We start from the raw sequence: 56,759 nt of genomic DNA, 5'->3' as shown, positions 1-56,759 counted from the left end.
AAGGAAATGCAGTCCATTCCCGTGGACACGGCGCGGCTGGGCGTACTGCGGTGCGCCATCGCGCCTGAAGCGAAGATCACCAACTCCGAGACACAGGAGGTGAAGAGGGACCGGGACGGTAACCCGGTCTGGACCGTGGCCGTCACGGTGCGGCAGGACGGGCGGCGGATTTCCGTCATCGAGATCGCCGTCAGCGGCCAGCCCAAGGGCATCGAGGAAGGGCAGATCGTCAAGGTCACCGGGCTGACGGCGTTCATGTGGTCGATGGGTGAGCGGCACGGCGTCAGCTTCCGCGCCGACGCCATCACCCCCGTGCACGGCGGCCCGGCGGCGCACGCGAAGGGCGGTGACGCGTGATGGGGCCGATCCTGCTCGCCTTCGCGCTCGCCGCAGCGGCCTGGCTGCTCGTCGTCGGCGACCTGGTGCGCCGGCACCGTCCGGCCTGGCACTGGTACCTGATCGGCTACCCGGCCACCACGTTCCGGGTGCTGCTGACCTGGCGCAAGGTCGCCCTGCTGAACGACCTGGCCGTCTCCCACCGCCCGCCGCGCGGACTGCTCGGGGACCTGGTGGTCAAGGGCGATCCGCTGCGGCCGGTGACTCCGCGGCTGTCCTTCCCCAAGGCGAACCGCCTCGGGCTGACCGCGACTGTACGGCTGCACGCAGGCCAGACCCCCGCGACGTACATGAAGGCGGCGGACGCTCTGGTGCACGCGTGGAAGGTCCACGCCGTCCGGGTCACCTCACCGGAACGTGGGCTCGTGCTGCTGACCGCCACGGCGACGGATCCGCTGGAGCGGCCGGGCTTAGCCACGGCTCCGGCCGAACTCCTCTCCGCGCTCATCGGCGTCCTGGAGAGCGGCGGCGCCTGGGTGATGCACCTGCGGCTCGTACCCCACTGGCTCATCGTCGGGGCCACACGCTCCGGAAAGTCCACCCTGCTGGCGCGGCTGATCACCCAACTAGCCACCCAGCGGGTCGCCCTGGTCGGCATCGACTGCAAGGGCGGCATGGAACTCGGCCTGTTCACCGGACGGCTGAGCGCGCTGGCCACCTGCCGACGTGAGGCTGTCGCGGTGCTCTCGGCGCTGGTGGCCGACATGCAGGACCGGATGGCTGCGTGCCGGTCGGCCGGAGTGCGCTCGATCTGGGAGCTCCCGGACAAGCTGCGGCCGGTGCCGGTCGTCGTGATCGTCGACGAGATCGCGGAACTGTACCTGTCCGACGGCACCCGCGAAGGCAAGGCGGAAGCGGAGCAGTGCTCCACGCTCCTCCTCCGCCTGGCGCAGCTCGGGGCAGCGCTCGGCATCCACCTGGTCGTGGCCGGCCAGCGGGTCGGCTCCGACCTCGGCCCCGGCGTCACCGCCCTGCGGGCGCAGCTCGGCGGCCGGATCTGCCACCGGGTCAACGACCCCGGCACGGCCGAGATGACCTTGGGCGACCTGAACAAGGATGCCGTGGCCGTCGCCCAGTCGATCACCGCGCAAGAGCGGGGCGTGGCTGTGTGCACCGGACCGGACGGCGGATGGAGCCGCGCCCGCTCCCACCTCACCCCCACGGATGAAGCCGTCGCGACCACGAGGAAGTACGCCGCACTGACCTCCCAACTGCCCGCCATAAACCGTGCGCTCGCGGTGCCGGAAGGAGACGACAAGTGATCAGCACCGGTACAGCCGTGTCCCTCGTGGTGGTCTTCGGGATCATCACCTTCCTCCTCGTCCGCTCCCGCGACGTGCGGAGCTGGGAGGCGGCCTGCATCGCCCTGTTCGGCATGTACCTCGGCCAGACCCCGGTCAGCCTCATGATCAACGGCTTCATGACCTGGATTCTCAGCGGTTTCGCCCACTTCTGATCAGGAAGGACGCACGGCTATGCCCATGCCTCGCGTGAGGTGCCCCCAGTGCAAGGGCGACGGAGCCCGCAAGACCTGGACCGGCCGAGTGCGGCGCTGCCGCGTCTGCCGGGGCACCGGAACCATCCGCTGAACCCCCAACCCACCCGACCGCACACCGGAGGTGATCCCCATGACCCACGGCGCACCACCACCCACCCACCGTGCCGCTTCGGCGGCCCACCCCGGAAGGTCACCACCATCACCCCCGAGCTCACCCCGGCTGACAGGCGCGCCGCCCTCGACCGCGCGGCGCGCCTGCGCCAGCTCCCCGAAGCAGACCGCGACGCAATACGCCTCGCCCAAGACCCCGACTTCCCCCGCTGGCTGGAGCAGATCACCGCAACCGGCGGCTGCGCCCACCCCGTCCACCTCTCCGGATCGACCACCACCCTGGACGGCACAACCGGCGAGATCCTCCACCACTACGACACCCGGGACGAACCCGGCGAACGCCTCCTTGTCCGCTGCCGCAACCGCCGCGCAACCGTCTGCCCAGCCTGCTCCCGCCTCCACGCCGGAGATACCTTCCACCTCGTCCGTGCGGGCCTCCTCGGCGGTAAGAACGTCCCTGACTCGGTCCGCCACCGCCCGCGGCTCTTCGTCACCCTTACCGCCCCGTCCTTCGGGCCCGTCCACAAGTCTGGGGAAAAGTGCCGTCCCCGCCGCGACGGCGGAACGTGTGAACACGGACGCCCCCTTTGCTGCGGTGCCGTGCACGCCCTGGACGCGCCGGTCGTCGGACAACCGCTCTGCCCCGACTGCTACGACTACACGGGCCATGTGTTGTGGCACGCGCACGCCTCGCAGCTGTGGGACCGGTTCGTCATCGACGTCCGCCGACGCATCGCCTCCTCGGTCGGCCTCGTGCAGTCCCACTTCGCCCGGCACGCCCGGCTGTCCTTCGCCCGCGTCGCCGAGTACCAGAAGCGGGCGGCCGTCCACGTGCACGCCGTCGTACGCCTCGACGGCCCGAACGGACCCGACGATGAACCCCCGGCCTGGGGCACTGCGGACCTGCTCATCGACGCTGTGCGGGACTCCGCCCGGCGGGTTCTGGTCTGCGCCCCCTACAGCCTGGTCGTGGGTGAGCAGGCCTTGCGCTGGGGCGCTCAGATCGATGCCCGGCCGCTGCGCGCCGACGGTGACGGACCTGACGACGATGCGGTGGCCGCGTACGTGGCCAAGTACGTCACCAAAGGCGCGAGCGAGACAGGCGCCGGCACCGACCACCGGCTCACCACCTGGGACGACATCGGCAGGGTGCCCGTCAGCCCACATGTCCGCGTCCTCATGTGCACCTGCTGGCGCCTCGGCGGGCTTCCCGAATACGGACACCTACGGTTGAGGAACTGGGTACACACCCTCGGCTACCGGGGCCACATCCTCACCAAGTCCCGCGCCTACTCCACCACCTACGCAGCACTCCGAGCTGACCGTGCCCACCATCAGGGCCACACCGACCTACCCGACGCAATCACCGAACGACAGTGGCGCTACGTCGGCTGCGGCCACACCCCCGGCGCAGCACTCATTGCTGCTGGCATCGCAGAGGACCTTGCGGAGTCCCGGCGGTTGGCCCTGGCCACGGTGCAAGAGGGGGAGTGGTGCTGATAGCTGCTCTGCCTGAACGTGACTCGCAGCAGCCTCAGCGTGCGTTGTATCTCCAGCGCTCCGACGACAGACAGATGCCCCTGATCCAGAGCGAAATTGTGATCGTTGACGATGATGGAACGGAAGAGCCGTTTGACCCTGCGTCGTGGTTCTCGTGACGTCGAGACGCCCACCCAGTCGCTGGATGGGCGGCTCCGTTCGTTTGCCGACCAGCAGCGATCAGAACGCCTCAGCGAAGTCGTCCTCTTTGAGGATCAGCCGGTCGCGCACGTCCCTAGGGATCATGAGCTTCATGTGGATTTGTGGGGCGCGAACGCCCTTCATTTTGCTCCGCTTGATCACGCACTTGACGCCGACCCTGAGTAGATCGGCGGCCATGGCCTCTATTCCGCCCTCTTCCCAGTGCTGCCGGAAGGTCTTGCCGTGGTGCACGGCTACCCATCGGTCCTTCGTGGACTCCGGGTCGATGGCCTCCAACTGCTTGATGAGGTCGTCCAGTGTCTTCTCAGCCTTCTCTTTGGTGAAGCGGGTCTTCGTGAATCGGCCTCCGGGCTCCAAGCCCGTCATGTAGTAGCTGATTGACTGTTCCAGCCGCTGTAGTTCCTTGCGGGCGTCGGCGCCCTGTCTGTACTCGCGTGTCATGACCGGCTCGTCGCCCAGGACTGTCAGAACGTCGGCCACGAGTTTGTCGTAGATCTCATAGGGGTTAGGGGCGCCGTGGCCTCCGGCCTTGCATTTGCCGCACCGCAAGTACGCATAGGTCCGTTCATTGACCCGATTCTTCTGCACGGTCATGTTCGAGCGACAGTCGTGGCAGATCAGCACACCGAGGAACTTCGTCGCGCCACCGGGACGCCGCGTGGGCTGGTCCTTGGCTCTGCGATCCAGGGCCTTCTGAAGGCTGTCGTACTCTTCCTCGCTGAAGATCGGATCGGCCACCCGGATGGGCTGAGCGTCGCTACCGAGGACCATCTTCGAGCGGCGCAGGCCCCCGTTCTTCTCTTCTTCTACGCGGTAGCCCATGAGTGCTGGGTTCCTGAGGCGTCGGAGCATCGTCGACGCGGTCAGCCCCGGTCCGCAGACGCCGGCTCGTACGAGCACCTTGACCATGCGACGTGCAGAAGCGGGCTTCGGCCTCATAGCGGCCTTGCGGCACCAATGCAGTGCCCGGTACGCATCCTGGTCGATGACGAGAACAACCCTGCCGTCCTCGTTCTCCGCCGTCGCGTAGCCGTATGCGGGCTTACCCACAAGCCAGTCAGTCTGTGTCTTGACGTAGTTCCACAGACTGGCGACGCGCGTGCTCGTGTTGGCCGCCTCGATCTCGGCGATGCCACCGATGATCGTGACCATGATCTTCCCGGCCGTGGTGGTCAGGTCGATCGAGTCATTCTTGGAGACGAGGTTCTTCCCGTACTTCAGGCACCAGTCGATCATGGTGCTGAGGTCACTGAGCCGCCGTACGAAGCGGTCCAGCTTCCAGAAAAGGATCTCATCGAACTCTGGTGCCCTGTTGTTCAGCCAGTCGCCGAGTTCCTTGCGCTTCCACGGCGGAACCTTCGTGGCTGACACGTTCAGATCGCTGGCCACGCCGACGACTCGGCTGCCGCGGTCCAGGGCCAGCTTCCGGAGGTCGAGTTCCTGCCGGACGGGTGACGTCGTGTCGTCAGTGAGCACGGACAGTCGTACGGACAACAGGGCTCGTGGGGCGTCGTCGGGTAAGAGCGCGTCGGCCCTTTTCAGCTCCTCCAAGAGCGCTAAGTCCGCCCCGGTCCACTCGGCCTCAACTGAGTACTGTGCGCGATCAGTTGCTGTGCGCGTCCTCGTTCGCTTCGCCATGACCAGCACCGTAGCGGATATGGCTTCGTTGGAGTATGGCCCGCCATGGACACGAACATCCAGGTGGGTCCGACGGGTAAGAAGCTCCTGCCTTTGACTGTGGTCAACAAGTAGCTGGTCGGGCCTCGTGCGCAGTAGGGAACGCAGGGGCCCTTCCGCTTTCGGTGCGCGCCTGTGGAACGCTGACGCTCGAACCCCTCCACGGCGCCCGTCGCTGCGGTGTATGCACGCACCATCACCGTGCACCGGTCGAGGCGCATGGTCGCTTTCACTGTTGCGTACCTGCTCGTCTGGAGGTTTTCTGCGTGCCGGCTCCGGCTCCGGGGCTCACCGGTGGCCATATGGCCGGTATGTGATGAATACAGCGTCCGCGGCGGGATGGCACGCCCGCTGCGCGGGAGTGGCCACGCGCGCCGAGCTTCGTGTCTTCACCCGCCGACGCCCCTGTGGATCAGGGGCGCCGGCGGGCGAAGTGAAGCGTGCGGGCTGGATTGTTGACTCCAAGCCTGATACATCAACTTGTCATGGCCATGAGTGCGATTGAACTGCACAGTATCAATCGTTGGGAGGCGTCCTTCCTGCGTGAGGAGGTGGGCGGCTACTTCGCCCACGGCGTCGAGTGCGCGCCGGGCGCGACGGTGCTCGACGTGGGTGCCAACATCGGTGTGTTCTCGGCGGCCGTCTATGAGCGGCTGGACGGGGACGTACGGATCTACGCCTTCGAGCCGGTGCCGCCACTGCACGCGACGCTCGAACGCAATGCTCGCGAATTCTTCAACGGACGTCTGACCGCGCTCCCTTATGGCCTGGCGTCCCGTGACGACGAGCTCGATTTCAGTTACGTTCCGGCCGCCACGATCTTCTCGTCCTCCTCGCGGGATCAGGGGAACATCGAGGCCGAGCGGCGTAGGGTCACCGCCAGCGTCGTCGAGATGATCCGTCAGGGCGGCCTGGGACCGGTCCTGCGCCGCGTACCCGCGCCCGTCCTCACTCTTCTCGTCGGCCGCAAGCTCCGGGTGATGCGGCGGCTCGAGACGCACCGGGTGAAGGTCAGGCCCCTGTCATCAGTGCTCGACGAGCAGGGCATCGACCGTATCGACCTGCTGAAGGTCGATGTGGAAGGCGCCGAACTCGATGTGCTCAGCGGTATCGAGGAACGGCATTGGCCACTGGTCCGTCAGGCCGTCGTCGAGGTGGAGCGCTGGCAGCAGAACCGCGACACGGTCTGCGAGGTCCTCCTCACGCACGGCTTCACAGTCAGCACCGAGCAGGACCCGGTGCAGCAGGCCGGTGACATCGGCATGGTGTTCGCGGTCAGGCCCTGACGCCCGCTGTGAGTGGTCGCGCGCGCAGCAGCGTGATCAAATTGGGCATGGCATCGTCCTGGACCGGCCATCGGGTACGCCTACGCGCCATCGAGCCCGACGACTGGGCGGCGTTCGCGCGCTTCGCCGACGATGACGGGCGGCGAGAAAGCCGGCTGGATCTACCCCGGTCCGCCGAGAGCTACCGTGCCTGGGCGAAGGAGCAAGCCGTCGCCGAGTGTGATGACGACCGCTTCCGGCTGGCAGTCGAAACGACGGTCGGGGGAGAGCTGGTCGGCACAGTCGGCTCGCATCGCACCGGCCCTCGTTCAGGCTGGTTCGAGTGTGATGTCACGATCGGTGCCGACCACCGGCGCAAGGGCTACGCGACAGAAGCCCTGGTGCTGCTGCTGCGCTTCATGTTTGCCGAGCGGCGCTATCACAAATGCCTGGCAGCGATCTTCGCCCACAACATGGCGTCGCTGGCGCTTTTCCGCCGGCTCGGCTTCACCGAGGAGGGGTGCCTGCGGGAACACGTCTTCTTCGCCGGTCGGCACCACGACCTCGTCATGATGGGCATGCTCGCCGACGAGTTCGACCAGCGACACACGATGAGCGAACCATGAGCCGTCCGTCCGAGCGCGCCCTCAGCTGCGCACGGTGGCACGCAGGCGCAGGCCGACGGTTGCGAGACCTTCGAAGGTGGCGACCTGGTAGCTGGGTTCCGGTCCGGCCGGCTCGCTCAAGTGGTAGCGGCGGGCGGTCTGCGCGGTCAGGAGCGTCAGCATCGCCATGGCCAGAGCGGCTCCTTCGCAGCCGTGCGGGCCGGTACCGAAGGAGAGGAAGACCCCGGGTTTCGCCGGTGAGTCCGGATCTTCGAGCCAGCGCTCGGGCTGGAACTCGTCCGGCTCGCTGTGTTCCCGTGCGTCGCGGTGGGCGGTGTAGGGGCAGACGAGAACGGTGGATCCGGCGTCGATGGTGTAGTCGGCGAGCTCGGTCTGTCGCGTGGCGCGCCGGGTCAGCAGCCAGCTCGGGGGGTACAGCCGGAGCACCTCGCGTACCAGTGCCTCGGTGTAGTGCAGGCTGTCGAGGTGGGCGCTGGTCGTCGCGGCCGGGTCCGCCGGCAGCAGGGCGGCTTCGGCCGCGACGCGGCTCGCTGCCTGGGGGTACCGGGCCAGGTGGAGCAGGATCCATCCGGCTGCCCGGGTAGGTGTCTCGAAGGTGGCGACCGTGATTGCGGGGAGAGTGTCGAGGACGGCCTCTTCCGGCAGCAGGCCGTAGCGGGGAGAGGGCTGGAGCATCAGCCCCAGCACGTCGTCACCGAGTCGGCCCGATGAACGGCGCCGGCGGATGATGGGCCGCAGAGCGTCGGTGAAGGCGACTTGCTGCTGTGTGCGGAACCGCCGTGCCGGTGTGGGGATCCAGCGCGGCCATGCCCAGCGTGAGGGGCGTACGAGCACCTCCCGGGCAAGGAAGAGCTGTGCGGCGAAGGGCAGCAGGGTGGGAGCGTCTTCGGAGTAGAGAAAGCTCACCCCGATCTCTGCCAGGGCGTGCCGGACCGGGGGCAGAATCTCGACGTCCTGGTCCGTGGGCCACTGGTCGGCAAAGAGATCGGTCCTGGGCGCGATCTCACCGATCCGGGCCGCAACCGTCTGCGGTCGCAGTCCGCGCATGCGGGCGGCGTGAGCGTGGGAACGCTCCTCGGGCGTCGGTGCTCCGCTCGACCGTTTCAAGGGCGGGAAGAGAGGCGAGGGTGCCTTGGGGAAGTCCTGCGCGCGGTGCAGGACCGCTTCACACGGCCCGGCCGTAGCGGCCACGTAGACACCTGGCTCCAGCTGCCAGACGTCCCCGCACTCCTCGGCGCCACGGCGCGCCACTGCCAGCCGGTCGCGGCTCCAGGCGGCGAAGCTGCCTTCGGGCAACCGCGGCGGCTCATTCATTCGGCCCATGAGATCGTCCCTGGCTCTCGTACCTGTCTTGTCCAGGCCGATACCGTCGGGAGCGTGGCTGGGAGTCGGCGGGTGCCCCGGGGGCGCCCGCCGGTAGTGCGGTCAGACCCCGTCGTCGCCGGCGTACGCATCCCACTCGTGGGCCCCGTACGCGCCGTAGTGGCGGGTGAAGGACAGCTTGCAGAGCAGCTTGGCGATCATCATGCACTCCTCTCGCCTGTCTTCAGCACCAAATGCCACATATGCAATGTTGCCACATTCGGCGTATACGTGATATAGGGCATCGGTCGCAGACATTCAACCCTGATCACCGTATGAGGGACCCCCCGGCCGACCGGTCTCGATGACTGGCCGGCGGCGGCCGGTGCCCTGGGCCGTCGGGAGCTCAGTGGCCGCCGGAACCCGAGCCGTAGAGCGCGGCGATGTCCTTGGACGTTGCCCATCGGCTGTAGGTGGGCGACTGGGGCCAGCCCTCGGGTGAGTCCTGCCATTCCTCCTGCCGTCCGTACGGCAGGACATCGATCAGCGCGAAGGTGTGACTGAGCTGCTCGGTACCCCGGCCGTTGGTGTGCCACGTGCGATAGACGGTGTCGCCGTCGCGCAGGAACACGTTGACCGCGAATCCCCCGTCGGGCGGTGCGCCGACGTCCGTCCCGAACGGGCTGTCGGCCGTCGAGTACCAGGTCATCCGGTTGCCGACCCGCTGCTTGTAGGCGAGTGCCTCGTCGATCGGGCCCTGGGTGACGATGACGAACCGCGCATCGTAGTTGTCCAGGAACTCCAGGCGGGTGTACTGCGAGGTGAACCCCGTGCAGCCCGGGCACTGCCATTCCTTGCCGGGGAACCACATGTGGTTGTAGACGATCAGTTGCCGCTTGCCTTCGAAGACGTCCGCCAGCCGGACGGGGCCGTCCGCACCTTCGAGGGTGTACTCGGGCATCTCGACCATCGGCAGGCGACGACGCTCGGCGGCGATGGCGTCAAGCTCCCGTGTCGCGGCCTTCTCCCGGGCGCGCAGTGCCTCGAGGCCGCGCTCCCAGGTCGCGGTGTCTACGACGGGTGGTAGTGCGTGGGTGGTCATGTTTCCCTCACAGAGCTCGTGCGCGGCTGTCGCTTGTGCAGAGGTAGACCCCGTAAGGATCTGGAACTCATCGGTGCCCTGACTCCGCCACCGCCTTGCGCAGGTCGCGTTCGAGGGCGCCCGGGGTCTGGAGGCCTCGGTCGGCCAGGTAGTCCAGCCGTTCGCGGGTTTCGGGCAGTGCGACCAGGCCGAGAAACGTGGCCGAGTCGGAGCGGACGTTCGCCCGGTTGGGCAGCGTGAGGTTGTTGACGGCGCGCTTGGCCGCCTTGACACCCGTGGGCGGGAAGCCGGCGATGCGCTTGGCCAGGCGCTCGACGAAGGCGTCCAGTTCGGCGTCGGGCAGGGCGCGGTTGATCCAGCCGTAGCGTTCGGCGAGGTCGGCGTCGAAGTCGTCGGCGCCGGTGATGGCTTCGATGGCGCGCGTTCTGCCCAGCCGCCGGGCCAGGTGCTGTACTCCGCCGGCACCGGGCAGGGCGCCGGTGCCGCACTCGAACTGCCCGAAGACCGCGTTCTCGCGCGCGGCGAAGATCATGTCGCACGCCAGGGCGAGTTCGTTGCGCGAAGAGGCGCCCGAGGTCACCTGCGCGATGTGCGCGAGTGGCCTCGGGCGCCTTTTGCGTCCCCGGGCCGGCCGTTGCGCCACTCACGACCGGTCCGAGGATTGACGCCGACGAGCCTGCTCGCCTCCTTGTTGCCGTAGCCCAGCTTCATGAGCCGGAAGTATTCCTGCCGCTCCCGGCTCAGCTTGCTCCCGGAATACTGCTTGGTGGGCCGAATCTCGAAGGACATCGCATCCCCTGAACTGGGGTGTTGCAACGACCACTGGAACGGAAGTGGCGGGAGGGGGCTCGGTCGGGTCGCCGGTCAGCAGCAGGACGCCCGTCCGGTCAGCAGGACGCGGGCGGGATGCTCTGCTCGTACTGGAAGACGTTGTGCGGGTCGTACTTCGCCTTGATCTTGCGCAGTCGGTCGAAGTTGTCCCGCCAGTACGCGGTCTCCCAGTCCTGCTGCCCGATGTTCGGCACATTGACGTACGCGCCGTTCACATACGGCCGCAGCGCCTGGCTGAACTCGGCGATCCAGGTTTGCGCCTGCGGGGTGAGCGGGTCGCAGACGCCCGGCTGGTCGCCACGCTTTCCCCAGCCGACGCCGGGCTCGGAGTAGAAGAGCGCGTCGCGATGCGCGAACGCGGTGCCGCCGCGGGGGCTCCTCCTGGCGGCCCCGCCGAAGGCCTGGGTGAAGAAGTTGCTGTCATCCGTCGGGGCGTCCGCCATGAACGCGGCGATCACATCGATCGCTTCCTCCGGGAACGGCTTTCTGGTGAACTGCGAGAAGAACTTCCAGTTCGCGGGTTCGTCCTCGGTCGGAATCTGGAATCCCGCGTATACGTCGCCCCAGTTGCCTTCCTGCACCGTGATCTGAGGGTTGCCGACCGACAGGATCGGGGCCAGCAACTCCTTCGCCTCGTCCGGCGTTCCTTCGGCCAGAACCGCGAACAACAGGATCTGCGGTTTGTGGACCTCGAGCTGGGTGCCGAGGCGGTCCTCGCTGACCGGAGCCGTACGCTGCCATGCGTCGAAGACCCCGTGCAGATCCCCGAGGCCGTCCCACGTCGCCTGCAGATAGCTGACGCTCTTCAGCGGAGCCACTTTGTACGTGAGCGACGTGACGATTCCGAAGTTTCCGTTTCCCGCCCCGCGAAGTGCCCAGAGCAGATCCGAGTTGTTCTTCAGATCCGCGTTGATCACCTTGGCGCACTCGCTGCCGGACGGGACGACGATCTCGGCCCCCACCAGGCTGTCGCAGGCCAGACCGAGCCAGCGGGTGAGGAAGCCGAAGCCGCCGCCGAGCGTCGCACCGGCCAGGCCCACGCTGCCCTCCGTACCGGTGGTCACCGCGAGGTCCTGCTGCGCGAGCGTGGTCACGGCCTCCAGCTGGTTGAGCCCGGAACCGACCGTCGCGACACGGGCGGCGGAGTCGATGCGGACCGACTTCAGCTCGCTGATGTCGATCACGAGGCCGTTGTCCACGTTCGACCAGCCCTCAAGGCTGTGCCGGCCGCTGCGCACCCGCAGCGCGACGTCGTTCTGCCGCGCCCAGGTGAGGGCGTTGACCACGTCCTGGGTGTTCTGGGCGAAGACGATGACCAGCGGATAGTGCGAGAAGAGCTGGTCCCAGCCGAGCCGAGCATCCGTGTACGAGGGGTCGTTGGGGCGGACGATACGGCCGGTCAGCTCCGCCGGCGCGCACCTCCCGCCCCCGGGACCATTGCCCAATGCGCTCGCGGCCGTGGCTTCCGCTGCCGTGGCTTCCGCGGCCGTCATGCCCGGGACGATGACCGCGCCGGCGCCGGCGGCCGCCGTTGCCTTGAGCAGTCCGCGACGAGAAAAGTCCTGCATGGTCGGTGTCCTCTCGACCGCCATTCGGCGTGGTTCGATGCGATCCTTTGTGGACGATTTCAGCGAGGCGCACATTAACAAGGGCGACCATGGCGTTATTGCCCGACACGCTAATTGGGCTGGATGGCGACTTCATGACGGGAGATAAGAACTGACGCCGGAAATAGAAAAATTAGTATCTAGTCCAAGAGCAGAACCTCGTGGGCTGCCCGTTCGCCGGAACGCACCGCGCCTTCCATCAACCCGTGCATCAGGGTGGCGGATTCCGTGCTCGCCCAGTGGATACGGCCCACCGGCCGACGCAGCGCACTGCCATAGGTGGTGAGAACACCGGGGGCGAAGTGGGCCATCATCCCGCCGAGCGACCAGGGTTCGGCCGACCAGTCCGTTTCCAGATGGTCGGTGGGCGTCAGCGCCTGCGGACCGAAGCGTTCGGCGAGCGCCGCCAGCCACAGCTCGCGCCGCCGCTCGGCGCCCAGTCGGCCCAGATGCAGGGCGCTGGGGCCGAACGCGTAGCTGCTGAGCACACCCGGCCGTCCCGAGCGCGGGGTCTGGTCGATGGTGACGGCCACCGGTGACTGGGGGGCCAGGGTCTGCCCGGAGAGCCCCCGGCCACGCCAGAACGGTTCGGGATGGACGGTGTGCACCCGGATGACGGCGCCGGGGACCAGCCGTTGCAGCAGATGGCTGTGGACGGCGGGCAGGGGCGGGTCGTAGACGATCCGCGCCGCCGTCGCCGGCGGGGTCGCCACGATCACCCGCCGGGCCCGTACGGCGAGCCCCTCGCCGGTCACCTGGGCGGCGCCGCCGTTCTGGGCGATGCGCATGACGGGACAGGAGAGCCGTACCGCCTCGCCCAGGCCCTGGGCCATCCGCACCGCGAGCTCCGGTACGCCGCCGTCGACCAGGTGGGTCTCGGTGCGCCGGCTGTCGACGTAGTACGTGAACCCGCCACCGCCACGGGCCAGTACGAGCGAGCCCAGCAGCGAGACCTCGGCCGGGTCGGCACAGAACAGCAGGCTCATCGTCACCGCGGCCAGCCTGTGGGCCGTGGCCGAGGGCAGGTTGACGGGGGAGGAGAGCCACTGACCGAGCGTGCGGGCGTCCATCGCCCGGGCACCGCGGGCCTCCCAGGGGCTGTCGGCGGGGAGGCGTCGCGCCATCCGGTCCAGGCGGGCGAAGGCCACACCGAGGGAGGCGAAGGCTCCCGCGCCGACCTTGGGGATGGTGCCGCGGTAGCGGTGGTTGGCGCCGTCGAGGCGGACGATCCGGTCGCCCTCCTCGTGCTGGGGATACACCGGCAGGCCGTACTCCCGGCAGAGCGCGAACATCCGATCCTGGCCCTTGCCCAGCCAGGTGCCGCCCGCCGACACCACCGTGCCGCCGGGCATCCGCCGGTTCCAGACGCGCCCGCCCACCCGGTCCCGGGCCTCCAGGACCATCACCCGGCGGCCGAATCGCGCCAGTTGCCGTGCGGCAGCCAGACCCGCGAACCCCGCGCCGATCACGCACACATCCGCATCGCGGCTTTCCATGGTCCACCTCTACGGCGCCGCACCCCGCCGTGCCGTCGCGCCGCGCCCACGGCGTTCCGGCGGTGGGCCGATGACACCTGTCCGGACGATCGGCCCGGGTCCGGACGGTCGTGGCGTGGGGTCAGGGCAGCAGGACGGCCTTGCCGCGGTTGCGGTGGGCCTCCAGGTCCGTGTGGGCCTGTGCCGCTTCGGCCAGGGGGTAGGTGCGCCAGATCGGCACGGTGAGTTTGCCGGCGGCGGCCAGCCGCACCAGCTCCGGCAGGGGGTCTTCGGCCTGGTCGGTGTCACCGGCGCTGAAGCGGACGCCGTGCTCGGCGGCGGACGTGTCGGCGATGGTGATGACGTGTGCGCTGTCACCGGTCAGGGCGACGGAGTCGGCGAGCACACCGGCGCCGGAGGCGTCGAGGACGAAGTCGACGCCCTGGGGAGTCAGGGCCTTCACCCGCTCCACCCAGCCGTCGCCGTAGCGGACGGCGGTGGCTCCGAGTGAGGTGACACGCTGGATGTCGTGCTCGCCGACCGTTCCCACGACGGTGATGCCCTCGGCGACGGCCAACCGCACCGCGACGGTGCCCACGCCGCCGGCGGCGCCATGGACGAGCAGGGTCTGGCCCGCCTGCACACCCAGCTGGCGCAGGACACGGAACGCGGTCCGGCCCACCGTCACGAGCGAGGTGGCGGCCTCCCACGACAGGGCCCCGGGCTTGGCCACCGGCCGGTCGAGCAGGGCGTACTCGCCGTAGCTGCCGCCGACGGTGGCACCGAGGACCTCGTCGCCCACGGCCGCGTCGGCTCCCTCGCCGACGGCATCGACGACACCGGCCGCGTCCAGGCCGGGGACCACGGGAAAGCGTGCGGGGACGCCGTCGGCCATCAGACCGGAGCGCAACTTCAGGTCGAAGGGGTTCACGGAGGCGGCCCGCACCCGGATCCGGACCTGGCCCGGGCCGGGCTCCGGCGCGGTGACCTGCGACAGCCGCAGCACCTCGGGCGCGCCGTACTCGGAGAAAGTGATCGCTTTGGACATCGGGAACTCCCAGGTGCCGGGTGGAGGCCGTTCAGGAGGTGAGCGTGGCCAGGAATGGTGCCTCATGGACGATCATGTCCGCGGTCCCGTCCTCGAACAGCTTCAGCGCGTCCGGGCCGGTGACGTCGGGGTGGGCGGCCCGACGCGAACGGCTCCGGCTGCGGCGATCGGCAAGGCAGGAGAGGATGACTGACATGGCTGATACGACCGACATATCCCAATCGTCGAAAACACAGTCTCCGTGGCGCACGCCGGGTGACATGGCGGGCGCGGCCGTCGCGGCGGCACGGACGGCCGGGCGTGCGGTCGCGCACCCGAAGGCCGTGCTCGAGCACGCCCGCCGGCTGACCGATGTCCTGCCCGCGCTGCGCCAGGCGTTGACGCCGATCCTGACCGGGCGGGTGGACGACTGGCGCGGGGAGTACGCCTACACGCTGGGCGAGCAGGCGTACGTCTACGGCTTCCCGTACCTCTACAACGCCCAGCTGCGCCACCAGTGGGTCACGCAGGAACGCGACCCGGAGACCGTTCCGTACGCGGCCGTCAACCACTTCTGGCACGCGCGGCGGCTGATGGACGCCTCCTACCGGGACGGCGGGTGCCCCAACAACGACACCCTGTACTCGCTCGCCTGGGTCGATGTGAGTGCGGAGCCGGTCATCCTGTCGCATCCGGACATGGGCGACAGGTACTTCACGTTCGAACTGGCGGGGATCACGTCGGACAACTTCGACTACGTCGGCCAGCGCACCACCGGCTCACAGGCGGGGCACTTCGCCATCACGGGACCGGGCTGGGACGGACAGCTGCCCGACGGAGTGCGGCGTACGGCACAGGCGCCCAGCCCCTGGGTTCTGGTGCTGGGCCGGACGCTGGTCGCCGGTGAGGAGGACGTGCCCGAGGTCCGCGCGCTGCAGGAGCGGTACCGGCTCACCCCGCTCAGCCTGTTCGGGAAGGAAGGGCACACGCTTCCGGCACGTCGTGACGTACTGGAGCCCGTGGACCCGGCCAAGGATCCCCTCGCTCCCTGGAAGACCCTGAACGCGATGCTGGCCGAGAACCCGCCGCCCGCGCACCACGAGGTGCTGCTGAGGCAGTTCGCCGAGATCGGCATCGGGCCGGGACTCGACATCGAGCTGCAGCCCGAGATCGTCAAGCGGTCCCTGATCCGGGCCGCTGCCACCGGGAAGCCGCTGCTCAAGCAGCAGATGCTCAGCGGTGATTGGGCGCGTCTGGTCAACGGCTGGCGTTATCCGCCGCCGCAGATAGGGCGCTTCGGCGACGACTTCCTCAAGCGCGCGGCCGACCAGTCACTGGTCGGGATCACCGCCAACGACCCCGCCGAGGCGGTCTATCTGCTCTGCTACGACGACGCCGACGGCGTGAAGCTGTCCACCGGCCGCTACCGGTTGCGCTTCGAGCCCGGCAACCTCCCGCCGGTGGAGGGGTTCTGGTCCCTGACCGCCTACGGCGAGGACATGAACCTGATCGCCAACGACATGCGCCGCTACTCGATCGGCGACCGGACCCCCGGACTCGTTCACGACTCCGACGGCGGGCTGACCCTGCATCTGCAGGCGGAGTCGCCGGGCCGGGACCGGGAGGCCAACTGGCTGCCCACACCCGAGCAGGGCCCCTGGTTCGTCATCCTGCGCATGTACCGGCCCCGTCCCCGCGTCGTGGACGCGACGTGGGAATGCCCTCCGCTCGAACGCCTGACGTAGAGGCGGGCAAGGGGATTCCGACGAACGGCGGGACAAGGCCCGTACGAAGGAGCAGACATGTCTCAGACGACTCCGACGGCCGCTCACCTCGGCGATCTGCGCGATGTCCGGTACGGCGAGATCCTTCTCATCTCCCCGGGTGACGACGGCAGTCTGGAAGCCGCCGTCTACAACACCATCGGCCTCAACGACTGCCCCCTCGACCGGTGGAGGGCCCTGGATCCCCAGTCGCTGGCCCAGCAGTTCGGTGTGCCGGTGGTCTATCTCAACGGCCCCCGCTTCTGGCTGTTCGACGAGCTCAGCGCCTTCGTCGTCGGTGAGATCGCCACGTTCGGCGGCATCGAGGCCAGACGGGTCGCCAAGGTGCGCATCCCCGCGGGGCTCGAACTGACGCACGGCCCGGGGAAGGAAGCCTACGTCGACATCGTGGTGGAGCGGGACACCGAGTACCGGTTCCTGGCCGGCAGGCCCGTGCACAGCCTGCTCACCCCGGACGGCAGGACCTACGTCATGCAGGCCTACTCCCACATCGTGGACGACAGCCAGACGATCGGTTCCCTCGCGGGCCTCGGCGAGCGGCTGAGCCTTCCCCAGGGGTGGCGATACCGGGTCGACACCCCCGCCGAGGACCTGCTCATGCGCCCGGTGGCCGGCGAGGCGCACGTCCTGCAGGACGAACTCGAGAACACCTACATGCTCCTCGCCCACTGAATCGGGCGCCCTGCGCGCGGTGTGTTTCCGTTGTGCGCGCAGGGCACGGCCCGTTCCTGTTGCCTGCCGAGGGCGACTTACTTGCTGATGGCGAAGCGCATCAGCGCGTGTTCGTCGCCCTGCTTGATCTTCCCCGTCACATTGATCACCTCGAGCTTCCAGCTGCCGCCGACCCGAATGGCCTTGGCCACGGCGCAGCCGTTGTCCTGGGTGAGCAGGCTCGGCCAGATGTCGGCGACCTGCTGGGCGCTGCCCCCGGTCGCGTCGTACACCTTGAAGCTGATGTTGCGGGCCTTCTGGAAGGAACTGCCCTTCTTGAAGGCGGCGGCGATGAACACGATGGACGTGATCTGCTGCGGTATGCGGGCGAACTCGACCGTCACGGTCTCGTCGTCGCCGTCCCCGCGTCCGGTCTGGTTGTCGCCGCTGTGGACCAGGGAGCCGTTGCCCATGGGGTCGAGCGAGTCGAGTCCGGCCAGCCGCACCGGGTCTCTCTCCTGCATGGCGACGGCGATCAGGTCGAGGTCGGTGCCGGTCTTGCGGCGGAGCATGCCCACCACCCCGCCGCTGGAGCCGGCGGTGGGGTCCCAGGACACACCGATGGACAGGTGGGTCACTCCGTCCAGATCCGCCGGACCGTCTTCTTTCTTGAGCGTGATCATGCGTGGTTCATCCTCTGGGTGAGGGGACGTCGACAGGCAAAGTGTGCCTGGAGTCTTCGGCGTTGGGCCGACTGGGCCCCCCTCGGCCGGGCCGGTGTCCCGAGGGACCGCGCCGCTCCTACAAGCGGATCGATGATTCCGGTTCCCTATCAGGAATTCATACCGATCGCGCGTAAATCTGGTCATCGGAGACCGGGACAACTCTTCCGGGTGACGCAATTACCCGAATGCCACACGCCTCGCCTCCGGTGGTACTCGTTAAGTGACCGTGACAGGGAGAGAAGGGTGTGGAGCCGTGAACCAGTCGCCTTACGTCAAGGGCCACACGCTGGACGTCAAGGGCCACACACTGGTGGGCGCCGCTGCGGGGCTCGGTTACTACTCCGATCTTTTGGATGATTTTCTGGATGAGATCAGGAAGTTGGAAAGTGAATATATGAGAGCGATGCGGGATCGGTGCGGTGGCACCGGCGCCGTCCCGGTCATGATCGGATCCCGTGCTCTGGACCGTACTTCCTGAACCTGGGCGCGGAGGGCTTTCGAATGGACAGGAATTATGATGAAGCCGGTCTGTATGATCTTCACTACGCCCTGAGAACCGACCATGACACGCTGAACCAGCCTGTCTACGACCTGAGTCAGCCGGCGTACGACGCGGTCTCGTACCCCCAGCAGTCCTGGACCAGCCCAGCGCCGCCGGACATGACGCAGAAGGCCTGGGACCTGGACGAAGAGCTGGCCCAGATGCTGTCGACCGCGACCAGCCAGGAATCCACGCACGTCCCGTTGGACCGACCGCACCGCAGGAGCAGCCGGCGGCGGGTCCGGGCGGACTCCCACTTCCTCGACGGCGGCCAGCGGGTCACGCACGTGACGATCCTGATCGCGGCGATCCTGGTGTGCGCGGCGTGCATGCTCGGGTGGTCGATCGCCTACTCGTACGGCCAACTGCACGGCATCGCCTTGTCCGTGCTGCCCCCGAAGCTGGCGCGCTGGTGGCCGCTCATGGTCTACGGGCCGTGGTTCGTGGCGGCCCTGTCCATCGTGCGGGCCACGGTTCAGCGGCGGGACACCCGGCGGTCCTGGTGCGTCATGCTGGCCGCGTCCGCCATGGCCGTGGCGCTCTCCATCAGCCATTCCTCGCGCTCCCACCTGGCGTTCGTGATGGTCGGACTGCCGCCGGTCACCGCCCTGGTGTGCTTCTGGGAACTGGTCGGCCAGGTCTCGTCCGGATGCCGGCCCCGGCATGCCGCGCACGCACAGCGGCGCGGCAAGCCCTGAGCCGCTCCAGGACTTCTCGGACTGCTCGGACTTCTCGGACTGCTCGGCCCTCTCCCGGCAAGGGAGAGGGCCGAGTTGTCCGTGGGGCTCAGTGCGCTGTCGTGCCCGCGGACAGCGCCTCGCGGAGCCACAGGTCCGCCGCGCCGAGGGTCGGATGGGGCGTGAGCTCTCCCGCCAGTTGCCAGTAGCGGGACATCACCGGGTGGTCCTCGGCGGCCAGCCGGGCGGTGAGGGCGCTGCGGAAGCCGGGGGTGTCCCGGGTGTCCGAGGCGCGGGCGTGGGCGGCGACGTAGCAGTCCAGGGCGTCGCCCGGACCGGGGGAGCGGTCGGCCCGCAGGGCCGCCTCCACCAACTGGTAGGCCTCGTACAGGCCGTCGTACAGCAGATCAGGGTGTGCGGCGAGGGCGGGCCGGTGGGACACGAGGCAGTGGTCGGTGGCGTCCGTCACCAGGGCGTGCAGCCGGGCGAAGGCGAGGACCTGGTCCGGAGTCGGGGCGGCGGGTGGCTGCGGTACGGCCGCCTCGGTGACCGCGGAGCGCAGCCGGGCGGAGAGCCGTACCGGCAACAGACGGCGCCAGTAGTGCGCGAGTGCCGAGGTGCTCGGCGGGACGCTGACCGCCCCTATCAGCTCCAGGCGTTCCGCCAGGTGTTCGGGGGCGCCCTCGTGCAGGGCCCGCAGGGCGGCCTCGCGCCAGCGCAGGGCGGCGAGTTCGGTGCCGAGGTCGTCCAGCCGGCGCGCCACGACCGCCTCCAGGCTGTCCCTGAAGTCGCTGTCCCCGGAGTCGAGAGCGCGCCCGATCTCGGGAACGGGCACGCCGAGGGAGCGCAGTGACCGGATGGTGCGCAGCCGGGACAGCGCCTCGGGGCCGTAGCGGCGGTGGCCTCCGGTGCTCCGGGTGGCCTCGGGCAGCAGGCCCTGGTCCGAGTAGAAGCGGACCGTCTTGACCGTGACCCTCGCCCGCGCGGCGAGCTCGCCGATGCTCAGGGTGCCGTCTGCGGACAAGAGTTGAACCTCCCTCAGGGGGAGTTCCTAGGTTACCCGCGACGAACCCGCCCCTGGAGGTGCTGATGTCCGTATTCATCCTGGTCTCCGGTCCGTTCACCAACGAGCGGATCTGGAGCGAAGTGACCGGCCCGCTGCGTGAGTCCGGCGCCGAGGCGCATCCCGTGACGCTGAGCATGCGGCCCGAGGCCGGTCTGGAGACCCATGTCGAGGACGTGGTCCGACTGATCGACTCCCTCGACGCGCCCCAACTGGTGCTGGTCGGCCACGACTACGCCATCCACCCGGTGCTCGGCGCGGCGGACCGCCGCCCGGAGCGGATCGCCCGCATCGTCTACCTGGACGCCGGACTGCCGGAGGACGGCGACCGGGCCTTGACCCTCGTGCCCGACCCTACGGTCCACCACCTGCTCGGCGCGGACGGCCCCGGGCCGGTCCCGGCGCCGCAACCGCAGGAGTGGCAGCGGTGGGGCAGCACGGAGGGGCTGTCCCCGCAGCGGTTGGCGCTGCTCAGCGACCTGGCCGCCCCGCAGCCGCCACGGACGCTCACGCAGCCCCTGCGCCTGACCGGCGCCGCCGCACACGTGCCGACCACCGGAATCCTGTGCACGGCAGGCGGCACCACGATCGAGACGGTCGAGGCGCTCGTGCGGACCGGTCCGCCGCAGTTCCGGAAGCTGGCCGACCCCCGGGTGAGCTTCTTCGAACTGGCCACCGGACACTGGCCGATGCTCTCCCGCCCGGACGAGCTGGCCGAGGTGCTGCTGCGCGCGGCGGCGGGCGAAGGACGGAGGCTGACCGCGCCCGAGGACGAGTCACCGTACCTGCGTCCCTTCCTGCTCGACGTCCCGGAGGTGCCACAGGTACGGAACGGGCGGCTGGACCTGCATCTGCCGGAGCCGGCGGCAGCGGTGGGGCCGCGGCCCGCCGTCCTGTTCGTGCACGGCGGGCCGGTGCCGCGCGACCGCGAACCCGGGCTGCGCGCCGCGCCGTTCTACGTCGGCTACGGCCGTCTCGCGGCGAGCCTGGGCGTGGTGGGCGCGGTCGTGGGGCACCGCCTGCACGGCATCTCCGAGTATCCGCAGGCCGCGGACGACGTGGCCGAGGGCGTCGAGCTGCTGCGGGCCGACCCCCGTGTGGACCCGGACCGGATCGCCCTGTGGTTCTTCTCCGGGGCGGGACTGCTCGCCGCGGACTGGATCGCCGCCCCGCCCGCGTGGCTGCGCTGTCTTGCGCTCACCTATCCGATCCTGGACCCGCTTGCGGGCTGGGGCGCGGTCGGCGACCGGTTCCACCCCATCGGCGCGCTCCCGGCCGACGGCGGGACACTGCCGCCCCTGGTGCTGACCCGTGCGGGTCTGGAGACACCGCAGATCGGCGACACGGTCGAGAGGTTCGTGAGCGCGGCGGAGGAGAAGAAGGCTCCCGTCGAGATCATCGACGTACCGCACGGCGTCCACGGCTTCGAGATCCACAACCGCACCGACGAGTCCCGCGAGGCCGTGACCCGGGCCGTGCGCACGGTGCTCGGACACCTGCGGATCCAGCAGATCTAGGGGTGGCCGACCGAGGCCAGGCGGGTGTCCAGCCAGTCGAAGACGCGCTGCTCGAACACCGCGCGGCCCATCGGCTCGCAGTGCAGGTGCGCGCCCTCCTCCTCGGTGAAGCGGACCAGGTGCTTCGGGCCGGGAAGCGCGTCGTACAGGCGCTGCGAGGCCCCCGGCCAGAAGTGCTCGCCGTCCGGGTCGGTGATCAGCAGCGGGGTGGTGATCCGTCCGACGAACGGCATGACGTCGTACGTGGACACCTCGGTGAGCAGGTCGAAGGGGGAACCGATGCCGTACGGCTTGGCCCGCCAGCGCCACATCGCGGCCAGTGCCGGGTCCCTGCTCAGCACCTCCGTCATGACCTGGTCGAAGGTCGCGCGGTCGCCGGACTCCCACAGGGCGCGCAGTTCGGGGCCGAGGTTGTGCCACCAGCTGTCCGCGACCGCGACGACGCCCGGGTCGGCGACCGCGGCGGCGATCCGGTGCTCGAACGCGAGCGCGCGGGGGACCCAGTAGCCGGCCTGGCTGATGCCGGCCAGGACGATCCGCAGGGGGTCGACGTCGCCGCGGGCGAGGAGGAAGTCCACGATCGGCGTGATGACCTTCTCCCAGTCGGGCCGGAAGGTGACCCCGCGTTCGAACAGCATGGACTGCTGGCCGGGGCCGTCGAACAGCAGGGCCCGGTACTCACGGGCCACCGCCGGCGCCCCGAGCATGGTCCAGGCCGTGCTGATCGGGCCGTCACTGCCGTTGTTGACGATCACCGTGGGCAGCGGCCCCAGATCTCCGGGCGGGCCGACGAGGTACCCGGGGAGCGACCCTCCCTCGTAGGGGATCGAGACCCGTTCCGCGGGCGGGTCGCAGGCCTGCAGGAAGCGGTCGAAGCAGTCGCGGTGCGCGGCGAACACCTCGGCCGGCCGCGCCTCGGGGTCCGCCGATCCGTCGACGGCCACCAGGGCGGTGCCGAAGTAACCGGCCGCCCGCAGATACGCGTCCCGGGCACTCACCGTGCGCTCCTCGGCCGCGCTCCTCTCGGCCTGCGCACGGACTCTGCGGGCCAGCGCGGTCCAGGCCGAGAACCAGGTCTCCGCGTGACCGTCCGCCGTGGCGGAGGTGGTGGCCAGTACCTCGCCGATGTCGGCGCCCTGCCGCCACGCCGAGCCCAGGGCGATCAGGATCTCGTAGTTGTACTGGTCGTTCTTGCTGAACCGGTAGGTCATGGCTGCCTCCCGCTGGTTTCACCGTAGGAGCCCGCTCCCCGCGACGCACTCCGGCCGGAGGGCCGACGGCATGCGAGCGTCCCGCGCACACGGCAGGCTGGAAGGGGAAGGGGCAAGTCCCGGTCGGCGACGGGAGGACCTCCCATGAGTGAGCGGTCGACGACGGAAGCCCCGGCCGAGAAGCCCGCCGGTACCGGCGGGGCGTTCCTGTCGTTCGCGCCGTGGATCATCTTCGGCGTGGTCGCGAGCCCCAGCACCTGGGAGTACGCGGCGCTGGCCGCGCTGATCGCCGTGATCGTCCTGTCGGGGCGGGACATCCTGAGGGGCAGGTTCTACCTCCTGGACATGGTCGGCATCGTGTTCTTCGCCGTGATCACGGTCCTCGCGCTCGCCCTGGACCGCTCGCAGCTCCTGTGGCTCGAGACGTACGCCCTGGTCATCTCCAACGGGGTGGTGGCCGCCGTGGCGCTGGGATCGCTGTTCGTCGACCCCTTCACCGCCCAGTACGCCCGTGAGCAGACGCCCCGCGAGGTGTGGGACTCGCCCGTCTTCAAGCACATCAACCAGGTGCTGACCGCGGCATGGGGCGTGGTCTTCGCCCTCATCGCCGTCTCGACCTGGCTGGCCATCCGCGTCCCTTCGATGGACGACTGGTTCAACTGGGTCGTCCCCGTGGTCCTGCTGGTCGCGGTCGTCAAATTCACGGAGCGCTATCCCGAGGCCTACAAGCGACGGGCACTCGCGACCTAGCCGCGACGAGAAACCGCGCCACTGGATCCCGTACAGGCGGATCCCGCACGGGTGCATCCGTACAGGCGGCTGTGGCGTCTTCGTGGATATGCAGTTCGAAAAGGCGCCCGAGCCGCGGCGGCAGGAACCCGAAGGGTGCCTGGTCGTCGCTCTCCGCGTCCCCATACGCATCTTCGTGCTCGTCCTCGTCGTACCGGTCCGGATGGCGTGGGACGTGCTCGTCGTGGGCGGGCGGTTCCTGACGGACACCGTGCTGCGACCGCTCGGGCGTGCGCTGCTGTGGCTCGGCCGGGCCGTCTTCGTCTGGCCGTGGGTGGCGCTGTGGCGGTATGTCGTCGTACCCGTCGCGAAGGCGCTGGCCTGGGCCGGGCACATGCTCGTGGTCGTGCCGCTCGGCTGGCTGTACCGGTATGTGCTCACCCCCGTCGGGCATGCCCTCGCCTGGATCGGGCGCGGGATCGGCGCCGGCCTGGAGTGGCTGTACGCGCGCGTGCTCACGCCGATCGGCCATGGCATCGCCTGGCTGCTGAACGGCGTCGCCTGGCTGCTGAAGGGCGTCGGCATCGTGCTCGGCGCCATCGGGCTGGGCGTGTACACCGCCGTCGCCTGGCTGGTGCGGTACCTGCTCGTCGTACCCGCCCAGTGGCTGTACGAGTGGGTCCTCGCACCCGTCGGACGGGCACTGGTGTGGCTCGGCAACGCCGTCGTCACCGGCATCGGCGCCGTCCTGTACTGGACGACGCGTGTCCTTCTCGTCCTGCCCGCCCTCGCTCTGTGGCGCTGGGTACTCGTGCCCGTCGGCCGCGTCCTCGCCGTCGTCGCGCGGGAGATCGGGGAGGCGCTCGGCCACGCCTGGCGGATCGCCGGGCGGGTCTCGCTCGCCGTCGGGCGGTTCCTCGGGACCCTCTTCCGGTGGATGTTCGTGGAGCCGGTGAAGTGGGTCTACCGCACCGTCCTCACCCCGGTCGGGCACGTCGTCCGGGACGTCGTGCTGCGCCCCGCCGCCGAGGCCGCGCGCGCGGTGGGGCGGGCCACCCGGCAGGCCCTGGCCTCGGCCCGCGAGACGATGCGGCAGGCACGGGCCGACGTCCGGCGGGCGCTGTTCGGGGAACCCCGGCGACCGGAGCCGGTGGCCCGGCGGGAACCCACGGGGCGTGAGACACGTACTCTTGATAGCAGTACGACCGCTCTCATGAAGGACTGACGACACTGGGCAAGCGACAGCCCGAAGGCCCGCCGCCCGCACCCGCGGTGCAGCGCATCCGACTGCGCTACACCAAGCGCGGCCGCCTCCGGTTCACCAGCCACCGTGACTTCCAGCGCGCCTTCGAGCGTGCGCTGCGCCGTGCCGAGGTGCCGATGGCGTACTCGGCGGGGTTCACGCCGCATCCGAAGGTGTCGTACGCCAATGCCGCACCCACCGGCACGGGCAGTGAGGCGGAGTACCTGGAGATCGCGCTCGCCGCGGCCCGCGACCCGGAGGCGCTGCGCGTCCTCCTCGACGAGTCCCTGCCCACCGGGCTCGACATCGTCGACGCGGTCGAGGCGCGGACGTCCGGGCTCGCCGACCGGCTGACGGCTTCCGTGTGGGAGCTGCGGCTGGACGGCGTCGACCCGGCCGACGCCGAGCGCGCGGTCGAGGCCTTCACGAAGGCCGAGACCGTCGAAGTGCAGCGCATGACCAAGAACGGCGTCCGCACCTTCGACGCCCGTTCCGCGGTCGTGGGCCTGGAGAGCCTGCGGATCGCGGAAACGCACCGTCCACAGGCTGATAGGCCGACCGACCAGCCCTGTGCGATACTGCGGCTGGTTGTTCGGCACGTGACGCCTGCCGTACGACCCGACGACGTCCTGTCCGGTCTCCGCGCCGTGGCCGACCTGGCGCCGCCGGTCCCCGTAGCGGTGACCAGGCTGGCGCAGGGGCTGTTCGATGAAGAGACCGGCACGGTGACCGACCCGCTCGCGCCCGACCGCGAGGCAGCAGCGACCGAGCCGCACCCGGCCGCCGCGACTGCCGCCGCGAAGGCGTCGGCGTAAGGAAGGTTCCGCGTAAGGACGGACGTCGTAGCGCCGCCCTCGTACTCGGGAGCCACCTGGGTCGGGCAGCGCACCGACCAGAAGACTTTCGCCAGGCCGTACGCGACATGGCGTACGGAACCGGCGAGACAGGACACGGAGAGCTCCCGTGCGGCGCCCGCGCCCCGGACGGCGGCCATCGCGCATCGCGCGGGCCGCGGACGTCAACGGCGGTCGATCGATCCGATCGACGCCGGACCAGGCGCGGCGCCCGGGAGCCTGACGGGAGAAACGCCCGCATGCTCGAACCGACCGAACCCAACGAGGGTTCCGAACTGACCACCCCCAGCGACACCCTGCCGCCGCGGAGGCGGCGCCGTGCCGCATCCCGCCCGGCGGGACCGCCCGCCGAGGCAGGGGCCGCGACCGAGGTCGTCACGTCGGCCATACCGGCCGCCGAGACCACCGAACTCGCTCAGACCGAGGAGAAGGCCGAGGCCGAGGCCGTCGAGGCGGCTGCCGCCGTCGAGGAGGCCGCGCCGGTCGCTCGTACGCGTCGTCGTGCGACGCGTCGTGCTTCCGCGCCTGCTGGTGCGCCTGCGTCTGCCGAGGTTGCCGAGGCCGTCGTTCCGTTTGTCGAGGAGAAGGCCGAGGCTGAGGTCGAGGCCGTCGAGGCGCCTGTGGCTGGCGAGGAGGCCGCGCCGGTTGCTCGTACGCGTCGTCGTGCGACGCGTCGTGCTTCCGCGCCCGCCGGTGCGCCTGCGTCTGCTGAGGCTGTCGAGGCCGTTGTGCCCGCGGCTGAGGAGAAGGCCGAGGCCGAGGCCGAGGTCGTCGAGGAAGCGGCGCCGGTTGCTCGTACGCGTCGTCGTGCCACTCGCCGTACCTCCGCGCCCGCCGGTGCGCCTGCGTCCGCTGAGGCCGTAGTGCCCGCCGCCGAGGAGAAGCCGGAGGCCGAAGTGGTCGAGGCGGCGACTGAGGAGGCTGTGCCGGTCGCCCGTACGCGTCGTCGGGCCGGCCGCCGTGCCTCCGCGCCCGCCGGTGCTCCCGCCGTCGAGGAGGCCGCCGCGGCCCCCGTCGCCGAGTCCGCCGAGCAGGCCGAGGCCGCTGTGCCCGCGACGGTCGCCGTCGAGGCCCCCGCCGTCGAAGCGGCCGCCGAGGACGCCGCGCCGCGTCGCTCCCGGCGCCGGGTCGTGCGTCAGGCCGCGTCCGGGTTCTCCGAGCCCGCGCCGCAGCCCGCCCAGGCGGTCGCCGCCGAGCCCGCCGAGTCCGCGGAGCCCGAGTCGCGCCGTCCGGCGCGGCCCGCCGTGGCCGTGTTCCAGGCGCCCGTGTTCACCGAACCGAAGTTCCAGACCCCGGAGCGGGCCGCCGCCGAAGCTGCCGCCGAGGCGGCCGAGACCGAGGAGACCGAGGAGCTCACGGAGGAGCCGGCCGGCCCGCGCCGCCGTCGCCGCCGCCGGGGCGCCGGTTACGGCGAGGAGACCGAGACCCGGGCCGTCGAGACCCCCGCCGAGACCCCCGTCGAGGACGGGACCGAGGAGGCCGAGGAGCCGGAGGACTCGGTCGAGGACGCCGCCGAGGGCGACGAGGCCGAGGAGACCGGTGCGCGCCGTCGCCGCCGGCGTGGTGGCCGCCGTCGCCGCCGCGGCGAGGCCGGTGAGGGCGCGGACGCCGAGTCCGACGAACTCGCCGCCGAGCAGGCCGAGCAGGACGCCGAGGACACCGCCGAGCAGGAGGAAGAGGACGCCGAGGAGGCCCACGCCGACGAGGGCGGCTCCGCCGGCAGCCGTCGTCGCCGCCGCGCGCCGTCGTCGCGCCGGTGACACCTCCGCCGACGCCGAGCCCGGCGAGGGCGACCCGGAGCGCACGGTCGTCAAGGTCCGCGAGCCCCGCAAGCCCGCCGAGCCGTCCGACGAGGTGCAGTCCATCAAGGGCTCGACCCGTCTGGAGGCCAAGAAGCAGCGCCGCCGGGAAGGCCGTGAGCAGGGCCGCCGACGCGTCCCGATCATCACCGAGGCGGAGTTCCTGGCCCGTCGCGAGGCCGTCGAGCGCGTGATGGTCGTCCGGCAGAGCGGCGAGCGCACGCAGATCGGTGTCCTCGAGGACGGCGTGCTCGTCGAGCACTACGTCAACAAGGAGCAGTCGACCTCGTACGTCGGCAACGTCTACCTGGGCAAGGTCCAGAACGTGCTGCCGTCGATGGAGGCCGCCTTCATCGACATCGGCAAGGGCCGCAACGCGGTGCTCTACGCCGGTGAGGTCAACTTCGAGGCGCTGGGCATGGCGAACGGCCCGCGGCGCATCGAGTCCGCCCTGAAGTCCGGCCAGTCCGTCCTCGTCCAGGTGACGAAGGACCCGATCGGCCACAAGGGCGCCCGCCTGACCAGCCAGGTCTCCCTCCCGGGCCGTTACCTCGTGTACGTCCCCGAGGGCTCGATGACCGGCATCAGCCGCAAGCTGCCCGACACCGAGCGCGCGCGGCTGAAGACCATCCTCAAGAAGATCGTCCCCGAGGACGCGGGCGTCATCGTGCGCACCGCCGCCGAGGGCGCGAGCGAGGACGAGCTGCGCCGGGACGTCGAGCGGCTGCAGGCGCAGTGGGAGGACATCCGGAAGAAGGCCAAGAGCGGCGGCGGCTCGAGTGCGCCCTCGCTGCTGTACGGCGAGCCGGACATGACCGTCCGGGTCGTGCGCGACATCTTCAACGAGGACTTCTCCAAGGTCGTCGTCAGCGGTGACGACGCCTGGGAGACCATCCACGGGTACGTCTCGCACGTCGCCCCGGACCTCGCCGAGCGGCTGTCGAAGTGGACCTCCGAGGTCGACGCCTTCGCCACCTACCGGATCGACGAGCAGCTCGCCAAGGCGCTGGACCGCAAGGTCTGGCTGCCCAGCGGCGGTTCGCTGGTGATCGACCGGACCGAGGCGATGGTCGTCGTCGACGTCAACACCGGCAAGTTCACCGGCCAGGGCGGCAACCTCGAGGAGACCGTCACCAGGAACAACCTGGAGGCGGCCGAGGAGATCGTCCGCCAGCTGCGGCTGCGCGACCTCGGCGGCATCATCGTCATCGACTTCATCGACATGGTGCTGGAGTCCAACCGGGATCTCGTCCTGCGGCGTCTGCTGGAGTGCCTGGGCCGGGACCGTACGAAGCACCAGGTGGCCGAGGTGACCTCGCTGGGCCTCGTCCAGATGACCCGCAAGCGGGTCGGCCAGGGGCTGCTGGAGTCCTTCTCGGAGACCTGCGTCCACTGCAACGGCCGTGGCGTGATCGTCCACATGGAGCAGCCGACGTCCGTCGGGGGCGGCGGCAAGCGCAAGAAGCGTGGCCGTGGCGGCGACGGACATGTGCACGAGCACGAGGCCGTCGTCATGGAGGCCGCCGAGACCGCCGAGCAGGAGGCCGAGAGCGAGGCGGAGGCCATGGCCGAGGTCGTGGCCGAGGTCGCCGAGCCCGTCGCGCTGCCCGTGCCGGACATGACGCCGGACGAGGAGCTGTACAGCAGCGTCGCCGAGGCGGAGGCCGCGGCCACCCGTGGCCGTACGCGCCGTCGGGCGAGCCGCCGCGCCTCGGCTCCGGCGGGCGCGCCCAAGAAGCAGTCGGCGAAGAGGAGGCCTTGTCGGGCGACGCCGTGAAGGCGGAGGCCGAGGCGGAGGTCGTCGAGGTGCCCACCGCCCAGGCGGTCCCGGCCGCGGCGGAGGCCGCGCGTCCGGTGCAGCCGGAGCCGGCCGCCGAGGCGCTCGCCGAGCCCGCCGCCGTGGAGGACGCGGTGGTCGCCGCGGCGCCGGCCGAGGAGGCCGCGCCCAAGGGCCGTACGCGCCGTCGTGCTACCCGGAAGGTGTCGGCGCCCGCCGGTTCCCCCGCGGGTGCCGAGGCGGCCGTGGTGACGGTCGCCGAGGCCGCGCCCGAGGCCGAGGCCCCGGCGGCCCCCGCGGAGCAGGCTCAGGCCGTGGCTCCGGCCGAGGAGGCGCCCGTGGAGAGCGCCGCCCCGGCCCGCCCGCGCCGCCGTGCGGTGCGCAAGGCCACCGCGCCCACCGCGTCCGAGGAGGCGGCCGTCGTGGTCGTCCCGTCGGCGGAGGCGCAGGAGCCCGGTGCCGCCGAGGCGGAGGCCGAGGAAGCCGCTCCGGCCAAGAAGGCGGCTGCCCGCAAGACCGCCAAGAAGGCGACCGCGAAGAAGGCCGCCACCAAGAAGACCGCGGCCAAGAAGACGGTCGCGGCCAAGAAGACGACGGCCAAGAAGGCGGCCAAGACCGCCAAGACGGCCGCCGCCAAGACGGCCGCCGCCAAGTCGACGGCGAAGAAGACCACGGTCTCCGCCGCCGCCGACGAGGCCTGACAAGGCCCGAAGCGAGGGGGCGGCCGGTCCCGGTGACCGGCCGCCCCCTGCGGGACCCGGCCCGGTTTGACCCCCTCGCCATGGCCCCGTAACCTTGACCGTCGGCGTGTCCACTGAACACGCCACATCCCCGTAAACCTCTTCCTCCCGGGCACACGGTTGGCCGGGAGAGGTCGCCCGTGACCATGCTGGGCGGCTGGCCTGCGGGGGTGCCGTTTCCGAGCGAGAGAGAGATCCGCGTGTACGCCATCGTGCGCAGCGGTGGTCGCCAGCACAAGGTTGCTGTCGGCGACATCGTTGAGGTTGACAAGATTTCCACTGCCAAGGTTGGCGACACGGTCGAGCTCTCGACCCTGCTCGTTGTCGACGGCGACGCTGTGACCAGCGACCCGTGGGTGCTGGCCGGCATCAAGGTCCAGGCCGAGGTCGTGGACCACCACAAGGGCCAGAAGATCGACATTCTGCGCTACAAGAACAAGACCGGCTACCGTCGTCGCCAGGGCCACCGCCAGCAGTACACGGCGATCAAGGTCACCGCGATCCCCGCGGCTGCGAAGTAAGGACTGAGGAGACATGGCACACAAGAAGGGCGCATCGTCCACCCGGAACGGTCGCGACTCCAATGCCCAGCGGCTCGGCGTGAAGCGCTTCGGCGGTCAGGTCGTCAACGCGGGTGAGATCCTGGTCCGCCAGCGCGGCACCCACTTCCACCCGGGCGCCGGCGTCGGCCGTGGCGGCGACGACACGCTGTTCGCGCTGCAGGCCGGTGCGGTGGAGTTCGGTACCCACCGTGGCCGCAAGGTCGTGAACATCGTTCCGGTCGCCTGATTTCAGGCCTGAACCGAACGCTTTCGCGAGGCGGACCTCACTTCCCGGTCGGGAAGGCGGGTCCGCCTTTCGCGTGTTACCCAAAGAGATACCCCGTACTCCCCCAGCCTTCGGCCGGGGGGACCCCCAGGAGGCACTGACCATGACCACCTTCGTGGACCGCGTCGATCTGCATGTCGCCGCGGGTAACGGAGGTCACGGCTGTGCCTCCGTCCACCGAGAGAAGTTCAAGCCGCTGGGCGGACCCGACGGCGGCAACGGCGGGCGCGGCGGCGATGTGATCCTCACCGTCGACCAGTCGGTCACCACGCTTCTCGACTACCACCACTCCCCGCACCGCAAGGCCACCAACGGCAAGCCGGGCGAGGGCGGCAACCGCTCCGGCAAGGACGGCCAGGACCTGGTCCTGCCGGTGCCGGACGGCACGGTCGTCCTCGACAAGGCGGGCAATGTCCTCGCCGACCTGATCGGGCACGGCACGTCGTACGTCGCCGCGCAGGGCGGCCGGGGCGGCCTCGGCAACGCGGCGCTGGCGTCGGCCCGCCGCAAGGCGCCCGGCTTCGCGCTGCTGGGTGAGCCGGGGGACCTCCAGGACATCGTCCTGGAGCTGAAGACGGTCGCCGACGTGGCGCTGGTCGGCTACCCGAGCGCGGGCAAGTCCTCGCTGATCTCGGTGCTCAGCGCGGCCAAGCCGAAGATCGCCGACTACCCCTTCACGACCCTCGTGCCGAACCTGGGCGTGGTGACCGCGGGCGCGACCGTGTACACCATCGCCGATGTGCCGGGACTGATCCCGGGCGCCAGCCAGGGCAAGGGCCTTGGCCTGGAGTTCCTGCGGCACGTGGAGCGGTGCAGCGTGCTGGTGCATGTGCTGGACACGGCGACCCTGGAGTCCGACCGCGACCCGGTCTCCGACCTCGATGTCATCGAGGAGGAGCTGAAGCAGTACGGCGGCCTCGACAACCGTCCCCGGATCGTCGTCCTGAACAAGGTCGACGTGCCGGACGGCAAGGACCTGGCCGAGATGGTCCGGCCCGACCTGGAGGAGCGCGGCTACCGCGTCTTCGAGGTGTCGGCGGTGGCCCACATCGGTCTGAAGGAGCTGACGTACGGCCTCGGCGACCTGGTCGCCAGGGCGCGCGCCGCGAAGCCGAAGGAGGAGGCGACGCGGATCGTCATCCGGCCCAAGGCCGTGGACGACGCGGGCTTCACCGTGACGCGCGAGGAGGTCGGCGGCGAGGAACTGTTCCGGGTGCGCGGCGAGAAGCCCGAACGCTGGGTCCGTCAGACCGACTTCAACAACGACGAGGCCGTGGGCTACCTTGCCGACCGTCTCAACCGCCTCGGTGTCGAGGAGGAGTTGATGAAGGCGGGCGCCCGCTCCGGCGACGGCGTCGCCATCGGCCCCGAGGAGAACGCGGTCGTCTTCGACTGGGAGCCCTCGGTCATGGCCGGCGCGGAGATGCTCGGCCGGCGCGGCGAGGACCACCGGCTGGAGGAGCAGCGCCCCGCGGCGCAGCGCCGCCGGGACCGGCAGGCCGAGCGGGACGAGGCCTTCCAGGAGTTCGACAGCTTCGATCCGTTCGAGTGACGTACCAGGAGCCGGGCCACTGATGAAGACGTCCTCGGTTCCGGGCCGCTGCTGAGGCGGTGAACGCCGGGGAGACCCGGCGCGCGCTCCAGTGCGACCCCGTCGCGCTCCGGTGAGTCGTACAGGGCGTCGCGGACGAGGATCTTGTCCTCTCCGCGGGGCAACTGCCTTTCCCGGAGCCGATGTGCCCTGGGCTTCCTCGACGAGCACCCACCGTACGGTCGTGGTGGCCACGGCCCTGTTCGCCGCGACGGCCGCGACCACCGCGACGCTGCCGGCCGCTCATGCGCGGCCCTCGGCGGCCCATGCCGCCAAGGCCCTGAAGCAGGACGTCGACGGAGCCCTCGGCCAAGAAGGTGTTCAGCTTCACCTCCGCCGGGATACCCCCACCGGCTCGTTCAGCTTCGGCGGCGGGGCCCTCGGCACTGTCACGTCCGGCGCGCGGCTCGGCTCCGCCTCCTGAATGCGCGTCGCATTTCGATCTACCGTCAGACCCGTTGCGGCACAAGGGTGTTGTGTGCCGCAACGGGTCTTCCGTTGTCTGCTTGTTTGTCATGCCCGCGAAGGCTCCCGTTCGGCGGACGGACCGTCCGGCCATGGGAGCTTCCGAAGGTCCGAAGAGGTCACTGTGGCAAGGGAGTCAGCGAATGACCGCATCATCGCCCGACCGACGCCGCTTCATCACCGCGGGTGCCGCCGTCTTAGGCGCCGCGGCCTCGGCCCAGCTGTGGCTGCCGGCCACCGCCGGGGCGGCCGAAACACCGCTGCCCGACGGTGTGTTCAGCCTCGGTATCGCCTCCGGCGACCCGCTGCCCGACGGCATCGTGCTGTGGACCAGGCTCGCTCCCGACCCGCTGGGCGGCGGCGGTATGCCTGACGCGGTGGTGCCGGTGCAGTGGGAGATGGCCGAGGACGAGGGTTGCAGAAAGACCGTGCGCCGGGGCGTCGCCGAGGCCAGACCCGAGTACGGGCACAGCGTTCACGTGGATGTACGGGGCCTGCGCCCGGGGCGCACCTACTGGTACCGCTTCCGCACCGGCGGCCAGATCTCGCCGACCGGCCGCACCCGCACCGCACCCCACCCGCACAGCAGGGGCGGCTCGCTGCGCATGGCGCTGGCCTCCTGCCAGAACTGGCAGCACGGCTACTTCACCCCGTACGCCGACATGCTCGCCCAGGACCCCGACTTCGTCCTCTTCGTCGGTGACTACATCTACGAGTCCTCGCCCTCGTCGACGGGCGTGCGCCGACACGAGGGCAAGGGGGAGCCGTACACCCTGGTCCAGTACCGCAACCGCTACGCCCAGTACCGCACCGACCCGGACCTCCTGGCGATGCACGCGAGCGCCCCCTGGGTGGTCACCTTCGACGACCACGAGGTCGACAACGACTTCGCCGGCGAGATCCCGCAGGACCCCGGCAAGCAGTCGCACGACGCGTTCGTGGCCCGGCTGACGGCGGCCTACCAGGCGTACTACGAGCACATGCCCGTCCGCGCCACCGCCGTCCCGAACGGACCGCACATCCAGATGTACCGACGTCTGGACTTCGGCCGCCTGGCCCGCGTCAACGTCCTGGACACCCGGCAGTTCCGCAGCGACCAGGCCACCAGCCAGGCCGGGGCCGAGGACCCGTCGATGACGATGCTCGGCGCCGCGCAGAAGGACTGGCTGCTCGACGGGCTGCGGGACTCCCCGGCCCGCTGGAACCTGATCGCCTCCCAGATCATGATGGCCGAGACCGATCTGCTGCTAGGCGAGGGCAAGCTCTGGTTCTACGACGCCTGGGACGGCTACCAGGCCGAACGCAACGCGCTCCTGGCGGATTTCCAGGACGTCCGCAACCCGGTCGTGCTCAGCGGTGACCGGCATCTGACGATGATCAGCGATCTGAAGCTGGACTTCGCCGACCCGGACTCCGACGTCGTCGGTGCCGAGTTCGTCGGTACCTCCATCTCCAGCAACGGGGACCAGGACCAGGCCGCCTTCCACGCCGAGTGGGACCCGCTGAAGGCGGACAACCCGCACTGGAAGGTGATCGACGCCCACCGCGGCTACCACCTGTTCGACATCCGCCGCGACGGCATCGACGCCCAGGTCCGGGTCGTGGACACGGTGGTGAAGCCGCAGGCCACCGCGAGCACGCTGGCGCGGCTGCGGGTGGAGTCGGACGAACCGGGTGTGAACCTGGTCTGACGTTCTGGGGACAACAGTCTCCGACGCTCCCGGGAGGGCCCTGGGCCCTGGACTCACAGCAGTCCCAGGGCCCTCTCAGGTAAGTCTCGTACCGTCCGTTGACCATGGAGACGGACGGTACGAGACACGCCCCCGCCCCGCTGCCGCCCGGCACCCGCCTGCTGCACATCGGCCCGCACAAAACCGGGACCACCGCGATCCAGGGCGCGCTGTTCGCCGCGAAGGAGACGATGGCGCGGCACGGCGTCGAGTTCCCGGCCCACAGCAGGCACCCGATGGAGGCCGCGCCGGCCGCCTGCGCCCGGCCCGCGATGATGGGCGACCCCCGGCGCACCGACCGGCACTGGACACGGCTGCTGAAGCAGGTCGAGGCCACCGGGAAACACACCTCGGTGATCAGCAGCGAGTTCTTCGCCGACGCCCCGGACGACGCGACGATCGAGCGGACCGTCGGGCAGCTCGGCGGCGACCGGGTGCACATCCTGATCACGCTGCGCCCGCTGGCGAGGATCATGCCGTCGCAGTGGCAGCAGTATGTGCAGAACGGGCTGCGCATGGGCTACGAGGACCGGCTGGAGCACATGCTCCGCAGGGCCCCGTACGAGAAGCCCGACCCCAGCTTCTGGCGCCGGCACCGGCACGACCGGCTGGTCGAGCGCTGGGCGCGGGCGGTCGGTCCGGAGCGGGTCACCGTCGTGGTGGTCGACGACCGTGACCGGGACGGTCTCCTGCGCACCTTCGAGACGCTGCTCGGACTGCCCCGGAATCTTCTGCAGCCGGTTCCGGACACAGAGAATCGTTCCCTCACCCTGGCCGAGACCGAAATGCTGCGGAATCTTAATGTGGAATTCCGCGGCAATGGACTGCCCGACGAGCTGTATTCCAAGCTCGTTCGCAACGGCGCGGTCATGTATATGAAGAACGCGTGCAGTCCCGCACCGCAGGACGTGAAGATTGCCACGCCCCGGTGGGCACTCGAGGCCGCCGCGGAGATCGGCGCCGGGATGAGCGAGCGGATCGCGGCGCTGGGCGTGCGCGTCCTCGGTGATCCGGCGCCGCTGTCCGCCGTACCGAAGCAGCCGGAATCCGGCCACGCGGTCGCCGACGAGGCGCGGATCTCACCGGAAGCGGCCGCGCAGGCGTTGTACGGGGCGCTCGCCGCGGCCGCCTCGGTCCCCGCCCGCCCGGACCGGGTCCGCACGGTGCACCAGGCGTCGTCGAAGGAACTCGTCCGGGTACTCGGCCATCGCTGCCTCCGGCGACTGCGGCGCCGCTGACAAGCGCCTGCTGCCCCGCTGGGAGTGGACTTACTCACAGCAAATTCACGGGGACTTCCCGGACCCCGTGAGGACGACGGCCATCACCAGGAGTGCAAGGTGAATGGGAGGTTGCGGCCACATATGCAGCGAAGGACGCTCACCTTGCACTGCGGTAACCCGAAGTGGGACCATTTCGAGGTTCCCTGACGCCCCAAGGTAGGTCATCTGTGTCCCAGCACATAGCCAAGCCCCGTACCACCGCAGTGATCCTGGCCGGTGGAACCGGTCAGCGCGTGGGTCTGTCGATCCCCAAGCAGTTGCTGAAGATCGCCGGCAAGGCAGTCATCGAGCACACCCTGACCACCTTCGAGAACGCCGACTCGATCGACGACGTCATCGTGCTGATGGCGCCGGGCTATGTCCCCGACATCGAGAAGATCGTCGCCAAGGCCGGGTTCCGCAAGATCAAGAAGATCATCGAGGGTGGCTCCACCCGGAACGAGACCACCGAGCGCGCCATCGCCGCCCTCGGTGAGGGCCTGGCCGAGGGCGAGGACCTCAACGTCCTGTTCCACGACGCGGTACGCCCCCTGCTGTCGCAGCGCGTCATCGACGACTGCGTCGTCGCGCTGGAGCGCTACCAGGCGGTCGACGTCGCGATCCCGTCCGCGGACACGATCATCGTGACCCGCAAGCACGGCGAGGACGGCGAGTTCATCACCGAGATCCCGGACCGCTCCCGGCTGCGCCGCGGCCAGACCCCGCAGGCCTTCAAGCTGTCCACGATCAAGCGGGCCTACGAGGTCGCGGCCGGCGACCCCAACTTCCAGGCCACGGACGACTGCTCCGTCGTACTCAAGTACCTGCCGGACGTGCCGATCCACGTCGTCGCGGGCGACGAGTACAACATGAAGGTGACCCAGCCGGTCGACGTCTTCATCGCCGACAAGCTCTTCCAGCTCGCCTCCACGGCGGCCCCGGAGCAGAACGGCGAGGAGGCCTACCGCGAGCTCCTCACCGGCAAGACCGTCGTGATCTTCGGTGGTTCGTACGGCATCGGCAAGGACATCGCCGAACTCGCCGAGTCCTACGGCGCCTCCGTGTACGCGCTGGGCCGCTCCACCACCGGCACCCACGTGGAGAACCCGGAGGAGGTCGACGACGCGCTGTCCAAGGCGTACGCCGAGACCGGCCGGATCGACTACGTCGTCAACACCGCGGGCGTGCTGCGCATCGGCAAGCTCGCCGAGACCGACAACGCCACCATCGAGGAGGCGCTGAAGGTCAACTACCTGGCGCCGGTGCAGATCGCCCGCTCCTCGTACAAGTACCTGGCCGAGACCAAGGGCCAGCTGCTGCTCTACACCTCCAGCAGCTACACCCGCGGCCGCGCCGAGTACAGCCTCTACTCCTCGACCAAGGCCGCCATGGTGAATCTCACCCAGGCCCTGTCCGACGAGTGGGCCGGCGACGGCATCCGCGTCAACTGCATCAACCCGGAGCGCACCGCCACCCCGATGCGCACCAAGGCGTTCGGCCAGGAGCCCGCGGGCACCCTGCTCTCCTCCGAGGCCGTGGCCCGCACCTCGCTCGACGTCCTGCTGTCCGAGCTGACCGGCCATGTCATCGACGTCCGTCAGCAGGATCCGACGGCTGCGGCCGGCAAGGCCTCCGGCTTCGAGCAGGCGCTCGCCAGTGTCCTGGACCGTCAGGACGGCGTGGCATAATCAACATCAATTAGGCAACTGAAATTCAGGCCTCTGTGGCTACGCGATCGCGGAGCATTCACAGGGGCCTGAATCCGTAAAGCTCACAGACCCTTCGCAAATTGTCCGCAAGGTCTTATTTCGGCCTTTTTGTCAGCAAAAGGTTATCCGTGATATCCACCGCCATACGCGTCGCCCGGGTGGGCAGCGCGGCCGAGCTGGCCGCGGCGGCCCTCGTGCTGCTGGGCTTCCCGGCGCTCATGCTGGCCGCGCTCGTCCCGAGCGTCTACGCCTTCGCGGCAGCGGCCGCCGTGACATACCTCGCGGACCACTATCTGCACCGCAAGGGCAGCTACCTGATCAACCGCCTCAGCAAGGTGCGGGCCGGCCTGTCGATCCGCTTCCTGATCCGGCAGCTGCTGCTGATCCTGCTGCTGGCACGGCTGTCCCTCCCGGACCACCTGATCTTCTACGGCGCCATCGCCTGCTTCATCGCGTTCTACGGCCTCCAGGCCCCGCACGGCGCGCTGGTCACCCTGATCCGCAACCGCCGCCGGATGCCGGTCGCCACCCGCAACATCGACCTGAAGTCGCGCATCCGCATCCCGGACGCCCCGAGGCGCGGTCTGCTGCACCGCTCCGCGGAGAAGATGCTCCACCTCGACCTCGCGGCCGTCGCCGGTCTGCTGGTCTCGGCGGTCATGGACTCGGCCGTCGTCGGATTCATCGGCATCGGCATCACGATCGCCCTGGGCTCCCTGTACGTCCTCGCGCTCATGCCGTACGTCCGCGGCCGCAAGACCCCGCCGAACGCCGAGAAGGTGCTGGCCGCCGTCGACGACTGGCTGGCCGGCTACAAGCCGGAGACGGTGCTCTACTTCTCCGGTTCCAAGGACTCCGCGTACCAGGTCAACATGTGGCTGGAGACGATGGAGCGGCTGGAGACCCGCCCGCTGGTCGTCCTGCGCGAGCGCGTCATCCTGAACAACCTCGCCCCGACCACGGTCCCCGTCATCTGTGTGCCCGGAGGCGTGCACCTGATGAACCTGGACCTGTCCACCGTGCGCGTCGCCCTCTACGCGGCGAACGTCGGCAAGAACATCCACCTGCTGCGCGTCCCGACCATGAAGCACGTCTTCATCGGCCACGGCGACAGCGACAAGCTGGCCAGCGTCAACCCGTTCAGCAAGGTGTACGACGAGGTGTGGACCGCCGGCCGCGCGGGCCGCGACCGCTACGCCATCGCCGACGTCGGTGTCCGCGACGACGACATCGTGGAGGTCGGCCGTCCGCAGCTGGCGCCGATCCAGACGTGGCAGGGCGTGCCGGACGATCGCATCCCGACCGTCCTCTACGCGCCGACCTGGGAGGGCTGGGACGGCAACCCCGGCAACACCTCGATCGTGCTCGCCGGCGAGAACATCGTGAAGAAGCTGGTGAAGGCCGACCCGCCGGTCCGCGTCCTGTACAAGCCGCACCCCTTCACCGGCACCGTCAGCGCCGAGGCCGGCGCCGCGCACCGGCGGATCACGGCCCTGGTCGAGAAGGCCGCCGCCGAGCGCGCCGCCGACGCCCGGTTCACCGCCGACGCTGCCGCCCAGGCGCGGGCCACGGCCGAGCTGACCCGTATCGAGGCCCGTATCGCCGAGCTGTCCGGCACCGGCGGCGACAAGGGCGACGAGGCCGAGGCCAGCCGTGACGGCATGGTCGACGTCAAGAAGCACGAGGAGATCGCCCGGCTGCGCGCCGAGTGGGACGCCGCGTACTGGCGCTCGTTCCCCGCGTACGAGCACCGGGTCATCACCGGCGCCGAGCCGCGGCTGTACGACTGCTTCAACGTCTCCGACGCGATGGTCTCCGACATCTCCTCCGTGGTCTCCGACTTCATCGCGAGCGGCAAGCCCTACGCCGTCACGGACTCCGCCGAGCTGGGCGCGGAGGAGTTCAAGCGGCAGAACACGGCCGTGCGCGCCGCGGTGATCCTGTCCAACGGCGCGGGCGAGCTGGGCGGACTGCTGGACGCGGTCCGCGACCCCTCGGCCGATCCGCTGGCGGCGGAGCGGGGGGAGCTCAAGCGCTATCTGCTGGGCCCGGACGAGCCGAAGTCCATCGACCAGTTCAACGCGGCGGTGGCGGACCTCGCCCTCAAGGCCGAGACCCGCAACGTGGGCCAGGAGGCCCGCGCCGCGGCCGGCACCGCGGACGAGATCGAACTCGCGGACGTGCTGCCCGGACAGCGGCTGTCGTCCACGGGTGACACGGACGGTGTGACCGCGGGCTGACGCCCCGACCGATCGACAAGAAGGGGCCTGGCCCCGAGGAGCGATCCTCGGGGCCAGGCCCCTTTGTGCTGGGATCCGCCCTGACCTGCGGATTCAGGTCTCTTACCGTTCCCTCTTACTCCCGTTTCGCCTTGACGATGAGCATCTCTTACCGGCCGTCCGTACTGTCCGATGTCACCCGCAGACCCCCTGTCGATCCGCTCGTCATGTGACATAGGCCACTGAACGTGTGCGGTGAAGCAACCGCTTCCCCCTGTTCACCGTCTAACAAGTTGCGATTAAGGCGATTCAGGGGAAATGTTCCGTTGGCAAGGGGGAGCCGTGACCGTCGTGACGCAGCCTGATGTGACTGTGATCATCGGGGCGTACGAAGCAATGCCGTACCTGGTCGAGTGCCTGGCGTCCGTCGAGGCGCAGACCATCGACCCGGGACGTCTCGAGGTCATAGCGGTCGACGACGGTTCGACGGACGGCACAGGGGAGTACCTGGAGGAGTTCGCGGCCCGTGCGCCCATGACGGTCACGGTGGTCCGGCAGGAGAACTCCGGCGGCCCGAGCGGGCCGCGCAACGTCGGCCTCGGCAAGGCTTCCGGGCGGTACGTGTTCTTCCTCGACGCCGACGACCGGCTCGGCCCCGAGGCGCTGGAGCGCATGGTCGCCATGGCCGACAAGAACGGCACCGATGTGGTCCTGGGCAAGGTCGAGGGGATCAACCGGACCCCGCCGAAGTCGATGTGGGGCAAGACCCTCGACCGTACCGACGTCTTCTCGTCCAACATCAAGTTCACCCTGAGCGCCCAGAAGCTCTTCCGCCGCGAACTGCTCGAACGGCACGGGATGCGGTTCGACGAGTCCCTGTGGACCGGCGAGGACGCGCTGTTCACGATGGAGGCGTATCTGCGGGCCGACGGGGTCTCCGTGGTCGCCGACTACCCCTGCTACTACCTGGTGGGCCGCGAGGACGGCAAGCACGTCACGAAGAGCGGCAGCTACACGCTCCGCTTCGACTCCGCGCGGGCCCTGATGAACCTGATCGCCAAGATGGTCCCCGCGGGCCCCAAGCGCGACACGCTCATGGTCCGGCCCTTCCTGATCACCTTGCTTCCGCAGTTCGGCCCCAAGTTCCTGACGGACGCCGAAGAGGTCCGCAGGAACAAGTTCGAGCTGGCCAAGCCGTTGATGGATGCCTACTGGACGCCCGAAGTGGCCCGCCGCCTCAAGGTCCACGAGCGGCTGCGTCTGCACCTGGTGGCCGCGCAGCGTCCCGAACTGCTGCTGGACGTCGTGAAGTTCGTCAAGGCGAAGAAGCAGGCCGCAGCCGTCCTGGAGAAGCGCGGCACCCGCGTCTACCTCGTCTACCCGCACTTCCGGTCCAGGGCCGCCGGCATCCCCGACCACGTCTACCTCGCCGAAGCCCGCGAGGCCCGAGCCTTCGAGGGCTACCGGGAGGCCGCCGCCAACTCCTTCCCGCGCCGGGCGCTCAGGAAGATACGGCGGATACTGCCGAGCGGAGGGTTCGGAGTGGCAGCCTGAGCGGCGGGTGCGGCCACGGCCGTCGGTGCCAGGGCGCGTAGGCGAGCCTGCTCGACAGTGCTGTATCAGGTTCTCAGGAACTCGGGTGTATCGGTGCGAATCCGTTGATGGGTGGCGCAAAGAATGCTGTCCGGCTCCAACCCGAGTTCCTGGACCAGATGGTGACGGGTCGTCTGGAACAGCCTCAGTGCTTCGGCGCGTCTGCCTGATCGGTGCAGCGCCGTCACGAGCACGCTCGCGCAGCGGATGGTCCCGGATGAGGACGTCGGTCGGTACGCCCACGGGGCGCACCCAGATCCGCATCGGGGCGTGGGACCTCACCCGCACCGGGATCGCGAAGAAGCTCCGGCAACCGGCGGACCGGAACTGCTGGGTCGACATCGTCCACCGTCACCTGGGCGCCGGCGTCGCCGACACCCTGCCCGGCCACGACCGGATCAAGCTCTACGAACTGAACCAGGACGACGGCGGCCTCATCCATTCGAAGTACATGCTGATCGAGGGCACGTACGCGGGCCAGAAGGACACCAAGTGGGTGTTCACCGGCAGCCCCGACTACGACGTGTCATCGCTGCGTGAGGACGACGAGGCGCTGCTGCGGCTCAAGAGCAACAGCATCCACGACCAGTACAAGTCCAACTTCGTGTCGATGCGCACGGTCGTCCGAGGCTGCTGACGGACCTGCCTCTGTCCGCGAACTGGACCGTCTCCCGGCCCGGTGGTCCCCTTCGCGTAGATTGTTGCCACGCGCAAGGGAGTGGAGACAGCACGTGGCAAGGGCAAGGCAGGCCGTGGGCGAGGCCCGCAGGATCGTCGTCAAGATCGGCTCCTCGTCGCTGACCACCGCGTCGGGCGGCCTGGACGCCGACCGCGTCGACGCGCTCGTCGACGTCCTCGCCAAGAGCCGCAGCGGGGGAGAGAAGGAGATCGTCCTCGTCTCCTCCGGTGCCATCGCCGCGGGCCTCGCGCCGCTGGGCCTGCGCCGCCGCCCCAAGGACCTCGCCCGCCAGCAGGCCGCCGCCAGCGTCGGCCAGGGCCTGCTCGTGGCCCGCTACACCGCCTCCTTCGCCCGCTACGGCGTCCGCGTCGGCCAAGTCCTGCTCACCTCGGACGACATGAGCCGCCGCGCCCACCACCGCAACGCCTCCCGCACCCTCGACAAGCTGCTCGCGATGGGCGCGTTCCCGATCGTGAACGAGAACGACACCGTCGCCACCGACGAGATCCGCTTCGGCGACAACGACCGCCTCGCCGCCCTCGTGGCCCACCTCGTCCACGCCGACCTGCTGGTCCTGCTCTCGGACGTCGACGGCGTGTACGACGGCGACCCCAGCAGGCCCGGGACCTCTCGGATAGCGGAAGTACGGGGGCCCGAGGACCTCGCCCACGTCGAGATCGGCAGCGCCGGCAAGGCAGGCGTCGGCACCGGCGGCATGGTCACCAAGGTCGAGGCCGCCCGGATCGCGGCCGCCGCCGGCATCCCCGTGGTGCTCACGAGCGCGATCCACGCGGCCGACGCCCTTGCCGGCGGGGACACCGGCACCTGCTTCCACCCCACCGGCAAGCGCTCCGCCGACCGCCTGCTGTGGCTGCAGCACGCCTCCACCCCACAGGGCCACCTCACCCTCGACGACGGCGCGGTGCGCGCGGTCGTGAAGGGTCGCAAGTCGCTGCTGCCGGCCGGAATCGCCGCCGTCGAGGGCGAGTTCGGCGCCGGTGACCCGGTCGAGCTGCGCGACGCCGAAGGGCACGCGGTGGCGCGCGGGCTCGTCAACTTCGACGCCAAGGAGATCCCCCAGCTGATCGGACGTTCGACACGGGAACTGGCCCGGGAACTGGGTCCGGCGTACGAACGCGAGGTCGTACACAGGGACGACCTGGTGATCCTCCACCCGTAAACCGGGGCGTAACGACCGCCCCCGGTGGGGGACGTTCCGTAAAACCGCCCCGCGGAGCCGTGCGGCCTGCTCAACTTTCTCTCAGGAACACGTTCCCGAGTCGCTGCGTGAAGGAGGCCGTCGTGAGACGAGTGCGCCCTGGGGCGGCGGCGTCCCGTGGTGCTCTGACGAGCGTCGCGGCCGGGGACACCTACGAGGAGCCCAAGGACCTGCCGCGCTTGTGGCATGTCACCCTCAGCGTCTCCGGGGAGGAAGTCCCCCTGAAGGACCTGCGGCGCGCCCTGGAACAGCTCGCTCATGACCACCCCTTCCTGCTGACCAGCCGGTACGCCAACGACCACGCGGAGATCCGCTACTGGGAAGAGGCACGCGACCTGCACGACGCGGCCGCCGTCGCGCTGCGCCTGTGGGGCGAGCACCGCCAGACCGCCGGGCTCCCCGCCTGGGAGATCGTCGGCCTGGAGGTCATCGACCGCGAGACCTACCACCAGCGCGTCGCCGAGGGCTACGGCCCGCCGCCCGCGACCCCGGTGGGGATTCACCCCTTCTGATCCCTTACGCGTACCCTTCGCTCACTTGAGTGCCCATTCCATGCCGTTATGGGCGTCTTGCATCCTTACGAGCGTTTTGCCCCCTTCATCCCGTCTCGCGGTGTGGAACAACCGACGTCAGGCCCCGGCGGGCGCACTACCCTTCCCTCATGACCACGCTCTCGCCGTACGACGCCATGTCCCCGGTCACCCAGGCCGCCTACCGCGCCAAGGCCGCCGCCGCCGACCTCGCGCCGCTGCCGCGTGCCGTGAAGGACGACGCGCTGCTCGCCATCGCGGACGCCCTGGAGGTCCGTACGAGCGAGATCGTCGAGGCCAACGCCAAGGACATCGCCAAGGCCCGGGAGGCCGGCACCAGCGAGGCCATCGTCGACCGGCTCACCCTCACGCCCGAGCGGGTCCGCGCCATCGCCTCCGACGTGCGGGACGTCGCGGGACTGCCCGACCCGGTCGGCGAGGTCGTCCGCGGCTCCACCCTCCCCAACGGCATCGACCTGCGCCAGGTCCGCGTCCCGCTCGGCGTCGTCGGCATCATCTACGAGGCCCGACCGAACGTCACCGTCGACGCCGCCGCCCTGTGCCTGAAGTCCGGCAACGCCGTCCTGCTGCGCGGCTCGGCCTCCGCCTACGAGTCGAACACCGCCCTCGTCCGGGTGATCCGCGATGCCGTGGGCGGCGCCGGGCTGCCCGCCGACGCCGTCCAGCTCGTGCCGGGGGAGAGCCGCGAGAGCGTGCGCGAGCTGATGCGCGCCCGCGGCCTCGTCGACGTGCTGATCCCGCGCGGTGGCGCCTCGCTGATCCAGACGGTCGTCTCCGAGTCCGTCGTCCCGGTGATCGAGACCGGCACCGGCAACTGCCACGTCTACGTCGACGCCCAGGCCGACATCGACATGGCCGTCGAGATCCTGATCAACTCCAAGGCCCAGCGGGTCAGCGTCTGCAACGCCGCCGAGACCCTCCTGGTCCACCAGGACATCGCCGCCGAGTTCCTGCCGCGCGCCCTGGACGCCCTCGCCGAGGCCGGGGTGACCGTGCACGCCGACGAACGCGTCCTGGCGTATGCCAAGGACTCCAAGGCGACCGTGGTCGAGGCGACCCCGGAGGACTGGGAGACCGAGTACCTCTCGTACGACATCGCCGCCGCCGTCGTCGACTCCCTCGACAAGGCCGTCGAGCACATCCGGCTGTGGACCTCCGGCCACACCGAGGCGATCGTCACCACCTCCCAGCAGGCCGCCCGCCGCTTCACCCAGCTGGTCGACTCCACGACGGTGGCCGTGAACGCCTCCACCCGCTTCACCGACGGAGGCCAGTTCGGCTTCGGCGCGGAGATCGGCATCTCCACGCAGAAGCTGCACGCCCGTGGCCCGATGGGCCTGCCGGAGCTGACCAGCACCAAGTACATCGTCACCGGCGACGGCCACATCCGCCGCTGACGGAGGCCGCCCTCGCGGGCACGTGAGAGGCGTCTCACCAGACGGATGAATTTCCATACCGTCTGCCCAAATTGACCCCCCAGGTCTACTCTGGATCCGTGCCGGAGGACGTGGGGGGCACGCCGTTCCCTGACGGCTGGGAGCCCGACGACGACCACGACCACGGGGTGTCGGACGAAGAGTTCGCCTCCGTGGTCTTCGACGAGGCCTTCGTACGCGCGGCCGTGGTGCACGAGCCGACCGCCGTCGAGCGCCTCCTGGCCGCCGCCCAGGCAAGAGCCGAGGCCGAGGCCCGCCGGGCGCACGCCGCCGGCGAACGCTTCGACGACGGGTACGGCCCCGACGCGCACGATTTCGGCCGCGACCGCGACCTCGACGACCTGGACGACACCGGGGTCCTCGACGACGGCTACGGCGCCCCCGGGACGTACGGCAGGCAGGTCCGCTGGCACCGCCCCGTCGCCTGGGTGCTCGCCCTCGTGATGGGCATCGGCATGGTCGCGCTGGCCTTCGCCGCCGTCTACCGCAGCGCCTCCTCGGGCGACCGGGACCGGGTCCCGCCCCCCGCCTCGACCGGCCTGGAACAAGGCAGTGCGGCGGCTCCCTCCGTGTCCGCCGACACCTCCCAGCCGGCCGTCTCGGCGATCCCGCGCTCGCCCTGAGCTGCCTGTCGTCCTCCTGGTGAGAACCTGTCAGAACTTGTCGTGTACCAGGGCGTTTACCCGAGCCCCTCCAGACCTACTCTGAAAGTATGGGCGGGCCTGGAGACCCACCTGAGGGGACACCCGAGGGCGGCCCCGTGGGTGGCGAGGACGAGTACCGATCCGTCGTCTTCGACGAGTCGTTCGTCCGCGCTGCCCGGCTTCAGGAGTACTCCGCGCAGGAGCGCATGGCCGACCACGCGCCCGCCGTACGCCGTCGCCCACCCCTGCACCGGGGGCTGACCCGGCAGGCGCTGATCCTCGTCATGCTGATCGCCATCGCCTTCGGCACCGCGATCTACATGGGCGTACGTCACCCGTACAGCTCCCCGCAGGCCCGGCAGCCCGTCGAGCCCCTGCGGATGACCGTCATCCCGCTGTCCCCCCAGGGCAAGGTGCCCGGCTCGGCCGATGTCGAGTACCTGTACCGCCACAGCCCCGCCGCGCAGTACGCCGTCGGCGCCGAGGGGATTCCGCTGCCCGCCTCCCTGCGCACCGCCCACTTCTCGGACAGCGACGTCGTGACCGCCCTGAGCACGGCGAAGGACTACATAGTCCGCTCCTCGCTCTACCCCGAGGTGCTCAACAGCAGCCAGTTCCACCCCGCGCGCGTCCTGGTCGACCCCGACCAACTCGACCAGTTCGACCAGAGTTTCGAACACCCCGCCGCGGACGGCCGGCACGCGCCCACCGGCTGGCTGGTTCGCTTCGACCCCACCCACGCACAGCTGGCCGCACGCAAGATCCGTGTCCAGGGCACGCTGCAGGCCGCCGAGACCAACTCGTCCACGCTCGAGGTCACCGCGGACCACACCTTCGTGTACGCGCTCCGGCCGACCGGCGCCGACGACAAGGCCCTGGCGTCCCTGTTCACCGTCCGCCGCGAGCTGACGTTCCGCTTCGACCGGGACGACCTGCGCACGCACCAGACCCAGCTGGTCGTCTCCTATGTGCAGGCGGGCCCACTCTCCTGCGCCGGGGACTCCACCAAGTACCTCCACCCGCTCCTGGCCGGCCAGACCGCCAAGGCAGGCGGCCCGGCGGGCACCAACCCCTACGCCACGGGCAGCGCAACGGCCCTCTGCGGAACCCTGGCCACGGGGGCCGAACCGACGACGTGACGATCTCGTGGGCTGGGCTGGGCTGGGCTGGTCGAAGCCGGTGCCGTGCCAGGTCGTGGCGGTGGCCGTGTCGGAGCGGGTGCCGGTGCCCGTGCAGGGTCCTGCGTCAGCCGACGGCTGAGCTCGCGGCCGTAGTTCTGCCCCAGGCCCGCACCCGTCCCGGGGCCGTAACCCTGCCCCAGGCCCAGCCGTCCTGGCCGCGCCGGCCCCGCCCATGTCGCGGGCCCTCCCCGCCCTGCGGTGTCGGCCTCCCTGGCGCGCCGGCGCTTCGCGGCCCGGGGCCGGCTGACCCCGCGGTTACTCCTCGTCCTGCGGCGGAGCCTTCGGCGGGGGCGGGCTCGAGAAGCCGTCGAAGCCCCGCTTGACCCGGCCGCCCAGGTTCCCGGCCCCGCCGGCGAGATCGCTGACCAGCTTCATCAGCGGGTCCTTGGAGCTCTTCACATCACTGGCGTAGCTCGCCGCCGACTCACGGAACGAGTCGCTGACCGAGGTGTCCTTGTCCTCGCTGCGCCGCGGGTAGTGCCCGTCCAGGATCCGCTGGTAGTCGCGGGTCTCGGACCACTTCTTCAGCTCGGCCGCCCGCACCGCGGTGAAGGGGTGGGAGCGCGGCAGCACGTTGAGGATCTTCAGTACGGAGTCGCGCAGGTCGCCCCCCGCCTCGTACTCCTCGGCCTGCTGCAGAAATGCGTCCACGTTCATCTCGTGCAGATGGTTGCCGCCCGCGATCTTCATCAGACCGCGCATCGCGGCCTGCAGATCCTGGCCGACGAGCAGCCCCGCCCGGTCGGCGGACAGCTCCGACTTGCGGAACCACTCCCGCAGCGCCGTCACGATCGCCATGATCGCGAGGTTGCCCATCGGTATCCAGGCGATCCTGAGCGCGAGGTTCGTCAGGAACAGCAGGATCGTGCGGTACACCGCGTGACCGGACAGCGCGTGCCCCACCTCGTGGCCGACGACCGCCCGCATCTCCTCCTCGTCGAGCAGCTCGACGAGGCCCGTGCTGACGACGATGATCGGCTCGTCCAGGCCGATGCACATCGCGTTCGGCTGCGGGTCCTGCGTGACGTACATCGGCGGGACCTTCTCCAGGTCCAGGATGTAACAGGCGTCCCGCAGCATGTCGTTCAGATGCGAGAACTGCTGGTCCGACACGCGTACCGAGTCGGACAGGAACAGCAGCCGCAGGCTCCGCTCCGGCAGCAGCCCGCTGAGCGCCTTGAAGACGGTGTCGAAGCCGCTCAGCTTCCTCAGCGCCACCAGCGCGGAGCGGTCGGCCGGGTGCTCGTAGGCACGCGAGGAGATCCCCTGGAAGCGTCGGCGCTGCCTGCTCGGTACGCGCTCGTTCCCGTTCTGCTCGTGACCGTCGCTGGACATGTCATCCCCCATGTGCGTCTGTGTGCCCTATGTGCCCCCAAGGCAGGGACCAGCCTAGGCGGAGATACCGTGGACGGGCAGTACAGCCGAAGGAGCCACGTCATGGACCACCACCCCGCAGCCGCCTGGCTGACCGAGGCCGCGAGCGCCGCCCAGCAGCACGGGGCAGGCGATCTGCTCAGGATCGTCCTGATCGTGATGTTCTTCGGTTGTGCACTGACCGCCTGGTTCCTGCTGCGCGGGTACAAACAGAAGGACGACTGAGCCGCGGGTAACGTTCCCCGCTCGTCCCCAACGGCGGAGTCGGCGCGAGGGGCGTGGAGCCGCCCGCTTACGATGAGCCGACATCTTTATCCCGCCCACACCGGATAGGTCCTGCCGAAGATGAGCTTCCACAGCACCGCTGCCCAGTTGGTCACCCTCGCCGCCCAGGGCGAGGAGGGCGGCAACCACGACAGCCTCAACCCCCTCGTCACCGGCGGAGGCGCCTTCGTCGTCCTCCTGCTCCTGCTGTGGATCACCACCCGCTTCAACCGCGACCGCTGAGCGCGGACGCCCGTCACCGGGCCGCCCCCGGGGTCTGACGGACGAGGCCCGTGGGCCGGGCCGGTAGGGTCTGCACGCATGGAAGAGCAGGACATGCCTACCGGTCCGGCGAACGACATGGCGAACGACATGGTGAACGGCTCCGATGACAGGCCCGGCGACGGCTCCGTGAACACGGGCAAGCGCCGTCTCGGCGTCATGGGCGGTACGTTCGACCCGATCCACCACGGGCACCTCGTGGCGGCCAGCGAGGTCGCCGCACAGTTCCACCTGGACGAGGTCGTGTTCGTGCCCACGGGCCAGCCCTGGCAGAAGACCCACCGCAAGGTCTCCCCGGCCGAGGATCGCTACCTGATGACGGTCATCGCGACCGCCGAGAACCCGCAGTTCTCGGTGAGCCGCATCGACATCGACCGGGGCGGCCCCACCTACACCGTGGACACCCTGCGCGACCTGCGTGCGCTCAACCCCGACACCGACCTCTTCTTCATCACCGGTGCGGACGCCCTCGCACAGCTCCTGACCTGGCGCGACACCGAGGAGCTGTTCTCCCTGGCGCACTTCATCGGGGTCACCCGTCCGGGGCATCACCTCTCCGACGCCGGACTCCCGGAGGGCGGGGTCTCGCTCGTGGAGGTTCCCGCGCTGGCCATCTCTTCCACAGACTGCCGTGCGAGAGTCGCCAAGGGCGACCCCATCTGGTACATGGTGCCGGACGGGGTCGTGCGTTATATCGACAAGCGCGAGCTGTACCGCGGCGAGTGAACCGAGAGGGGCACCGGTGAACGACCGATACGACGCGGGATACGGCGGCGATCAGTACGAACTCGTCGGCTACGACGAGTACGGGCAGCCGGTCTACCGCCAGATCCCGGCGCAGCAGGCTCCGCGGCAGACGTACGACACGTACGCGCAGCAGGGCTACGGGTACGACCCGTACGCCACCGGGCAGCAGCAGCCCGTGCCGCCGTACGACGCCTACGACACCGGACAGCGGCCGACGGTGTCCTACGACCCGTACGGCACGGGCGCCCCCGACGCCGGCCAGGCACCCCCGTACGACCCCTACGGGCAGACCGCGGCGGCCGGCCGGCAGCCCCGGGCGGGCGGGCAGACCGCCCACATCCCGCAGCAGCCCGGACCCGACGAGGAGCCGGAACCGCAGGCCCCGGCCGCCCGTGGACGCGACTACCGCACCGAGCAGTTCGCGTTCGTCGAGGAGCCGGACGGCAACTCCGAGGACGTCATCGACTGGCTGAAGTTCACGGAGAACCGCACCGAGCGCCGCGAGGAGGCCCGCCGCCGCGCCCGCAGCCGGGTCGTCGCCCTCGCCGTCGTCCTTGCGCTGGTCGCCGTCGGCGGTGTCGGCTACCTCTGGTACGCCGGGAAGCTGCCCGGTCTGCCCTCCTCCGGCTCCAAGTCCGGCACGACGACGTCCGCGGCCGCCCAGAACCGCGACGTGATCGTCGTCCATCTGCACAACACCGGCAAAGGCGGCACCTCCACCGCGCTGCTGGTCGACAACACCACCACCAAACAGGGCACGACCGTCCTGCTGCCCAACTCCCTCGCCCTGACCGACGACGCCGGCGGCACCACGACCCTCGCCAAGTCGGTCGACGACGACGGCTCCTCCGGGACCCGGGACCAGCTCGACACCGTCCTCGGCACCAACATCGAGGGCACCTGGCGCCTGGACACCCCCTATCTGCAGAATCTCGTCGAGCTGGTCGGCAACATCGACGTCGACACCAACGCCGACGTGCCCGACCCGGCCACGAAGAAGAAGGGCAGCGGGCCCCTCGTCCACAGGGGCAAGGACCAGACCCTCAGCGGCAAGATGGCCGTCGCCTACGCCACCTACCGAGCCTCCGGCGAGGCCCAGAACGCCCAGCTGGAGCGGTTCGGCCAGGTCATGCAGGGTGTGCTGCGCAAGTTGTCCTCCGACGCCTCGGCGGCCACGATCACGGTGCAGACCCTCGCGCAGATCCTCGACCCCTCCCTGACCGACAAGGACCTGGGCACCTTCCTCGCCAAGCTTGCCGACCTCGCCAAGGGCGGCGACTACAAGACGGCCCTGCTGCCCGTCCAGACCGACGGCACGCTGAGCGCCCAGACCAGCTCCAGCGTGGTCAAGGACGTCCTCGGCGGCACCGCCAAGAGCCCCGACGCCGGCTCCGCGGTCCGGGTCTCCGTGCAGAACGCCACCGGCGTCAAGGACAACACCGAGAAGGCCCGCGTGGTCCTCCTCAACGGCGGCTTCACCTTCCTGGAGGCCGGTACGGCGTCCACCACCCAGGCGGCCTCGAAGGTGATCTACTCCTCCGCCGCCGACAAGGAGAACGCCACCGAGGTCGCCAAGACCCTGGGGCTGCCGACCAGCTCCGTCACCAAGGGCAAGGTCAGCTCCAACGCCAGCGTTTCGGTGGTTCTCGGCCAGAACTACACGCCGTCCTCCTCCTGAGGAAGGCTCCGGGGCACCCCTCGTGATCCGATAATCACGTGGGGTGCCCTCGGCGGTCCGTGAGACCCTTGATGTCAAGTGACCGCCGACGGAAAGCCACGCAGTGACCGCCACCGACCGTTCCATCGACCTCATCAACACCGCCGCCCAGGCGGCCGCCGACAAGCTCGCCCATGACGTCATCGCCTACGACGTCAGCGATGTGCTCTCGATCACGGATGCCTTCCTGCTGGCGTCCGCCCCCAACGACCGCCAGGTCAAGTCGATCGTCGACGAGATCGAGGAGCGGCTCCTGAAGGAGCTCGGCGCCAAGCCGGTGCGCCGTGAGGGCGACCGCGAGGCCCGTTGGGTCCTGCTCGACTACGTCGACATCGTCGTCCACGTGCAGCACAGCGAGGAGCGCGTCTTCTACGCCCTGGAGCGGCTGTGGAAGGACTGCCCCGAGCTCGAGCTGCCCGCCGACGCCAAGGCCACCCGTGGCAAGGCCGAGGAGCACGCCAAGCTGCAGGCCGCCGAGGACGCGGCCGAACTGGACGGGGAGTGGTGATGAGCCCCACGGGTGAGGTGACCGACAGGAAGGACCGGGGCCGCCGGATCATCCTGTGGCGGCACGGGCAGACCGCCTGGAACGTGGAGCGCCGCTTCCAGGGCTCCACGGACGTCGAGCTCACCGAGACCGGTGTCGGCCAGGCCCGGCGCGCGGCGCGGCTGCTCGCCTCCCTGAAACCCGACGTGATCGTCTCCTCGGACCTCCAGCGCGCCATGAACACGGCCGCCGAGCTCGCGGAGCTCACCGGTCTGGAGGTCGCCCGTGACGAGGCCCTGCGCGAGACCTACGCGGGCGTCTGGCAGGGCCTGACGCACGAGGAGATCATCGCCCGGTACGGCAAGGAGTACGCCGCGTGGAAGCGCGGCGAGCCCGTCCGCCGCGGCGGCGGCGAACTGGAGACCGAGGTCGCCGACCGCGCGGCCCCCGTCGTGCTGCGGCACGCCGAGAAGCTGCCTGAGGACGGCACCCTCGTGGTGGTCAGCCACGGCGGCACCATTCGCACGACCCTCGGGCGTCTGCTCGGCCTGGAGGCCAACCACTGGGAGAGTCTCGGCGGCCTCTCCAACTGCTGCTGGTCCGTCCTCGGCGAGGGCGTACGCGGCTGGCGCCTGCTGGAGCACAACGCGGGCACCCTCCCCGAGCCCGTCCTCGGCGACGACGACTGAGCGTCCTTCGCGCCCGGACCCCGGATTTCGCTTTCCGGCAGGTCGCAGGCTAAAGTTCTTCTTGTTCGCCCGCCGAGCGGGAGGAACGTACGGGGCTATAGCTCAGTTGGTAGAGCGCCTGCATGGCATGCAGGAGGTCAGGAGTTCAATTCTCCTTAGCTCCACGGATCGACACTCTCTTGAGTTGTCAAAGATCGGTGATGAGGATCCCGTCCCCTCAGGGGGCGGGATCTTCTGCGTTCCACCTACGGATGAACCCGGCAGCTTTGCCGTCCCGCGGCGGCCACAGCCGCTGTCTGCGCTCCCGGAGCAACACGAGCTTCTCGCGGGCCTCTTCGCCCTCCGGTGTGTAGACCACGATCCGGCACTCCGGCATCCCGTCCACCGACAGCGACTGCGAGGTCATCCGCAGTTCCCCCACCGCTTCGTGACGGAATGTCTTCACCCGTGGCCCCGGTTGCGCCACCGCACCGCTCGCCCACAGCTCGGCGAAGTACGGGCTGGCCGCCGCCAGCGCGCGTATGTGGTTCTCCCAGGCGGGCTCGCCGACATGTCTGCCGTACGAGGACCGCAGAGTGGCCACCATGACCGGCAGTTCGCGCTCGAGGTGCACCACCGGGCAGGCCTCCTCGGGCACCGTGCACAGCGACCACAGCACGTTCGGCACACCGCTCCTGAGGGTCGCCGGCACCGCGAACAGATCCCGGTAGGGCGGGTTGGCGGCGAGGATGTCGTACCGCGCGTTGTAGACCACCGCCAGGAGCGGGTCGAGGGCGTCGATGATGCCCTGCACCTCCGGTCCGACCGTCCGCGTCGGACTCTCCGGGGCCGCGTCGAAGGGCACCTCCGCCAGGCGGTACAGATGTTCCCGCTCCGGCGGATCCAGCCCCAGGGTGCGCGCGACGGCGTCCAGCACTTGCGCGGACGCGTTGATCGGGCGGCCCTGCTCCAGCCATGTGTACCAGGTCACGCCCACGCCCGAGAGCTGGGCGACCTCTTCCCTGCGCAGTCCCGGTGTGCGCCTGCGCAGCCCCGGTGGCATGCCGACGTCGGCCGGTGTCACCCGGGCGCGCCTGCCGCGCAGGAAAGCGGCCAGCTCCGGCCTGCGGCGCTGTGTCGTCCTCATCGTCACGTCCCCCGTCGTCACGTTTTCATCGTCGGCGCCCGGTCCGTCCCCTGCCAGGTGCTGTCAGTACCAGCATCGGCGGGCTCTCGGCACCCGTACCGCCGCGTCGCCAGGCTCGACCGCATGACGACGACCATCCGAACGGAACCGGGTCCCACGCCCGCTCCGGGCCCTGCGATCAGTGAAGCACCCGGCACTGACAACCGGCCCCGGCTGCTGCTCACGCTCGTGCTCACCGCACAGTTCATGGCGGTCCTCGACGTCTTCATCGTGAACGTCGCGGCCCCCACCATCAGTTCCGAACTCCACGCCTCCGGCGCCGACCTGCAACTGGTGATCGCCGGATACACCATCACCTACTCCGTGCTGCTGATCACCGGCGCACGACTCGGCGACCGGTTCGGCCACGGCCGCGTCCACCTCTTCGGCCTCGCCCTGTTCACCGCCGCCTCGCTCGCCTGCGGCCTGGCCGAGGGCTCCACCGAACTGATCGTGTTCCGGCTGGTGCAGGGCGCCGGCTCGGCGGTGATGATCCCGCAGGTGCTCAGCCTGATCCAGCGCACCTTCACCGGCGAGGCCCGGGTCCGGGCGCTCGGCGCGTACTCGGCGGTCCTCGCCGTGGGCGCCGCGGCCGGGCAGACCATCGGCGGGCTGCTGGTCAGCGCCGACCTCCTCGGCACCGGCTGGCGGCCGGTCTTCCTGGTGAATGTGCCGGTGGGCGCCGTACTGCTGCTGCTCGGCAGGCGTGTCCTGCCCAGGGGCGGCGCGTCCGGGCCCGGCGCGGCGCGGGGCCTGGACCTGCCGGGGCTGGTGCTGCTCGGTGCCTCCGTCTCGCTGCTCACGGTGCCGCTGGTGCTCGGGCAGGAGGAGGACTGGCCGCTGTGGACCTGGCTGTCGCTGGCGGCCGCCGTGGTCCTCTTCGCGCTGTTCTGCGGCTACGAGGCCCGGCTGGCCCGGCGCGGCGGCGCCCCGCTGATCGCGCCCCGGGTGCTGCGGCACCCCGGGATGGGACTTGCCGTGTTCCGCATCCTGGCCGTCATGGCGGTCAACGCCGGATTCCTGTTCGCGCTCACGCTGCACCTCCAGGGCGGCCTCGGGTACAGCGCGCTGCGCGCCGGTCTCGGCTTCGCGCCGACCGCGGTGGTCTTCGGCGTGGTCGGGCTGACCTGGCGGCACTGGCCCGCCTCCTGGCAGCGGGCGCTGGCCCCGGCCGGCTTCGCGCTCACCGCCGTGTCGGTGGCCGGCGTCGGTCTAGCGCTTCGCGGCGGTGGCGACGGCGGAGCCGGGCTGTACGCCGCGTTCGTCGCCCTGGGCGCCGGGCTCGCGCTCGCCTTCGGCCCGACCCTCACCGGGGCGCTGGCGGCGGTGCGGCCGCAGGACGCGGCGGACGCCAGCGGGCTGCTCGCGACGGTCACCCAGCTCGGTCAGCTGATCGGCGTGGCGGCGTTCGGCACACTGTTCCTGAACCGCCTTGAGTCACTTGGGGCCCCAGCGGCGTATACCTCTGCGGAGGCGCTTTCCGCGTGCATGTGGGCACTGGCCGGCACCGCCTCGGCGGGTGCCGTGTCCGGACTGGTACTGAGGCGTCGCTGACCGTATTGGCCCGGCCGTGGCAGAATCAAACGGCCGGAAGGGGGCGCCGCCCGACGGGAGGGAGTAGCGATGCCTGCGAGCATCCTCGGGGAGGTGGGCCACCTCCCCGCTGCGACGTTGATACGGGACACGGCCACCCGTCTCAGCTGCCCTTCCTGCGGTTCCGGCCATGTGGCCCAAGTGCTCGGCGACAACGGCGGGATCTCCTACGTGTGCACGGCCTGCGGCCACAGCTGGAGCTGATCGATGGGTGCGCACAGGCGAAAGTGCGACTGGTGCGGGAGCGGAACGCCGATCGTCCGGGACATGGAGCCGATCAACCCCGACTACCAGTACTGGTGCGAGGAATGCGCGCGGGCGCTGATCATAAAAGGCGACCCGATCGAGACGTACCGCGAGCTTGAGGGCGAGCCGATCTACGGCCGACTCCTCGAGGAGCACTGCACGCTCAAGCGGTTCTACTCGTTCGTCACGGCCTGACCCCGGCCGGGCCTCGGCAACGATGTCCGGCCAGCGCCAGGAAGACCAGTCCGGCCCCCGCGTAGAGCCCGGACAGCGCCAACGCGACGCCCCCCTGGTGCAGTTCGGGCCGCCCCGGACCGTGGGGCACCCACCACAGGGCGTACGAGCAGAAGACCAGCCCGGTGCCCAGGGCGGCCGCCCGGTGCCCGTGCGTCCACAGCAGCAGTACCAGTGGCACACACCACACCCAGTGGTGCGACCACGAAACCGGGCTGATCAGCAGCGCCGTCACCGCGCAGGCCGCCACCGCCCACGCCCGCCGGTCCCGCAGCTCCGCCAGGACCGCCACCGACAGCCCTGTCACGGCCACCAGAGCCGCGAGGGCGGCCCAGAGGGCTCCCGGGGCCGGCGCGTGCAGCAGACGCGCCAGAACGCCGCGCAGGGCCTGGTTGGCGGTTTCCTCGGCATGCCCCACCCGGTTCGCGCGGAAGAGCATGCGGGTCCAGAACCGCCACGAGTCGTGCGGCAGGACGGCCGCCGCGAGCAGCGTCGCCCCGGCGAACGCGGCGGCCGCCCCGCGCGCGTGCCGCAGCCAGGGCCGTCCGTCGCCGCCCCTGAGGTGCGCCACGCAGCCGGTGGCGAGCAGGAACACCGCGAACAGCGCAGGCGTCAGCTTGACCGCCGCGGCGAGCCCCAGGCCGGCTCCGGCCCAGCGGGCCGGGCCGTCGCCCGGACGGCGAGACAGATCCCACAGCACCAGGACGGCGAGCAACAGATTGACCTGTCCGTAGCGCAGCGTCGTCCACACCGGCTCGCACCACACCGCCGCCGCCGCGACCCACCAGACGCTCTCCACGCGCGCGTGCCCCACGAGATTCAGCGACAGCCGCACGAACGCCACCAGCAGGGCGAGGTTCGCGGCCGTCGCCGTCGCGCGCAGGAGCGGGGTGTCCAGGAGCGTCAGCGGAGTGAACAGCAGGGCCGC

53 protein-coding genes, 1 tRNA gene and 2 pseudogenes (1 of these 56 only partly in view) are annotated in these 56,759 nt (G+C 70.1%); 40 read left to right on the top strand and 16 right to left on the bottom strand.

Annotation, left to right across the window (positions count from 1 at the left end; genetic code table 11):
• The first annotated feature begins 6 nt into the window (after positions 1–6).
• The 4 genes from N8I87_RS13845 to N8I87_RS13830 all read left to right on the top strand — a co-directional run bounded on the left by N8I87_RS13845 (position 7) and on the right by N8I87_RS13830 (position 3,505).
• A complete protein-coding gene (locus tag N8I87_RS13845; protein ID WP_263208754.1) occupies positions 7–357 on the top strand; it encodes an SCO3933 family regulatory protein in 351 nt (116 codons plus the stop codon).
• Positions 357–1,658 carry an FtsK/SpoIIIE domain-containing protein gene (locus tag N8I87_RS13840; protein WP_263216449.1) on the top strand — a complete coding sequence of 434 codons (1,302 nt, stop codon included), beginning with the start codon at positions 357–359 and terminating at the stop codon, positions 1,656–1,658. The genes N8I87_RS13845 and N8I87_RS13840 overlap by 1 nt, the downstream gene beginning before the upstream one ends.
• Positions 1,655–1,852 (top strand): hypothetical protein, encoded by a 198-nt coding sequence (locus N8I87_RS13835; RefSeq protein ID WP_263208753.1) that lies wholly within the window; start codon positions 1,655–1,657, stop codon positions 1,850–1,852. Before N8I87_RS13840 ends, N8I87_RS13835 begins: the two co-directional genes overlap by 4 nt.
• A 297-nt stretch (positions 1,853–2,149) precedes the next feature.
• A complete protein-coding gene (locus N8I87_RS13830) occupies positions 2,150–3,505 on the top strand; it encodes a replication initiator (RefSeq protein WP_263216447.1) in 1,356 nt (451 codons plus the stop codon).
• Positions 3,506–3,724: 219 nt separating this feature from the next.
• Here the strand turns inward: N8I87_RS13830 and N8I87_RS13825 are convergent, their stop codons facing one another.
• A complete protein-coding gene (locus N8I87_RS13825) occupies positions 3,725–5,344 on the bottom strand; it encodes a recombinase family protein (protein WP_263208751.1) in 1,620 nt (539 codons plus the stop codon).
• 479 nt (positions 5,345–5,823) lie between these two features.
• Between N8I87_RS13825 and N8I87_RS13820 the strand changes: the two genes are divergently transcribed.
• On the top strand, positions 5,824–6,669 hold the full coding sequence (locus N8I87_RS13820) for an FkbM family methyltransferase (protein WP_263208749.1): 846 nt from the start codon (positions 5,824–5,826) through the stop codon (positions 6,667–6,669).
• 47 nt (positions 6,670–6,716) lie between these two features.
• On the top strand, positions 6,717–7,274 hold the full coding sequence (locus N8I87_RS13815; RefSeq protein ID WP_263208748.1) for a GNAT family N-acetyltransferase: 558 nt from the start codon (positions 6,717–6,719) through the stop codon (positions 7,272–7,274).
• 21 nt (positions 7,275–7,295) lie between these two features.
• Here the strand turns inward: N8I87_RS13815 and N8I87_RS13810 are convergent, their stop codons facing one another.
• The 8 genes and pseudogenes from N8I87_RS13810 to N8I87_RS13775 all read right to left on the bottom strand — a co-directional run bounded on the left by N8I87_RS13810 (position 7,296) and on the right by N8I87_RS13775 (position 14,853).
• Entirely contained in the window at positions 7,296–8,597 is a 1,302-nt protein-coding gene (locus N8I87_RS13810; RefSeq protein WP_263208746.1) for a cytochrome P450, read from the bottom strand.
• 385 nt (positions 8,598–8,982) lie between these two features.
• Positions 8,983–9,678: a DUF899 domain-containing protein gene (locus N8I87_RS13805; protein ID WP_263208745.1), complete on the bottom strand. Its 696-nt coding sequence runs from the start codon at positions 9,676–9,678 to the stop codon at positions 8,983–8,985.
• A gap of 67 nt (positions 9,679–9,745) precedes the next feature.
• Positions 9,746–10,258 (bottom strand): enoyl-CoA hydratase/isomerase family protein, encoded by a 513-nt coding sequence (locus N8I87_RS13800; protein WP_263208743.1) that lies wholly within the window; start codon positions 10,256–10,258, stop codon positions 9,746–9,748.
• A 47-nt stretch (positions 10,259–10,305) separates the two neighbouring features.
• Positions 10,306–10,467, bottom strand: a pseudogene (locus tag N8I87_RS13795) (IS30 family transposase); the annotation flags it as partial.
• A gap of 98 nt (positions 10,468–10,565) precedes the next feature.
• Positions 10,566–12,077 (bottom strand): FAD-binding oxidoreductase, encoded by a 1,512-nt coding sequence (locus N8I87_RS13790; RefSeq protein ID WP_263208739.1) that lies wholly within the window; start codon positions 12,075–12,077, stop codon positions 10,566–10,568.
• 179 nt (positions 12,078–12,256) lie between these two features.
• Positions 12,257–13,612, bottom strand: a complete 1,356-nt coding sequence (locus tag N8I87_RS13785) for a flavin monoamine oxidase family protein (protein WP_263208738.1) — start codon at positions 13,610–13,612, stop codon at positions 12,257–12,259.
• A gap of 121 nt (positions 13,613–13,733) precedes the next feature.
• Positions 13,734–14,639, bottom strand: coding sequence for a quinone oxidoreductase family protein (locus tag N8I87_RS13780; RefSeq protein WP_263208736.1), 906 nt, complete (start codon positions 14,637–14,639; stop codon positions 13,734–13,736).
• 31 nt (positions 14,640–14,670) lie between these two features.
• The gene (locus N8I87_RS13775) at positions 14,671–14,853 is read right to left on the bottom strand and encodes a hypothetical protein (RefSeq protein ID WP_263208734.1); all 183 of its coding nucleotides are present in this window, start codon (positions 14,851–14,853) and stop codon (positions 14,671–14,673) included.
• A 46-nt stretch (positions 14,854–14,899) separates the two neighbouring features.
• Here N8I87_RS13775 and N8I87_RS13770 point away from each other — a divergent pair, with 46 nt between their 5' ends.
• Both N8I87_RS13770 and N8I87_RS13765 read left to right on the top strand, forming a co-directional pair.
• Positions 14,900–16,363 carry a DUF1254 domain-containing protein gene (locus N8I87_RS13770; protein ID WP_263208733.1) on the top strand — a complete coding sequence of 488 codons (1,464 nt, stop codon included), beginning with the start codon at positions 14,900–14,902 and terminating at the stop codon, positions 16,361–16,363.
• Between the two features lie 57 nt (positions 16,364–16,420).
• Positions 16,421–17,074: a hypothetical protein gene (locus tag N8I87_RS13765; protein WP_263208731.1), complete on the top strand. Its 654-nt coding sequence runs from the start codon at positions 16,421–16,423 to the stop codon at positions 17,072–17,074.
• A 77-nt stretch (positions 17,075–17,151) separates the two neighbouring features.
• On the opposite strand, the gene N8I87_RS13760 is transcribed toward N8I87_RS13765, so the two are convergent.
• Complete coding sequence (locus tag N8I87_RS13760) at positions 17,152–17,736, bottom strand: TerD family protein (RefSeq protein ID WP_263208730.1); 585 nt, start codon at positions 17,734–17,736, stop codon at positions 17,152–17,154.
• A gap of 295 nt (positions 17,737–18,031) precedes the next feature.
• On the opposite strand from N8I87_RS13760, the gene N8I87_RS13755 reads away from it, so the two are divergent.
• Both N8I87_RS13755 and N8I87_RS13750 read left to right on the top strand, forming a co-directional pair.
• Positions 18,032–18,256, top strand: coding sequence for a hypothetical protein (locus tag N8I87_RS13755; protein WP_263208728.1), 225 nt, complete (start codon positions 18,032–18,034; stop codon positions 18,254–18,256).
• Between the two features lie 23 nt (positions 18,257–18,279).
• Entirely contained in the window at positions 18,280–19,017 is a 738-nt protein-coding gene (locus N8I87_RS13750; protein ID WP_263208726.1) for a DUF2637 domain-containing protein, read from the top strand.
• 88 nt (positions 19,018–19,105) lie between these two features.
• Here the strand turns inward: N8I87_RS13750 and N8I87_RS13745 are convergent, their stop codons facing one another.
• Positions 19,106–20,020: a MerR family transcriptional regulator gene (locus N8I87_RS13745; RefSeq protein WP_263208724.1), complete on the bottom strand. Its 915-nt coding sequence runs from the start codon at positions 20,018–20,020 to the stop codon at positions 19,106–19,108.
• A 65-nt stretch (positions 20,021–20,085) separates the two neighbouring features.
• Here N8I87_RS13745 and N8I87_RS13740 point away from each other — a divergent pair, with 65 nt between their 5' ends.
• Positions 20,086–21,576 (top strand): alpha/beta hydrolase, encoded by a 1,491-nt coding sequence (locus tag N8I87_RS13740; protein WP_263208722.1) that lies wholly within the window; start codon positions 20,086–20,088, stop codon positions 21,574–21,576.
• Here N8I87_RS13740 and N8I87_RS13735 read toward each other — a convergent pair.
• Entirely contained in the window at positions 21,573–22,787 is a 1,215-nt protein-coding gene (locus N8I87_RS13735) for an alpha/beta hydrolase family protein (protein WP_263208721.1), read from the bottom strand. The genes N8I87_RS13740 and N8I87_RS13735 overlap by 4 nt on opposite strands.
• Positions 22,788–22,931: 144 nt before the next feature.
• On the opposite strand from N8I87_RS13735, the gene N8I87_RS13730 reads away from it, so the two are divergent.
• The 13 genes and pseudogenes from N8I87_RS13730 (at position 22,932) to N8I87_RS13670 (ending at position 41,284) form a co-directional block, all read left to right on the top strand.
• Entirely contained in the window at positions 22,932–23,537 is a 606-nt protein-coding gene (locus N8I87_RS13730) for a DUF3159 domain-containing protein (RefSeq protein ID WP_263208719.1), read from the top strand.
• 88 nt (positions 23,538–23,625) lie between these two features.
• On the top strand, positions 23,626–24,741 hold the full coding sequence (locus N8I87_RS13725; RefSeq protein ID WP_263208717.1) for a hypothetical protein: 1,116 nt from the start codon (positions 23,626–23,628) through the stop codon (positions 24,739–24,741).
• A gap of 47 nt (positions 24,742–24,788) precedes the next feature.
• Positions 24,789–25,574, top strand: coding sequence for a TIGR03936 family radical SAM-associated protein (locus N8I87_RS13720; protein ID WP_263208715.1), 786 nt, complete (start codon positions 24,789–24,791; stop codon positions 25,572–25,574).
• A gap of 278 nt (positions 25,575–25,852) precedes the next feature.
• A pseudogene (locus N8I87_RS13715) lies at positions 25,853–29,890 on the top strand (Rne/Rng family ribonuclease).
• A 239-nt stretch (positions 29,891–30,129) separates the two neighbouring features.
• Positions 30,130–30,450 (top strand): 50S ribosomal protein L21, encoded by a 321-nt coding sequence (rplU, locus tag N8I87_RS13710; RefSeq protein ID WP_100826193.1) that lies wholly within the window; start codon positions 30,130–30,132, stop codon positions 30,448–30,450.
• A 13-nt stretch (positions 30,451–30,463) separates the two neighbouring features.
• Entirely contained in the window at positions 30,464–30,718 is a 255-nt protein-coding gene (gene rpmA, locus N8I87_RS13705) for a 50S ribosomal protein L27 (RefSeq protein WP_023550764.1), read from the top strand.
• A 142-nt stretch (positions 30,719–30,860) separates the two neighbouring features.
• Entirely contained in the window at positions 30,861–32,309 is a 1,449-nt protein-coding gene (gene obgE / locus N8I87_RS13700) for a GTPase ObgE (RefSeq protein ID WP_263208699.1), read from the top strand.
• A 184-nt stretch (positions 32,310–32,493) separates the two neighbouring features.
• On the top strand, positions 32,494–32,772 hold the full coding sequence (locus N8I87_RS13695) for a hypothetical protein (protein ID WP_263208697.1): 279 nt from the start codon (positions 32,494–32,496) through the stop codon (positions 32,770–32,772).
• 184 nt (positions 32,773–32,956) lie between these two features.
• The gene (locus N8I87_RS13690; RefSeq protein WP_263208695.1) at positions 32,957–34,504 is read left to right on the top strand and encodes an alkaline phosphatase D family protein; all 1,548 of its coding nucleotides are present in this window, start codon (positions 32,957–32,959) and stop codon (positions 34,502–34,504) included.
• A gap of 104 nt (positions 34,505–34,608) precedes the next feature.
• Positions 34,609–35,781: a hypothetical protein gene (locus N8I87_RS13685; protein WP_263208693.1), complete on the top strand. Its 1,173-nt coding sequence runs from the start codon at positions 34,609–34,611 to the stop codon at positions 35,779–35,781.
• Between the two features lie 209 nt (positions 35,782–35,990).
• Positions 35,991–37,490 carry a bifunctional cytidylyltransferase/SDR family oxidoreductase gene (locus N8I87_RS13680; RefSeq protein ID WP_263208691.1) on the top strand — a complete coding sequence of 500 codons (1,500 nt, stop codon included), beginning with the start codon at positions 35,991–35,993 and terminating at the stop codon, positions 37,488–37,490.
• A 179-nt stretch (positions 37,491–37,669) separates the two neighbouring features.
• Positions 37,670–39,751, top strand: a complete 2,082-nt coding sequence (locus N8I87_RS13675) for a CDP-glycerol glycerophosphotransferase family protein (protein ID WP_263216445.1) — start codon at positions 37,670–37,672, stop codon at positions 39,749–39,751.
• Positions 39,752–40,048: 297 nt separating this feature from the next.
• Complete coding sequence (locus N8I87_RS13670) at positions 40,049–41,284, top strand: glycosyltransferase family 2 protein (RefSeq protein ID WP_411577226.1); 1,236 nt, start codon at positions 40,049–40,051, stop codon at positions 41,282–41,284.
• A 65-nt stretch (positions 41,285–41,349) separates the two neighbouring features.
• Here N8I87_RS13670 and N8I87_RS44005 read toward each other — a convergent pair whose 3' ends face one another.
• On the bottom strand, positions 41,350–41,511 hold the full coding sequence (locus N8I87_RS44005) for an AfsR/SARP family transcriptional regulator (protein WP_317633558.1): 162 nt from the start codon (positions 41,509–41,511) through the stop codon (positions 41,350–41,352).
• 29 nt (positions 41,512–41,540) lie between these two features.
• Here N8I87_RS44005 and N8I87_RS13660 point away from each other — a divergent pair, with 29 nt between their 5' ends.
• The 6 genes from N8I87_RS13660 to N8I87_RS13635 all read left to right on the top strand — a co-directional run bounded on the left by N8I87_RS13660 (position 41,541) and on the right by N8I87_RS13635 (position 46,991).
• Complete coding sequence (locus N8I87_RS13660; RefSeq protein ID WP_263208689.1) at positions 41,541–41,960, top strand: phospholipase D-like domain-containing protein; 420 nt, start codon at positions 41,541–41,543, stop codon at positions 41,958–41,960.
• Positions 41,961–42,075: 115 nt separating this feature from the next.
• Complete coding sequence (proB, locus tag N8I87_RS13655; protein ID WP_263216442.1) at positions 42,076–43,182, top strand: glutamate 5-kinase; 1,107 nt, start codon at positions 42,076–42,078, stop codon at positions 43,180–43,182.
• A gap of 122 nt (positions 43,183–43,304) precedes the next feature.
• A complete protein-coding gene (locus tag N8I87_RS13650) occupies positions 43,305–43,733 on the top strand; it encodes a DUF8830 family protein (RefSeq protein ID WP_263208687.1) in 429 nt (142 codons plus the stop codon).
• A 149-nt stretch (positions 43,734–43,882) separates the two neighbouring features.
• On the top strand, positions 43,883–45,169 hold the full coding sequence (locus N8I87_RS13645) for a glutamate-5-semialdehyde dehydrogenase (protein ID WP_263208685.1): 1,287 nt from the start codon (positions 43,883–43,885) through the stop codon (positions 45,167–45,169).
• Between the two features lie 98 nt (positions 45,170–45,267).
• Positions 45,268–45,831 carry an SCO2584 family spore wall biosynthesis protein gene (locus N8I87_RS13640; RefSeq protein WP_491743935.1) on the top strand — a complete coding sequence of 188 codons (564 nt, stop codon included), beginning with the start codon at positions 45,268–45,270 and terminating at the stop codon, positions 45,829–45,831.
• An 89-nt stretch (positions 45,832–45,920) separates the two neighbouring features.
• The gene (locus tag N8I87_RS13635) at positions 45,921–46,991 is read left to right on the top strand and encodes an SCO2583 family membrane protein (protein ID WP_263208682.1); all 1,071 of its coding nucleotides are present in this window, start codon (positions 45,921–45,923) and stop codon (positions 46,989–46,991) included.
• Between the two features lie 297 nt (positions 46,992–47,288).
• Here N8I87_RS13635 and N8I87_RS13630 read toward each other — a convergent pair whose 3' ends face one another.
• Complete coding sequence (locus tag N8I87_RS13630; protein ID WP_263208680.1) at positions 47,289–48,368, bottom strand: M48 family metallopeptidase; 1,080 nt, start codon at positions 48,366–48,368, stop codon at positions 47,289–47,291.
• Positions 48,369–48,470: 102 nt separating this feature from the next.
• Between N8I87_RS13630 and N8I87_RS13625 the strand changes: the two genes are divergently transcribed.
• From N8I87_RS13625 to N8I87_RS13595, 7 genes are all read left to right on the top strand, one after another.
• Positions 48,471–48,632, top strand: a complete 162-nt coding sequence (locus N8I87_RS13625; RefSeq protein ID WP_263208679.1) for a hypothetical protein — start codon at positions 48,471–48,473, stop codon at positions 48,630–48,632.
• A 120-nt stretch (positions 48,633–48,752) separates the two neighbouring features.
• A complete protein-coding gene (locus N8I87_RS13620) occupies positions 48,753–48,914 on the top strand; it encodes a hypothetical protein (RefSeq protein ID WP_263208677.1) in 162 nt (53 codons plus the stop codon).
• A 78-nt stretch (positions 48,915–48,992) separates the two neighbouring features.
• Complete coding sequence (gene nadD / locus N8I87_RS13615; protein ID WP_411577225.1) at positions 48,993–49,679, top strand: nicotinate-nucleotide adenylyltransferase; 687 nt, start codon at positions 48,993–48,995, stop codon at positions 49,677–49,679.
• A 16-nt stretch (positions 49,680–49,695) separates the two neighbouring features.
• Positions 49,696–51,378 (top strand): LCP family protein, encoded by a 1,683-nt coding sequence (locus N8I87_RS13610; protein ID WP_263208676.1) that lies wholly within the window; start codon positions 49,696–49,698, stop codon positions 51,376–51,378.
• Positions 51,379–51,481: 103 nt separating this feature from the next.
• The gene (gene rsfS, locus N8I87_RS13605; RefSeq protein ID WP_263208675.1) at positions 51,482–51,925 is read left to right on the top strand and encodes a ribosome silencing factor; all 444 of its coding nucleotides are present in this window, start codon (positions 51,482–51,484) and stop codon (positions 51,923–51,925) included.
• Entirely contained in the window at positions 51,925–52,593 is a 669-nt protein-coding gene (locus N8I87_RS13600) for a histidine phosphatase family protein (RefSeq protein ID WP_263208673.1), read from the top strand. Before rsfS ends, N8I87_RS13600 begins: the two co-directional genes overlap by 1 nt.
• Before the next feature lie 91 nt (positions 52,594–52,684).
• Positions 52,685–52,757, top strand: a tRNA-Ala gene (locus tag N8I87_RS13595).
• 53 nt (positions 52,758–52,810) lie between these two features.
• Here the strand turns inward: N8I87_RS13595 and N8I87_RS13590 are convergent.
• Positions 52,811–53,719: a helix-turn-helix transcriptional regulator gene (locus N8I87_RS13590; RefSeq protein ID WP_263216438.1), complete on the bottom strand. Its 909-nt coding sequence runs from the start codon at positions 53,717–53,719 to the stop codon at positions 52,811–52,813.
• A 123-nt stretch (positions 53,720–53,842) separates the two neighbouring features.
• Here N8I87_RS13590 and N8I87_RS13585 point away from each other — a divergent pair, with 123 nt between their 5' ends.
• The 3 genes from N8I87_RS13585 to N8I87_RS13575 all read left to right on the top strand — a co-directional run bounded on the left by N8I87_RS13585 (position 53,843) and on the right by N8I87_RS13575 (position 55,792).
• Positions 53,843–55,312 (top strand): MFS transporter, encoded by a 1,470-nt coding sequence (locus tag N8I87_RS13585; RefSeq protein WP_263208671.1) that lies wholly within the window; start codon positions 53,843–53,845, stop codon positions 55,310–55,312.
• A 69-nt stretch (positions 55,313–55,381) separates the two neighbouring features.
• Entirely contained in the window at positions 55,382–55,555 is a 174-nt protein-coding gene (locus N8I87_RS13580) for a hypothetical protein (protein ID WP_263208670.1), read from the top strand.
• A 3-nt stretch (positions 55,556–55,558) separates the two neighbouring features.
• A complete protein-coding gene (locus tag N8I87_RS13575; RefSeq protein ID WP_006136074.1) occupies positions 55,559–55,792 on the top strand; it encodes a hypothetical protein in 234 nt (77 codons plus the stop codon).
• Here the strand turns inward: N8I87_RS13575 and N8I87_RS13570 are convergent.
• On the bottom strand, positions 55,782–56,759 hold the 3' portion of the coding sequence (locus N8I87_RS13570) for a glycosyltransferase 87 family protein (protein WP_263208646.1). Its footprint extends 222 nt past the window's final position; 978 of the gene's 1,200 nt are visible here — the last part of the coding sequence; its start codon lies off the right edge, out of view; its stop codon occupies positions 55,782–55,784. The two genes, N8I87_RS13575 and N8I87_RS13570, sit on opposite strands and share 11 nt — an antisense overlap.

It is taken from the genome of Streptomyces sp. HUAS 15-9, assembly GCF_025642155.1.
Lineage (GTDB): Bacteria > Actinomycetota > Actinomycetes > Streptomycetales > Streptomycetaceae > Streptomyces.
The sequence above is the reverse complement of the archived record's forward strand: the minus strand, read 5'-3'. Positions and strand labels throughout refer to the sequence as shown.

Coding starts and splice junctions, on each gene's coding strand:
- N8I87_RS13620 (WP_263208677.1), top strand. CDS start 48,753: ATGAGCTTCCACAGCACCGCTGCCCAGTTGGTCACCCTCGCCGCCCAG.
- N8I87_RS13670 (WP_411577226.1), top strand. CDS start 40,049: ATGTTCCGTTGGCAAGGGGGAGCCGTGACCGTCGTGACGCAGCCTGAT.
- N8I87_RS13760 (WP_263208730.1), bottom strand. CDS start 17,736: ATGATCACGCTCAAGAAAGAAGACGGTCCGGCGGATCTGGACGGAGTG.
- N8I87_RS13660 (WP_263208689.1), top strand. CDS start 41,541: ATGAGGACGTCGGTCGGTACGCCCACGGGGCGCACCCAGATCCGCATC.
- N8I87_RS13725 (WP_263208717.1), top strand. CDS start 23,626: ATGCAGTTCGAAAAGGCGCCCGAGCCGCGGCGGCAGGAACCCGAAGGG.
- N8I87_RS13630 (WP_263208680.1), bottom strand. CDS start 48,368: ATGTCCAGCGACGGTCACGAGCAGAACGGGAACGAGCGCGTACCGAGC.
- N8I87_RS13765 (WP_263208731.1), top strand. CDS start 16,421: ATGTCTCAGACGACTCCGACGGCCGCTCACCTCGGCGATCTGCGCGAT.
- N8I87_RS13590 (WP_263216438.1), bottom strand. CDS start 53,719: ATGAGGACGACACAGCGCCGCAGGCCGGAGCTGGCCGCTTTCCTGCGC.
- N8I87_RS13730 (WP_263208719.1), top strand. CDS start 22,932: ATGAGTGAGCGGTCGACGACGGAAGCCCCGGCCGAGAAGCCCGCCGGT.
- N8I87_RS13685 (WP_263208693.1), top strand. CDS start 34,609: ATGGAGACGGACGGTACGAGACACGCCCCCGCCCCGCTGCCGCCCGGC.
- N8I87_RS13600 (WP_263208673.1), top strand. CDS start 51,925: ATGAGCCCCACGGGTGAGGTGACCGACAGGAAGGACCGGGGCCGCCGG.
- N8I87_RS13845 (WP_263208754.1), top strand. CDS start 7: ATGCAGTCCATTCCCGTGGACACGGCGCGGCTGGGCGTACTGCGGTGC.
- N8I87_RS13585 (WP_263208671.1), top strand. CDS start 53,843: ATGACGACGACCATCCGAACGGAACCGGGTCCCACGCCCGCTCCGGGC.
- N8I87_RS13780 (WP_263208736.1), bottom strand. CDS start 14,639: ATGTCCAAAGCGATCACTTTCTCCGAGTACGGCGCGCCCGAGGTGCTG.
- N8I87_RS13575 (WP_006136074.1), top strand. CDS start 55,559: ATGGGTGCGCACAGGCGAAAGTGCGACTGGTGCGGGAGCGGAACGCCG.
- obgE (WP_263208699.1), top strand. CDS start 30,861: ATGACCACCTTCGTGGACCGCGTCGATCTGCATGTCGCCGCGGGTAAC.
- rpmA (WP_023550764.1), top strand. CDS start 30,464: ATGGCACACAAGAAGGGCGCATCGTCCACCCGGAACGGTCGCGACTCC.
- N8I87_RS13645 (WP_263208685.1), top strand. CDS start 43,883: ATGACCACGCTCTCGCCGTACGACGCCATGTCCCCGGTCACCCAGGCC.
- N8I87_RS13790 (WP_263208739.1), bottom strand. CDS start 12,077: ATGCAGGACTTTTCTCGTCGCGGACTGCTCAAGGCAACGGCGGCCGCC.
- N8I87_RS13735 (WP_263208721.1), bottom strand. CDS start 22,787: ATGACCTACCGGTTCAGCAAGAACGACCAGTACAACTACGAGATCCTG.
- N8I87_RS13625 (WP_263208679.1), top strand. CDS start 48,471: ATGGACCACCACCCCGCAGCCGCCTGGCTGACCGAGGCCGCGAGCGCC.
- N8I87_RS13825 (WP_263208751.1), bottom strand. CDS start 5,344: ATGGCGAAGCGAACGAGGACGCGCACAGCAACTGATCGCGCACAGTAC.
- N8I87_RS13810 (WP_263208746.1), bottom strand. CDS start 8,597: ATGGGCCGAATGAATGAGCCGCCGCGGTTGCCCGAAGGCAGCTTCGCC.
- nadD (WP_411577225.1), top strand. CDS start 48,993: ATGGAAGAGCAGGACATGCCTACCGGTCCGGCGAACGACATGGCGAAC.
- N8I87_RS13690 (WP_263208695.1), top strand. CDS start 32,957: ATGACCGCATCATCGCCCGACCGACGCCGCTTCATCACCGCGGGTGCC.
- N8I87_RS13775 (WP_263208734.1), bottom strand. CDS start 14,853: ATGTCGGTCGTATCAGCCATGTCAGTCATCCTCTCCTGCCTTGCCGAT.
- N8I87_RS13805 (WP_263208745.1), bottom strand. CDS start 9,678: ATGACCACCCACGCACTACCACCCGTCGTAGACACCGCGACCTGGGAG.
- N8I87_RS13785 (WP_263208738.1), bottom strand. CDS start 13,612: ATGGAAAGCCGCGATGCGGATGTGTGCGTGATCGGCGCGGGGTTCGCG.
- N8I87_RS13770 (WP_263208733.1), top strand. CDS start 14,900: ATGGCGGGCGCGGCCGTCGCGGCGGCACGGACGGCCGGGCGTGCGGTC.
- N8I87_RS13635 (WP_263208682.1), top strand. CDS start 45,921: ATGGGCGGGCCTGGAGACCCACCTGAGGGGACACCCGAGGGCGGCCCC.
- N8I87_RS13740 (WP_263208722.1), top strand. CDS start 20,086: ATGTCCGTATTCATCCTGGTCTCCGGTCCGTTCACCAACGAGCGGATC.
- N8I87_RS13750 (WP_263208726.1), top strand. CDS start 18,280: ATGGACAGGAATTATGATGAAGCCGGTCTGTATGATCTTCACTACGCC.
- N8I87_RS13840 (WP_263216449.1), top strand. CDS start 357: ATGGGGCCGATCCTGCTCGCCTTCGCGCTCGCCGCAGCGGCCTGGCTG.
- N8I87_RS13815 (WP_263208748.1), top strand. CDS start 6,717: ATGGCATCGTCCTGGACCGGCCATCGGGTACGCCTACGCGCCATCGAG.
- N8I87_RS13580 (WP_263208670.1), top strand. CDS start 55,382: ATGCCTGCGAGCATCCTCGGGGAGGTGGGCCACCTCCCCGCTGCGACG.